This window comes from Mycobacterium sp. 852002-51057_SCH5723018 (assembly GCF_001667035.1).
GTDB lineage: Bacteria > Actinomycetota > Actinomycetes > Mycobacteriales > Mycobacteriaceae > Mycobacterium.
Genome location: NZ_LZIR01000007.1, coordinates 1 through 41,506, shown reverse-complemented (window position 1 = coordinate 41,506; position 41,506 = coordinate 1). Strand labels below are relative to the sequence as shown.

General features: G+C 67.2%; 27 protein-coding genes. 13 read left to right on the top strand and 14 right to left on the bottom strand.

The window, feature by feature from the left end; all coding sequences use genetic code 11:
- The coding region (locus A5764_RS02400; RefSeq protein ID WP_156664457.1) for a ribonuclease Z at positions 1–752 on the top strand (752 nt) is incomplete at its 5' end.
- Here the strand turns inward: A5764_RS02400 and A5764_RS02395 are convergent.
- Positions 736–1,458, bottom strand: coding sequence for a hypothetical protein (locus tag A5764_RS02395; RefSeq protein ID WP_197501175.1), 723 nt, complete (start codon positions 1,456–1,458; stop codon positions 736–738). The two genes, A5764_RS02400 and A5764_RS02395, sit on opposite strands and share 17 nt — an antisense overlap.
- Before the next feature lie 87 nt (positions 1,459–1,545).
- Between A5764_RS02395 and A5764_RS02390 the strand changes: the two genes are divergently transcribed.
- Positions 1,546–2,034, top strand: coding sequence for a MarR family winged helix-turn-helix transcriptional regulator (locus A5764_RS02390; protein ID WP_067107960.1), 489 nt, complete (start codon positions 1,546–1,548; stop codon positions 2,032–2,034).
- Here the strand turns inward: A5764_RS02390 and A5764_RS02385 are convergent.
- Genes A5764_RS02385 through A5764_RS02375 form a run of 3 tightly spaced genes read right to left on the bottom strand, consistent with a single transcriptional unit; the run spans position 2,018 to position 5,549 of the window.
- Positions 2,018–2,857: a transglutaminase family protein gene (locus A5764_RS02385; protein WP_067107957.1), complete on the bottom strand. Its 840-nt coding sequence runs from the start codon at positions 2,855–2,857 to the stop codon at positions 2,018–2,020. The genes A5764_RS02390 and A5764_RS02385 overlap by 17 nt on opposite strands.
- Positions 2,857–3,828 carry an alpha-E domain-containing protein gene (locus tag A5764_RS02380; protein ID WP_067107954.1) on the bottom strand — a complete coding sequence of 324 codons (972 nt, stop codon included), beginning with the start codon at positions 3,826–3,828 and terminating at the stop codon, positions 2,857–2,859. The genes A5764_RS02385 and A5764_RS02380 overlap by 1 nt, the downstream gene beginning before the upstream one ends.
- Positions 3,828–5,549: a circularly permuted type 2 ATP-grasp protein gene (locus A5764_RS02375; RefSeq protein ID WP_067107951.1), complete on the bottom strand. Its 1,722-nt coding sequence runs from the start codon at positions 5,547–5,549 to the stop codon at positions 3,828–3,830. The genes A5764_RS02380 and A5764_RS02375 overlap by 1 nt, the downstream gene beginning before the upstream one ends.
- 148 nt (positions 5,550–5,697) lie before the next feature.
- On the opposite strand from A5764_RS02375, the gene rpsT reads away from it, so the two are divergent.
- The gene (gene rpsT / locus A5764_RS02370; protein ID WP_067107948.1) at positions 5,698–5,958 is read left to right on the top strand and encodes a 30S ribosomal protein S20; all 261 of its coding nucleotides are present in this window, start codon (positions 5,698–5,700) and stop codon (positions 5,956–5,958) included.
- A 21-nt stretch (positions 5,959–5,979) separates the two neighbouring features.
- On the opposite strand, the gene holA is transcribed toward rpsT, so the two are convergent.
- The 3 genes from holA to A5764_RS02355 all read right to left on the bottom strand — a co-directional run bounded on the left by holA (position 5,980) and on the right by A5764_RS02355 (position 9,464).
- Positions 5,980–6,930, bottom strand: coding sequence for a DNA polymerase III subunit delta (gene holA / locus A5764_RS02365; RefSeq protein WP_156664459.1), 951 nt, complete (start codon positions 6,928–6,930; stop codon positions 5,980–5,982).
- An 87-nt stretch (positions 6,931–7,017) separates the two neighbouring features.
- Complete coding sequence (locus A5764_RS02360) at positions 7,018–8,556, bottom strand: ComEC/Rec2 family competence protein (RefSeq protein WP_067107969.1); 1,539 nt, start codon at positions 8,554–8,556, stop codon at positions 7,018–7,020.
- Positions 8,557–8,600: 44 nt separating this feature from the next.
- Positions 8,601–9,464, bottom strand: a complete 864-nt coding sequence (locus tag A5764_RS02355; RefSeq protein ID WP_067107943.1) for a ComEA family DNA-binding protein — start codon at positions 9,462–9,464, stop codon at positions 8,601–8,603.
- A gap of 183 nt (positions 9,465–9,647) precedes the next feature.
- Between A5764_RS02355 and A5764_RS02350 the strand changes: the two genes are divergently transcribed.
- From A5764_RS02350 to A5764_RS02340, 3 genes are read left to right on the top strand one after another with little or no spacing between them, the layout of a single operon-like run.
- On the top strand, positions 9,648–10,805 hold the full coding sequence (locus A5764_RS02350) for an acyl-CoA dehydrogenase family protein (RefSeq protein WP_067107940.1): 1,158 nt from the start codon (positions 9,648–9,650) through the stop codon (positions 10,803–10,805).
- Between the two features lie 7 nt (positions 10,806–10,812).
- Entirely contained in the window at positions 10,813–11,919 is a 1,107-nt protein-coding gene (locus A5764_RS02345; RefSeq protein WP_067107937.1) for an acyl-CoA dehydrogenase family protein, read from the top strand.
- 3 nt (positions 11,920–11,922) lie between these two features.
- Positions 11,923–12,357: a PPOX class F420-dependent oxidoreductase gene (locus A5764_RS02340; RefSeq protein ID WP_067107935.1), complete on the top strand. Its 435-nt coding sequence runs from the start codon at positions 11,923–11,925 to the stop codon at positions 12,355–12,357.
- Positions 12,358–12,368: 11 nt separating this feature from the next.
- On the opposite strand, the gene A5764_RS02335 is transcribed toward A5764_RS02340, so the two are convergent.
- Positions 12,369–23,537 carry a type I polyketide synthase gene (locus A5764_RS02335; protein WP_067107932.1) on the bottom strand — a complete coding sequence of 3,723 codons (11,169 nt, stop codon included), beginning with the start codon at positions 23,535–23,537 and terminating at the stop codon, positions 12,369–12,371.
- A gap of 428 nt (positions 23,538–23,965) precedes the next feature.
- On the opposite strand from A5764_RS02335, the gene A5764_RS02330 reads away from it, so the two are divergent.
- The 7 genes from A5764_RS02330 to A5764_RS02300 all read left to right on the top strand — a co-directional run bounded on the left by A5764_RS02330 (position 23,966) and on the right by A5764_RS02300 (position 36,127).
- Entirely contained in the window at positions 23,966–25,387 is a 1,422-nt protein-coding gene (locus A5764_RS02330; RefSeq protein ID WP_067107929.1) for a condensation domain-containing protein, read from the top strand.
- 41 nt (positions 25,388–25,428) lie between these two features.
- Positions 25,429–28,443: an RND family transporter gene (locus A5764_RS02325; protein WP_067107926.1), complete on the top strand. Its 3,015-nt coding sequence runs from the start codon at positions 25,429–25,431 to the stop codon at positions 28,441–28,443.
- Between the two features lie 40 nt (positions 28,444–28,483).
- Positions 28,484–29,614, top strand: coding sequence for an acyltransferase PE (gene pe, locus A5764_RS02320; RefSeq protein WP_067107923.1), 1,131 nt, complete (start codon positions 28,484–28,486; stop codon positions 29,612–29,614).
- A gap of 49 nt (positions 29,615–29,663) precedes the next feature.
- Positions 29,664–31,421: an AMP-binding protein gene (locus tag A5764_RS02315; protein ID WP_082951426.1), complete on the top strand. Its 1,758-nt coding sequence runs from the start codon at positions 29,664–29,666 to the stop codon at positions 31,419–31,421.
- Positions 31,422–31,514: 93 nt separating this feature from the next.
- Entirely contained in the window at positions 31,515–32,573 is a 1,059-nt protein-coding gene (locus tag A5764_RS02310; protein ID WP_067107917.1) for a dihydrodipicolinate reductase, read from the top strand.
- Positions 32,574–32,792: 219 nt separating this feature from the next.
- Positions 32,793–33,221 (top strand): MmpS family transport accessory protein, encoded by a 429-nt coding sequence (locus A5764_RS02305; RefSeq protein WP_067107966.1) that lies wholly within the window; start codon positions 32,793–32,795, stop codon positions 33,219–33,221.
- The gene (locus tag A5764_RS02300; protein ID WP_067107914.1) at positions 33,218–36,127 is read left to right on the top strand and encodes an RND family transporter; all 2,910 of its coding nucleotides are present in this window, start codon (positions 33,218–33,220) and stop codon (positions 36,125–36,127) included. Before A5764_RS02305 ends, A5764_RS02300 begins: the two co-directional genes overlap by 4 nt.
- On the opposite strand, the gene A5764_RS02295 is transcribed toward A5764_RS02300, so the two are convergent.
- The 6 genes from A5764_RS02295 to A5764_RS02270 form a co-directional block, all read right to left on the bottom strand.
- Positions 36,124–36,957 (bottom strand): DegV family protein, encoded by an 834-nt coding sequence (locus A5764_RS02295; protein WP_067107911.1) that lies wholly within the window; start codon positions 36,955–36,957, stop codon positions 36,124–36,126. The two genes, A5764_RS02300 and A5764_RS02295, sit on opposite strands and share 4 nt — an antisense overlap.
- A gap of 111 nt (positions 36,958–37,068) precedes the next feature.
- Positions 37,069–37,824, bottom strand: coding sequence for a diglucosylglycerate octanoyltransferase (octT, locus tag A5764_RS02290; RefSeq protein ID WP_067107908.1), 756 nt, complete (start codon positions 37,822–37,824; stop codon positions 37,069–37,071).
- Positions 37,814–38,488, bottom strand: a complete 675-nt coding sequence (gpgP, locus tag A5764_RS02285; RefSeq protein ID WP_067107905.1) for a glucosyl-3-phosphoglycerate phosphatase — start codon at positions 38,486–38,488, stop codon at positions 37,814–37,816. Before gpgP ends, octT begins: the two co-directional genes overlap by 11 nt.
- Positions 38,485–38,904, bottom strand: coding sequence for a ribosome silencing factor (gene rsfS / locus A5764_RS02280; protein ID WP_067107902.1), 420 nt, complete (start codon positions 38,902–38,904; stop codon positions 38,485–38,487). The genes gpgP and rsfS overlap by 4 nt, the downstream gene beginning before the upstream one ends.
- Positions 38,901–39,581 carry a nicotinate-nucleotide adenylyltransferase gene (gene nadD, locus A5764_RS02275; RefSeq protein WP_082951424.1) on the bottom strand — a complete coding sequence of 227 codons (681 nt, stop codon included), beginning with the start codon at positions 39,579–39,581 and terminating at the stop codon, positions 38,901–38,903. Before nadD ends, rsfS begins: the two co-directional genes overlap by 4 nt.
- A 468-nt stretch (positions 39,582–40,049) precedes the next feature.
- Positions 40,050–41,498 carry a VWA domain-containing protein gene (locus tag A5764_RS02270; RefSeq protein ID WP_067107963.1) on the bottom strand — a complete coding sequence of 483 codons (1,449 nt, stop codon included), beginning with the start codon at positions 41,496–41,498 and terminating at the stop codon, positions 40,050–40,052.
- Between the last annotated feature and the right edge of the window lie 8 nt (positions 41,499–41,506).

Genomic DNA, 41,506 nt, shown 5'->3' with positions numbered 1-41,506 from the left:
GGCGGCCGATCACCCAGTTGGTCTTGGTGCTGCAGCGCGCCGCGGCGGCGGGGGTGGGCGCGGCCGGAATTTCGGCGCTGCTGCTCACCCACCTGCACAGCGACCACATCGGCGACCTCGGCGACCTGCTCATCACCCGTTGGATCAGCACGTTGGCGCCTGATCCGGCGCCGCTGCCGATCATCGGACCGCCCGGCACCGCGGAAACGGTCGAGGCGACGCTCAAGGCGTTCGGCCACGACATCGGTTACCGGATCGCCCACCATGCCGACCTGAACGCGCCGCCCGCGGTCGAGGTGCACGAATACACCGAGGGTCCGGTGTGGGACCGCGACGGGGTATCGATCCGGGTGGCCCCGACCGATCACCGGCCGGTGGCGCCGACCATCGGGTTCCGCATCGAGTCCGGCATGGCGGCGGTGGTGCTGGCCGGGGACACGGTGCCCTGCGCCGGCCTCGACGAGCTGGCGGCCGGCGCCGACGCGCTGGTGCACACCGTGATCCGCAAGGACATCGTCGCCAACATCCCGCAGCAACGGCTCCAGGACATCTGCGACTACCACTCGTCGGTCGAGGAAGCGGCGGCGAGCGCGGCCCGCGCCGGCGTGGGCACCCTGGTGATGACCCACTACGTCCCGGCGTTGGTGCCCGGCCAAGAGGAACAGTGGCGGGCGCTGGCCGCTTCGGAATTCGGTGGCCGCGTCGAACTCGGCGACGACCTGCACCGGGTCGAGGTCAATCCGCGGTCGTAGCCGTCGTTCGCCGAATGTCATTGCGCCGCAACGGCAATCGTACTCCGGCTACCACCAGCCAAACCAGCGCCGAGACCCGCGCGATCGGCAGGATCACCCCGAGTTCGGGCCACACCAAGACCAACGTCGTCAATTCGGCAAGGACGGCAATCGCAAGGCCGACCCAGGCCAGCGGACGCGGCGTCAATCCCAGGATGAGGCTGGGCGCCGCCATGCCCGCCACCAGCAGACCCAGGGCCACGATGTGACCCGGGCCGCCGACCAGAAATACCAGGAAGTACACGCCGCGAACCAACGAGGTGTCGCCGCTGACGTCCGGCCTCGAAAGCGTCCAGGCCAGCAACCCGCTCAGACCCAGGGCACCCGCGGCCAGGGTGCCGCCCGTGAGGGCGATCGTGGCTCCCGGGGCGGTAACGCCGAGTTGGCGCAACCGAGCGCTCGCCGTCGCAGCGTAGATCGCCAACGGCACCGACGACGCGAACACCGCGGTGGCGATCACTTGCACCGCGACCGGCTGAGCGCGGACATATGCCGTAACGGCGGTCGCCGGCCCGTAGGGCAACGGCATCACGCCACCCAGCGCGACCCCGATTGCAATGCCGCCGAAGAGCAATCCCACGCAAACCCCGGCAAGCAACACCAATGGCGGCCCGCCTTGCCGGCGGCGATCGGCAACCCGAGTTGCATCTGCTTGTGAATCGTTCATAGCGTGAACGATATGCCCGGCTCAGCGACTTGACAAGGCCGTCAATGATTCGATCGAAGAATAATTCCCGAACGCTATGATGTTTCGGTGTCATCAGTTCCTAGCGACCATCCCGACGGCGTGGCCTTCCTACTGGCTCAACTCGGGCATCACGCCGCAAGCCTGTTCGCCGAACAGGTGGCCACCATCGAGTTGACCCCTCCGCACGCGGGAATTCTGCGCGCCATCGCCGCGGAGCCCGGCCGCAGCCAGCAGGCCCTCAGCGCTCAGTTGGGCATGTTGCCCAGTCGCGTGGTCGCATACGTCGACGAACTCGAGGAGCGCGGCTACGTCGAGCGGCGCCGCAACCCCGACGACCGCCGGTTGCATGCTCTTTACCTCACTGCGTCCGGAAAGAGGTTGATGCGCAAGCTTTCCGAGCTCGCACGCCAGCACGAGCTCCGGTTCGCCGCCACGCTTGATCCTGAGCAATACAGCACCCTACGTGGGCTGCTTGCCACGATGGCACAGCAGCAGGGCCTGATGCCGCACGTCCACCCGGGTTACCGCACGCTTCGGCCTAGGCCAGCCGGGTGACCTCGACGATGACGTCGAGATCCGTTGCGCCCTGGCCCGAATAGATGCCTTTGAGGGGCGAAACGTCGGTGTAGTCGCGGCCGGCGCCCAGGCTGACGTATTGCTCGGTGATCTCGGTGTCGTTGGTGGGGTCGTAGTTCCACCAGCCGCCCGTCCAGGCCTGAATCCAGGCGTGGCTTCGCCCGTCGACGGTATCCCCGACGACGGCGTTGCGTTTTGGGTGCAGGTAACCCGACACGTAGCGCCCGGGAATTCCCATGCAGCGCAATAGGATCAGTGACACGTGCACGAAGTCCTGGCACACGCCCTTGCCCTCGTTCAGCGCGTCCAGCCCCGACGAATGCACGCCGGTGGTCCCCGGGAGGTAGTCCAGCTCGTCGCGCACCCACCCGGCCGCGGCGACGACGGCTTCGGCCGGGTCGTGAGCCTTGGCGATCTTCTTCGCCACGGAAGCAACGCGTTTGCTTGCCGGGGCGTGGGCGGTGGGCCGAAGCAGTTCGTCGAAGCGATCGATCACCGCCTCCGACCGCAGGTCGCTCCAGCTGACCTCGGCCACCGGTGGCTCCGGCCGCTCGGTCTCGACGACCGACGACGACGTCACCGTCAGGTCGGTGTGCGGCGCGTGCAGGTCGAACGCCGTGACGGCGGTGCCCCAATAGTCGATGTAGCGGTAGGAGCGCGTCGCCGGAATCGTCTCGATCCGGTTGAGGATGACGTTTTGTCGGGTGTCCGACCGCGGGGTCAGCCGGGCTTCGTTGTAGGAAGCGGTCACCGGCGACTGGTAGGCATATCCCGTAGTGTGCACCACCCGCAGCCGCCACATCAGGCTTCGACCTGCCGGGTGACCAGCCGGGCACCGGCATCCGACCACGCCACCCACGGTGTGGCGTGAAAGTACTGCAGCGCCAAGGCTTCTCCGACGTCTCGGCAGGTTCGCTGCAGGCCCGCCAAACGGCTGTCCAACGACTCGAGCAGCACCCCGGGGTGCACGAATTCCAGCTCGCTGCGGGCCTGCCCGAGCAACCGCTGCGCCTCGCCGGTGGCCCCGATCCGGCTCTGCGGATTGTGCAGCAGCTCTTCGAGATTGTGTTCGGCCAGCCGCAGCGAGTAGAACACCGAACGCGGAAACAGCCTGTCCAGCAACATGAATTCGACCACCCGGCTGGCGTCCAGCACACCGCGGTAGGTGCGCAGGTAGGTGTCGTGCGCGCCGGCCGAGCGCAACAGCGTCACCCAGGCCGGCGACGAGGCGCTGTCCCCCACCCGCGACAGCAGCAGCCGAACCGTCATGTCGACCCGCTCGATCGCGCGGCCCAGCAGCATGAAGCGGTAACCGTCGTCCCGCGACAGCGTCGAGTCGGCCAGGCCGGCGAACATCGCCGCCCGGCCCTCGATGAATGACAGGAACTCGTGCGGCCCAAGGCGTTTCGCGGCCCGCTCGCGTTCGGCCAGGGCGTGGTAGGTGGTGTTGAGGCACTCCCAGATCTCGCTGGAGGTCACCTCCCGGGCCGACTTCGCGTTTTCACGCGCCGCCGTGATGGCGTCGACGATCGAACAGCCGCCCGTAGCGTTGGTGCTGAACGCGACCAGGTCGGTCAGCGACCAGACGTCTAGGTCGTGATCGGGCGGGTCGATGCCCAGCACCCGCAGCAGCAGCCGGGATGCCTGATCCGGGTCGACGCTGGAGTCCTCGAGCAATTGGTGCAGCGCCACGTCCAGGATTCGTGCGGTGTCGTCGGCGCGCTCGACGTAGCGACCGATCCAATAGAGCGCCTCGGCGTTACGCGCCAGCATCAGCGCATCCCCTGCTGTTGCTGCTGTTGTTGCTGCTGTTGCTGCTGTTGCTGCTGGGGCTGCCCGTCGGCCACCTCGGTGGGCTGCGGTTGTTGCTGCTGCATCCGCGGCGCGCCGTCGAGCACCGGGTCCGGGATGGACTTGGGCAGCGATCGCACCACCTCGGCCGCCCCCAGCTCACGGGCATTGGCCGCCGCCCGCGGCGCCAGCACCCAGGTGTCCTTCGAGCCGCCGCCCTGGCTGGAGTTGACCACCCGCGAGCCCTCGACCAGGGCCACCCGGGTCAACCCGCCCGGCAACACCCACACGTCGTTGCCGTCGTTGACCGCGAACGGCCGCAGATCGACATAGCGAGGAGCCAGCGCGCTTCCGACCTGCGTCGGCACGGTCGACAGTTCCATCATCGGCTGGGCGATCCAGCTGCGCGGGTCGTCGCGGATCTTCTTGGCTACGACGGCCAGCTCCTTGTCGGAAGCCTCCGGCCCGAACACGATGCCGTAACCGCCGGATCCTTCGACCGGCTTGAGGACCAACTCGTCGATCCGGTCCAGCACCTCTTCGCGTTCGTCGTCGAGCCAGCACCGGTAGGTCTCGACGTTGGCGAGCAGCGGCTTCTCGCCCAGGTAGTACTCGATCATGGTCGGCACGTAGGTGTAGACGAGCTTGTCGTCGCCGACGCCGTTGCCGATCGCGCTGGAGATGACGACGTTGCCGGCGCGCGCGGCGTTGACCAGGCCGGCCACCCCCAGCACCGAGTCGGCCCGGAACTGCAGCGGGTCCAGGAAGGCGTCGTCGATGCGCCGGTAGATGACGTCGACCTGGCGTTCACCCTCGGTGGTGCGCATGTAGACCTGGTTGTCGCGGCAGAACAGGTCGCGGCCCTCGACCAGCTCGACGCCCATCTGACGGGCCAGGAGCGAGTGCTCGAAGTAGGCCGAGTTCGCTACGCCGGGGGTTAGGACGACGACGGTGGGATCGGCCTCGTTGGTGGCCGCCGAGTTGCGCAGCGCGCGCAGCAGGTGCGAGGAGTAGTCGTCGACCGCGCGGACCCGATGGGTGGCGAACAGGTTCGGGAAGACCCGCGCCATGGTGCGCCGGTTCTCCACCACGTACGAAACGCCCGACGGTGAGCGCAGGTTGTCCTCGAGGACGCGGAAATTGCCCCGCTCGTCGCGGATCAGGTCGATGCCGGCCACGTGGATGCGCACGCCGTTGGGCGGGACGATGCCGAAGGCCTGACGTTCGAAGTGCTCGCAGGAGGTGATCAGGCGGCGCGGGATGATGTTGTCGTTCAGGATCTCCTGGTCGCCGTAGATGTCGTGGAGATACATCTCGAGGGCCTTGACCCGCTGCGTGATGCCGCGCTCCAACCGGCTCCATTCGGCGGCCGAGATGACCCGCGGCACCAGGTCGAGCGGGAACGGCCGCTCCTGACCCGACAGCGAAAACGTGATGCCCTGGTCGATGAAGGCGCGGCCAAGCGCCTCGGCGCGGGCCTTGAGGTCCGCGGCATCAGCGGGCGCCAGCTCGGCGTAGATGCCCTTGTACGGACCGCGGACGTTTCCCTGGGCGTCGAACATCTCGTCGAACGCCATCGAGTAGGAGTCCGACGTGTTGTATCCGCCGAAGATGCGCTCGGAGCGCGCGTCCGATTGTCCCGCACCGCCGCGCGACCCACGCCTGGTTTCCTCAAGCTGGCTCGGAAGACTCACTTTAGAGATGGTGCCTCACGTCGGCGTTCTGGCAGGCCACGGGTTCCCGTTTTGGGAGAAAACGTAACCGACTGCTAACCTGGGCAGTCGCATATTGGGTGTGGGGCCGCCCCCCAAACGAGCAACGCAACCACCGATTCGAAGAAGGAAATGACGCGTGGCCAACATAAAGTCGCAGCAGAAGCGCAACCGTACTAACGAGCGCGCCCGCCTGCGCAACAAGGCGGTGAAGTCGTCGCTTCGCACCGCCGTGCGCGCGTTCCGCGAGGCCGCCCACTCCGGCGACAAGGACAAGGCCACGGAGTTGCTGGTGTCCACCAACCGCAAGCTGGACAAGGCCGCCAGCAAAGGCGTGATCCACAAGAACCAGGCCGCCAACAAGAAGTCGGCGCTGGCCCGCGCCCTCAACAAGCTCTGAGGCCCACCGGCCGACGCCCCCTCAGCGGCTGTGGTCGGCCACCAGCTCGGCGACCTGCCTGACCGCCGATTCCAGCGCATAGTCCGCGTCGGCGACGGCACCCTTGACGTTGGCGTTGAGCGCCGCCACCACCTTCATCGCCGTCGCCACCCTCTCGCGCGACCAGCGCCGGGCCTGTTTCTGCGCCTTCTGCACCCGCCAGGGCGGCATTCCCAGCTGCGCCGCCAGGCGATACGGGTCGCCGGAGAGCGGGCCCACCCGGCCGATGGTGTGCACGGCTTCGGCCAGCGCGTCGGCCAGCACCACCAGCGGCTCCCCGCGCATCATCGCCCACCGCAGCGCCTCGGTGGCCCCTGCGACGTCACCGACCACGGCCTTGTCGGCGATGTCGAAGCCCTTCACCTCGGCCCGCCCGCTGTGATAGCGCCGGACCGCGGCGGCATCGACGTCCCCGCCGGTGTCGGCGACTAGCTGCGAACACGCGGCGGCGAGCTCGCGCACGTCGGAGCCGACGGCATCCAGCAGAGCCGTCACCGTCTCTTCGTCGGCCTTGACCCGCAGCGCGCGAAACTCCTTGCGGATGAAGTCGACGCGCTCGCTGAGCTTGGCGATCCGCGCGCACGGATGCACCGCCGCGCCCAACGACTGCAGCTCGCCGGACAGCGCTTTGGCCCGTCCCCCACCCGAGTGCACCACCACCAGCACCGTGCCCGGCGGAATGTCGGCGGCGGCCGCGGCGATGATTCCCGCCGCCTCCTTGCCCGCCTCGGCGGCGGCCTCCAGCACGACGATGCGCTCGTCGGCGAACAGCGACGGGCTCAGCAGCTCGGCGAGCTCGTAGGTGCTGACGTCGCCGGCCCGCATCCGGCTCACCGGCACGTCTTGCGTGCCCGCACGCTCGCGCGCCGACCGCAGCACGTCGGCCACGGCCCGCTCGACCAGCAGTTCCTCGTCCCCCAAGATCAGGTGCAACGGCGCCAGCTCGCTCACCCCACGATGGTGTCACGTGGGTCCGACTAGGGGTCGATGAGCCCGATCGTGGCGACCCGCCGCGCCCGGCTACGCCGCGCTCGCGATCGCCACGAGCCCAGACACGGTCCAGGCCAGCGCGCACATCACGACTACCCCCGCGGCCAGCCCGGTCGCCGCGCGGAACCACCGCCACCGCCACAGCAGCCTGGCCAGCGCGAGCGCCAGCACCGTCGCGGCGGCGACCAACAGCACACCGGGCACACCGGCCGCGACGGGCAGCGTCGCCGCCGGCATGCCGGCCGCCGACTTGGCCACGTGCAGGACCCACCACAGTTCGGGCCCGGTGAAGCGGATCAGCAGCTGCCCAGCGGCCGGCCACGGCACGCACAAGGCGGCCGCCGCGCTGCCCAGCACCGTGATCGGAGCTATGACGGGTGCCGCCGCGAGATTGGCGGCCGCGGCCACCAGGCTGACCCGACCCGAGATGCCGGCCACCAGCGGGGCGGTCACCAGGTGCGCCGCCCACGCCACCGCGAGCGCGTCGGCCAGCGGCTTGGGGCAGCCGCGGCCCACCAGGCGCCGCGACCAGGCCGGCGCGATGACGACCAGCGCGGCCGTCGCGAGCACGGACAGCGCAAAGCCGACATCGACGGCCAGCTGCGGCGCAACCGCGAGCAGGATCAGCACCGTGGCTGACAGAGCCGGAATCGCTTGGCGCCGACGGGAAGACAACATTCCCGCCAACGCGATGACGCCCATGACGGCCGCGCGCAGCACGCTTGCCGTCGGCTGCACAATGACGACGAACGCCGCCAGGGCCAGCGCGGCAAGCACGACGGCGGCGCGCGGGCCGATCAGCCGGGCCGCGAAGAGCACCGCCGCGCACACGATCGTGACGTTGGCGCCCGAGACCGCGGTCAAGTGCGTCATGCCTGCCCCGCGAAAATCGCGGCCGGTCCCGGCGGTGACCGCCGAGGTATCGCCGAGGACCAGGGCGGGCAGCATCGCGGCCTGGTCGGCGGGCAACGTCTCGCGGGCGGCGGCGGCGAACCGGCCGCGCACGGCGTGCGCGGCCCGCTGGACCGCGCTGGCGGAGCCCATGGTCGGCGGCCCGGAGGCGTTGAGCACCGCGACGGTCAGGTCATGGCGCATCGGGCGGGTGATGCGCGCGGTGAACCGCACCGGCTGGCCCACCATCACCTCGCCGAAGTCCGACGCCCGGGCGAACACGACAACCCGGCCCGACATCTCGTCGGCGCGCAGGCGCTGCAGGGTGGCGCGAAACATCAGCCGCCCGCCACCCAAGGACAGGGGACTCTCGGAGGGCGTCACGGTCACCGGTGCCGCCGTTCCGAACACCGCGGTGATCGGGTGGCGCCCGACCGCGTCGGCGCGCAGCGCGATCGCGAGCCCAAACCCGGCGCCGACGACGCCGATCGCCGCCAGACCGGCACCGATCGCGCCCGGACGCCGGCGCCCACCGGGCCGGCGCGCCGCCCAGCACGTCCAGCCGCCCGCGGCGGCGGCCAGCGCCAGAGAGCAGCACGCCAGCACGCGCCCCACCGGCCAGCAGATCCCGGCGGCGGTCACCGCCCAGGCGGTCAGCGCGGCCGGCACCAGCCGCAGATCCACGCGGGCCGATTCCACGAAGCCGGGATGGCCCACCGATGTCAGACACGGACCAGAGGCCGCAGTTTGTCCAGCCGCGCCGGACCGATGCCGTCCACGTCGGCGAGCTGGTCGACGCTGGTGAACTTGCCGTTGGCCTGCCGCCACGCCACGATCGCGGCGGCGGTGACGGGTCCCACGCCGGGCAGGGCGTCCAACTGCTCGACCGTCGCGGTGTTCAGGTCGACGGCCCCGCCGGGCTTCGGCTTCCCCGATCCCGGAGCGGACCCGGTCGGCCCCGGCGGCTTGGACACCGGTACGGAACCGGAGGCCACCGAGCTGCCCAGCGCGGTGGGTTGTCCGGAGACCGGTGCCAGCCCGACGACGATTTGCTCCCCGTCCCCGACCGGGCGGGCCATGTTCAATCCGATCGTGTCCGCGCCATTCACCGCGCCCCCGGCGGCTTGCAGCGCATCGGCGATGCGCGCGCCGGGCGCCAGGGTAACCAGCCCGGGGGTGTGCACCAGCCCGACGACGCTGACCACCACCGGCTGGGTGCTGGCAGGCGGGCCGGCGCCCGGGCTCGCCGACGACCGTGGGCTCGCCGTGGCGGCCTTCTCCACCGGGGGCAGCTTGGCCGACATCACCGGCGCGGGCTTGTCGCGCACCAGGGTAAAGACCGTTACCAACACCGCGAGCGCGGCGACGACCGCGAGCGCGATGGCGCCGGCGCGGCCGGGGTCCGCGCGCACCCTGGCCACCCAGCCGCGGCCCTGGGACGCATCGGGAAGCCACCGCGGCAGCAGCGAGTTCGGGTCCTCGTCTTGGCTGTCGTCCGATTCGTCGGCGGCGTTGGCCTGCGAATCGCGATCCGGGTCGGCGCCGAGTCGTCGGTGCAGCCGATCGGCGGGAAGTTCTGTTCGCATACGCCGACCGTAGGTGCGCCGGCCGCCACGAAGGCCTCGCGCAACGGGCCGTCGGCGCCCGCCTGTGCATTAACCCGAGGCTGTGCACAAGCACGGCGGGCGATGGGTCAAGATGGAAGCCGGAGCGAGCGACCGGGACCGGAAACCCATCCGCAGCTTCACTCCAGACGACAGGAGGCTGCTATGAAACTGGCGCTCACACCCGAGGAAGCCGCGTTCCGCGACGAACTTCGCACCTTCTACACCACCCAGATCCCCGAGGAGCTCCGCGAGGCGGTGCGCCAGGGTGTCCCGGTGACGAAGGAACTCATCGTCACCAGCCACAAGATCCTGAACGAGCACGGGCTCGCGGTGCCCAACTGGCCCGTCGAGTGGGGCGGCAAGGACTGGACGCCCACCCAGTACCAGATTTGGGCCGACGAGATGCAATTGGCGTGCGTCCCCGAGCCGCTGAACTTCAACGTCAAGATGGTCGGCCCGGTGATCGCCGAATTCGGCTCCCAGGAAATCAAAGAGCGCTTCCTGCCGCCGACGGCCAACATCGACATCTGGTGGTGCCAGGGTTTTTCCGAGCCCGAGGCCGGCTCCGACCTCGCCTCGCTGCGCACCACCGCCGTGCGGGACGGCGACAGCTACGTCGTCAACGGGCAGAAGACCTGGACGACGCTGGGTCAACACGCGGACTGGATTTTCTGCCTGGTGCGCACCGACCCGCAGGCACCCAAGCGGCAGGCCGGCATCTCGTTCCTGCTGATGGAGATGTCCACTCCCGGCATCACCCTGCGCCCGATCAAGTTGATCGACGGTGGCCGGGAAGTCAACGAGGTGTTCTTCGAAGACGTTCGGGTGCCCGCCAATCAGCTTGTGGGAGAAGAGAATCAGGGCTGGACGTACGCAAAGTTCCTGCTGGGCAACGAGAGAACCGGCATCGCCGGGGTGGGCCGCACCAAGGTGCGTCTGGGCGAGGTGAAAAAGCACGCCCGCCAGACGGGTTTGCTCGACGACCCGCTGTTCGCCGCACGCCTGGCCGAGGCCGAAAACGAAGTGCTGGCGCTGGAACTCACGCAGTCCCGGGTGACCACGGACTCCGCGGACGGTAAACCCAATCCGGCATCGTCGGTGCTCAAGATGCGCGGCAGCCAATTGCAGCAGATCGCCACCGAACTGCTCGTCGAGGTGGCCGGCCCGGACGCGCTACCGGTCGACGGCGACGACATCGAGTCACCCGCCTGGGCGCAGTCGAGCGTCCCGCGCTACCTCAACTACCGCAAGACGTCGATCTACGGCGGCAGCAACGAAGTGCAGCGCAATATCATCGCGTCCACCATTCTGGGATTGTGAGGCAGCCATGGACTTTCAGCTGAGCGACGAGCAGGCCCTGCTCCGCGACACCACCCGCGACCTCCTGTCGCGCACCTATGACCCGGAAAGCCGCAACAAGATCATCGAGAGCGATCTCGGCTGGAGCCGGGAGGTCTGGAGCCAGCTCGCCGACACGGGGATTCTGAGCCTTGGGTTCGAGCCGGACGAGTCGGGCCAGATCGAGATCATGGTGGTGCTCACCGAGATCGGGCGACGGCTGGCGCCCGAGCCGGTGGTGCACGCCGCCCTGGCGCCCGGGGCGCTGATCGCCGAGCGCGGCAGCGACGCGCAGAAGCAACTGCTCGACGAGGTCGCGGCGGGCCAGCAGCTGCTCGCGTTCGCCCACCTCGAAGCGGGTCACCGGAAGCCCACCGCGACGGTCACCACTCAGGCTGCACGGCAAGGCGATTCGTGGACACTGAGCGGGACGAAGAACCCGGTCCTGGCCGGCGACTGCGCCGACACGCTGGTGGTCAGCGCCGCACTGCCGGATGGCGGCACCGGATTGTTCTTGGTCGACGGTGGCGCCGTGAACAGGCACCCCTACCCCACGTTCGACGCTCAGCGCGGCGCCCAGATCGAGCTGGACGCCGCACCGGCCGCGCCCCTCGGCGATGCGGTAGACGCCTCGCTCGCGATCCGCGACGCGATCATCCGTATCCAGTCCGCGCTGTGCTGCGAAGCCGTCGGCGCGATGGAGGAGGCGCTGCGCCTGACCACCGATTACCTCAAGACCCGCAAGCAATTCGGCGTCACGCTCAACAAGTTTCAGGCGCTCACCCAGCGCGCCGCCGACATGTACGTGTCGCTGGAACTGGCCCGCAGCATGAGCTTTTACGCCGCGATGTCGATCGCCGACGGCAACCTCGACCCGGTGATCGCCTCGCGGGCCAAGCTCCAGGTCGGCCGATCCGGGCGGCACATCGCGCAGGAGGCGATCCAGCTGCACGGCGGCATCGGCATGACGGCCGAATACCCGGTCGGCCACTACGCCGCGCGGCTCACCGCGATCGAGCACACGCTGGGCTCCTCGCAGGATCACCTGCACGTGCTGATCGATCACATCGCCGAGTACGACTTGGCCAGGCTCTGACACATGGCCGAGCTTTCAGAACGGGTCGTGGACTTCCTCTCGGCGGGCACCCGCACGGGGATGCTGGGTTACCTCGCCGCCGACGGCCGGCCGCTGGTCGCACCGGTGTGGTTCGTGGTGGACATGGACCAAGTTGGGGGCCAGCTGGTGTTCACCACCGGCCGTGACACGTCGAAAGGCCGTGCCCTAGCGCGGGATCCGCGGGTGGTGATCTGCGTCGACGACCCTCATCCCCCGTATTCGTTCGTGCAGGTGCAAGGTGTGGCCTCGGTGAGCGAGGATCCGCAGGAAGTGCTGGACTTCGCGACGCGGACCGGTGCGCGCTACATGGGCGCCGAGCGGGCCGACGAGTTCGGCCGCCGCAACGCCGTTCCCGGCGAGCTGGTGGTGCGGATCCAGCCGACCAAAGTCAACTCGGGCTTCGATATCGCCGACTGATCCGCCGGGCATCAACTCGGCTCTGGCGCAACCGGTTCCGAACTCGGCCCCGGCGCTGCGACCGATTCCGCTCCGTCCGGCTGTGAGGCCGGCGCTGCCTCGGATTCGGGCAGCTGATTTGCCAGATACTCGGCCAGCCCGCCGATCGTCGGGTAGTCGAATACCGCGGTCGCGTTGATCGTGAACGCCCCACCGAACTGGCTGTGTAACCGGTTGCGGAGTTCGACCGCCATCAGCGAATCCGTTCCCAGGTCCAGGAACCGGCTGGTTGCGGCGGGCGGCTGCGCGAGCCGCAGGAAACCCTGCACTTCGCGCTGCAGGAATTCGGTAATGAAACTGGCGCGCTGCGCCACCGGTATCTCCTGCAGTTGCCGCAGCAACTCGCTGTCGCCGGGCGCATCCGTGACGGCGCTCGGCAAGACGAGGTCGAGAATCGGCGGACGAGAACCGCCCAGCACCTTCGCGGCCCGCTGCCAGTTGGCCTTGATGACGGTCGCCTGCCCGGTTCCGTTGGCGACAACCTGGGCGAGCGCGCCGAGGGCGGCCGAAGGTTCCAGCGGAACCAGGCCTTGCGCACCGATATTGGCGCGCGCGGCTTCCGACGAGGCCATGCCGCCCTTGGCCCAGGGACCAAAGTTGACGCCCGTCGCCGGCAAGCCTCGCGCCTTCCGTTCCGCGACCAGCCCGTCGAGCAGCGCGTTGGCAGTCGAGTAGTTGGCCTGGCCGGGGGAGCCGAGCAAGCTGGACACCGAGGAGGACACGATGAAGAAGTCGAGATTGTCGTCCTGCGTCAACCGGTCCAAGTGGTAGGCACCGAACGCCTTGGGCGCCAACGTCGTCCGGAAACGCTCCACGCTCTGCTGCGACAGCAGCGCGTCGTCGAGCACGCCCGCCAAATGCGCCACTCCGGCCAGCGGTGGCAACTCCGCGCGGATCCGCTCCAGCAGTGCTGTGACCTCGGACTCGTCGCCGACATCGGCCGCGAAGGTGTGGATGCGGCACCGGTAGCGCTCGGTGATGTCCTCGATTACCCGCTGTGCATCCGCATCGGGCGCGCGCCTGCTGGTCAACACGATGTCACCGGCACCGAGTTGGGCCAGATAGGCCGCCGCGTGCAGGCCGATCGCGCCGAGCCCACCGGTGATCAGGTAGCTCCGATCACCATGGGGCTGCAGCGGTTTCGGCATTTGCAGCACAATCTTTCCGATATGCCGCGCTTGCTGCATCCGACGAAACGCCGTTTTCGCCTCCGTCAGCGGGTAGATCTCGGCGGGGAGTGGCGTCCACTCGCCCGTGGCCAACCCGTCCGACACCTCGCCCAGCAGGCCACGGATACGCTCGGGCTCTTGGAAGGTGGTCGCGTCCAGTGCGACGATCTCGTAGGCGATATCGGGACGGGCCGCTGCCATCTGCTCGCGCGTCCAGATGTCGCGCTTGGCGATCTCGGCGAAACGGCCGTTCTGCGCGGTGGCCCGCACGGTCGCTTCGACAAACCCCTCGTTGGTCAGGCTGTTGAGCACCACGTCGACGCCGGCGCCGTCGGTGTCCGCGAGGATCTGGTCGGCGAAATCCGTGGTACGCGAGTCGTATACGTATTGCACACCGAGCCTGCGCAGCGTCGCGCGCTTGTAAGTGCTGGCCGTGGCGAAGACGATCGCACCGTGCTGCTGCGCCATCTGGATGGCGGCCAATCCCACACCACCGCTCGCGGCGTGAATGAGCACCCGGTCACCCGGCTTCAGCTGCGCCCAGTCGAACGCGAGCCGGGCCGTCAGCGCCGCGGCGGGAATGGTCGCCGCCGCAACCGCGCTGACCCCGTCGGGAATCGGCGCCAGCAACTGGGCCGGCACGTTGAACCGGCTGGCGAACGCGCCCTGCATGAAGCCATACACGCGTTGGCCGACCTCGAGCCCGGTGACGCCGGAACCCAACTGGGTGACGACGCCGGAGAAGTCACCGCCGATCGGGCCCGGATCGCCCGGGTAGAGGCCCAGCACATTGAGCACGTCCCGGAAGTTCAAGCCGGCAGCCTCCACCCGGACCTGCACGTAGCCCTCGTCCGGCGACGGCACTTCCGCCTCGGTCAGACGCAGGTTGTCGATCGCGCCGCGTTCGGTGGGCGCCAGGACGTAATCGGTTGCCCGCGGCACCGCGAGGTGCCCGCTGCGCGACCATTGCAACAACCGGGACGCCAAGAACTTGCCTTGGCGCAGCGCCAGTTCCGGTTCCTCGATCGGTTCGCCGAGAAGGCCGGCCAGCGACTGAACGGCCGTCTCGGATCCGTCGTAATCGACCAGCCTGCAGCGCAGGGCCGGTTCCTCGTTGACGATGGTGCGTCCGAGCCCCCACAACGCCGCCTGGACCGGGTCGACCTGCTCGCCGGATTCCGTTGCCACGGCCCGTTCGGTGATGATCCACAGCCCGTTGGGAAGTTTGACCGCCTCATCGCGCTGCAGGGTGTGCACGGCGCTGAGCAGGTGGGCGATCTCGGTCTCCAGCCGCGCGGCGGCTTCAGCGGTCGACTCTTCGGCACTCGGACCCGTTGCCCGCCAGACGATGCCGGAGAACGGAACTCCGCGCTCTCGAGCCTGTGCCAACAGCTGCCCCAAGGGCTCCGGATCGGTAGCCCGGTCAAAAGAGACGCAGCCTGGCAGCTGGGCTGCCAGTTCGCCGAATCCGGCGACCAGCCAGGTGCCGATCGCGTTTGCGGTGCCCTCATCGCTGGATGCCGGGAGCGGCACCTCGTGCCAGCCGAGGGTGTACAGCAGCCGGGTGGCATCACCGCCGAGACCGCGCAACAACGCCTCTCGGGGCGCACGTTTGACCGTGAACTCGCGAATTCTGCCCAGCTGGCGGCCATCTCGGCTCACGAAGTCGAGGTCGAAGACCTGGGTTTCGCTGTCGAGGCCGCTGGTGTGCCACGTCGCGCGGCAGTAGAACCGCCGAGGCATCTTCTCCCGCAGCTCTACCCGTCCGTACCGCAACGGCAGGAACAGATCGTTGACCCCCTGTTCGGCCGCGAGAAGCGCCGGGAACGCCGGGAAGGCCACCCCGGTGCACAGGTCGAGCAGCACCGGGTGCATCGGCTCGGTTCCGAGATGTTCGGCGAGTTCTTCGCCGACGGTGATATCGCCGATCGCCTCACCCTCACCGAGCCACAGCGACTTCAGAGAACCCGACCAGTTGGGTCCCCATGCCAGCTCCATGTCGGCGAAGGTCTCGAAGAGCTCCTGCGGACGCATGCGATTCATCCGCTCGATTGCGGCCTGGAGGGACTCTGCGGGGTCCGCCGGATCGGTTGCGGCCTGGTTCTCGATCCCACTGACTCCGGTGACGAGGGTGCCGTCGGCGTTCAACGACCACTCGGCATCGCGGACGCCGTACGGGCGGCTGTGCACCCGGAAGCTCCAGCCCACGCCGTCCTGCGGGCCGTCGTCCAGTGGATGCAACGTCAGCTGCACCTCGCGAGAAGCCTTCTCGCCCAAGATGATCGGCTCATAGAAGAAGACGTCTTGCACCCGCCCGGGCGTCCCAACGGCGGCCAAGGCCATCGCCGCATACGTCGCTCCCGGAACGACAACCGTGCCATAGATGACGTGATCGGACAGCCAGGGCTGCGACTTGACCGACAGCCGACTGGTGTAGACGGAGTCGCCGGAGGCGAGATCTTTTCCGCTACCCAGGATTCCGGATACGGCGGCGCCCTGACCATCGATGCCCGAGACGCCGGAAGCCTTCGGCCAGAAGCGACGGTGCTGGAACGGATAGGTGGGAAGTTCGAGCCTGCGGCGAGGTTGACGATGCTTTGCAGCGAACTTGGGCCGATGGCCACTGACGTAGGCCGCGGCCAGCGCTTCGGCGATCTGGCGCCGGTCGCCGACGCCCTTGCGCAGGGAAACGATCGCACGCGGCGCGGCCAGGTGTTCGGGCCAGACCTGCACCGCGGCCCCGGTCAGAACCGGTTGTGGACCGATCTCCATCAACACCGAGCATCCCAGCGCCGCCACCGTGCGCACGCTTTCGGCGAACTGCACCGGCTGGCGGGAATGCCGCCGCCAATATTGGGCGTCTAGCGGGGTTTCGGCAGTGAGCACGGCGCCGGTGCGGTTGCAGACGAGCGGCAATGTCGGCATAGCGAATTGCAAACGGGCAGCGTAGGACTCGAACTCACCGAGCACCGGCTCCAGCAACTCTGAGTGGAAGGCGTGGCTGGTTTCCAGCCAGCTGCACCGGGTCCCGTCGTTGCCACACCTGGCGACGATCTGTTCGAGATCCGCGCCGGGACCCGACAGCACCGTGTTGGGGCCGTTGTAGGCGGCGACCGACACTCGGGGGAACTCGTTCCCGATCTCTTCGACGTACTTGGCGTCGGCGAACACCGCCACCATCCGGCCGCCGTCGGGCAGACTGCCAAACAGCCGGCCCCGCTGGGCGATCAGCCGGACTCCGTCCTCGAGGCCGAAAACCCCAGCCACGCACGCCGCCGCGTACTGGCCCACGCTGTGCCCCAGCACCACGTCGGGTTCGATGCCCCACGACTGCCACAGCCGGGCCAGGCCCATCTCGACAGCGAAAAGCGCGGGCTGCGCAAACGACGTGTGGCGCAGTGTTTCTCCGGCCTGACCGCCGGTGTCGCGGTCGGTGGCGAACAGCACCTCCAGCAACGGGCGCGCCACGATGCCGTTGACCGCGTCCGCGCAGCGCGTCACCGTGTCTGCGAAAACCGGTTCAGCGTCGAACAATTCGCGCGCCATCCCCGGGTACTGGCTGCCTTGCCCGGTGAACAACCACGCCGTCGTCGGCGGGTCGGTGCACTCGCCGCGTACCACTCCCGGGCGCAGCCGGTTCTCGGCCAACTCGGCCAGTAGCTCGCGGGCGCCCTGAACAGAATCCACCACTAGCGCGGCCCGGTGTTCGAACTGCGAACGCCCGGTCCCGGCCGTGAAGCACACGTCGGCGACGTCGACCTTGGGGTGCGCGTCGAGCCAGGCCCCGTAGCGCTGGGCCAACGCCGTCAGCGCCTCCGCCGAGCGCGCAGACAGCGGCAGCACATCGACCGGTTCTTCTTGAGCGTCCGGTTCGGATGCCACGGTGTTGTCGGGGGAGATCTCGCCCGTCGAATATTCGTCGGGCCTCGCCGATTGCGGCGGCGCCTCCTCGATCAGCACGTGTGCGTTGGTGCCGGTGAAACCGAAGGAACTGACGCCGGCGCGTCGCGGCCTGCCGTTGGCCTGCCACGGAATCGCCTTGTCTACCACCCGCACCGGCAGCGTGTCCCACGGGATGTGCGGCGACGGTGTCTCAAAGTGCAGGCTCTCCGGCAGCACTTCGTGCTGCAGGGACAGGATGACCTTGATCAGACCCGCGACCCCTGAAGCCGATTCGAGGTGGCCGATGTTGGTCTTCACAGACCCCATCAGCAGTGGCCGGTCAGCGTCACGGGCGGCACCGTAGACGGCCCCGGCCGCCTGCACTTCGATCGGATCACCCAGGGCGGTGCCCGTCCCGTGCGCCTCAAGGTAGTCAACATCGCCGCCGGCGAGGCCGGCGCGAACCAGCGCCGCGGTGATAAGCCGTTGCTGTGCACCACCATTGGGCACCGTCAAACCACTGGACGCGCCGTCTTGATTGACCGCGCTGCCCGGGATGACCGCGCAAACCCGGTCGCCGTCGCGCACCGCGTCGCTCAGCCTCTTGAGGACCAGAATTCCGCAACCTTCACCGCGCACATAGCCGTCGGCGGAGGCGTCGAAGGTCTTGCATCGCCCGACGGGCGAAAGCATCCTGGCGCGCGAGGCGGCGATGGTGGATACCGGACTCAGCAAGACGTTCACACCACCGGCCAACGCCAAATCGCAGTCACCGGAGTGCAATGCCTGGCACGCCTGATGGACGGCCACCAATGACGAGCTGCATGCGGTATCGACCGCGACCGCCGGTCCTTCCAGCCCGAGTGCGAAGGCAACCCGACCCGAGATGGCATTGAGCGCATTGCCGGTGATGAAGTGGGGCTCGAGCTTCTCGACCGAGTCGGCTGACAGCAGATGCGAGTATTCGTTGGCACCCACCCCCACGAAGATTCCGCTTCGGCTGCCGCGCAACGCTCCCGGGGAATACCCGGCCCGTTCCAAGCCCTCCCAGACGGTTTCCAGCATCAGCCGCTGCTGGGGATCGATCCACACAGCCTCGCGCGGGGAAATGCCGAAGAATTCCGGATCGAATCCGTCGATCCCGTCGAGGAATCCACCGAAACGGCTGTAGATCTTGCCGGGAGCCTCTGGATCCGGGTCGTAGAACTCGTCGATGTCGAATCGGTCCTCCGGGACTTCCCGGATCGCATCGACGCCGCCGGACAACACCTCCCAGAAAGCGTCGGGATCGGGCGCTCCGGGGAACCGGCAGGCCACCGCGACGATCGCGATCGGCTCATCCGTGCGCGCCGTGACTGCCGAGGCCGGCTGGGGCGCTGAATTGCCTGCTGCCTGTTCGCTGAGCCCGAGCACGTCGCCGAGCAGGTAATCCGCCACGTCGGACAGCCGTGGGTGGTCCATCGCCAGGGTCGCCGGCACCTCCTTGCCCACCGCTTGCTCGATGCGGCGGCGCAATTCGATGGCCATCAGCGAATCCATGCCGAGATCGAAGAATCCGGCGTCCTCGCGGATCTCGGCGGCGTCGATCCGCGTCACCTCCGCCACCGCGTCGCGCAGGTAATCGGTGAGAAGTTTCTTGCGCCGCTGCACCGGAGCGTTGGCGAGTTGCTCGACGAATTGAGTCTTCCCGGACGGCCCGGATGAGGGTGCCGATACCGACTCCGGCACCTCACGTTCCAGCTCCGCCAGGAATGACCGCCTCCCCGCTTGCTGGTAGAGCGGCAGGAAGCGGGCCCAGTCGATTCGAGCCACAACTCCTTGTGCGAGGCCTTGTGCGGGGCCCTGCGCGGAGGCACCCGCCATGGCATCGGCCATGCCCGCCAGGGCGTCGGCGGGCGACAACGTACGCACGCCGCGCTGAGCCAGTCGCGCGCGCGACTCCTCGTCGGCCATGCCCGCCGACCAGGGACCGAAATTGACGCTGATCCCTGAGACGCCCTGCTCACGTAGCCGCCAGGCCAGCCCGTCCAGGAAGGCATTGGCCGCGCCGTAGGCGGTTTGGCCGAACCCGCCCCACACTGAAGCGATCGAGGAGGTGCAAAGGAAAAAGTCCAGCCGCAGGCCGAAGGCGTCCAAGGCTGCTTCGCTCAAATGCCAAGCGCCCCAGACTTTCCCGGCGAACACCCGATCCACTTCGGCTTGATGAGATGCAAAGTCCAGGTTGCGCAGCGGGGTGGTACCGATCTCCCCCGCGGCGTGGACGATGCCGGCCACCGGCGGCAGTTCGGCCTGCACCGTGGCAAACAGGCGCGCAACGTCATGCGCATCGGCGACATCGGCCGCGATAACCCGCAATTCGCAGCCGTGCTGTTCGCGTAATGCGTCGATGCGCGCTTGCGCGGCATCGCTGGGCGAGCGGCGGCCGGTCAGCACCAGATGCCGGGCGCCGTGCGCGGCGAGGTATCCGGCGATTTCCAATCCGACCGCACCCAGCCCTCCGGTGACCAGATACGTTGCGTCATCGCGCAGTGCCAGCGGTGTCGCGGTCGGTGGGTCACTCCGTCGAACCAGGCGCGGAACGTAAACCGCTTGATCACGCACCGCGACTTGGTCTTCCCACGCGGCCGAGTCGCGCGGTGCCGCCACCACCCGGGTGAGCAACCGCGACCATTCGTCCGCGGTGCCTTCTGACAAGTCTGCCAGTCCGCCCCATACCTGCGGATGCTCCAGCGCAGCGGCACGACCGAATCCCCAGAGGCAACTCTGATCCGGTGACACGGTGTCGGAGTCGGTGACTCGTTGCGCGCCTCGGGTTATCAGCCAGATGGGGGTGCGCAGTTCGGCGGCAGCCACCGCGCGAAAAAGTCGCCGCGTTCCGCCGAGGATTCGGTGTTGCATCCGCAGCAGCGACCGCATCGACGGTGCGGTATCGGAGTCGAGTGCCGCGACGTGCAGGATGCGTAGCGGCGGTTCCTCGGCCATCGCGGCGCGCAATGCGGCGACGAGCCGTTCCTCGTCCGCGTCGGACGCCGGCAACCCGAGAATCCGATGCTGGTGCCCCTGCGCGGTCAGCGCGTCGACCAATGGCCGGACCGCCTCGGCGTCGTCGCCGATGATGAGCCAGGCAGATCCCTCGGCTTGGCCCTCTGAGACGGTGGCGGTGGATCTCTCCCAACGAATCTCATAGCGCGCATCCGCGATGGACCTAGTTTTGCGCTGCTGGTTGTGTTGTGCGGCAAGCTTTGTCAGCACATTCAGGGTCTGGTGGTCGCCGCTCCCACCATCGAGTAGAGCCGCGAGTTCCTCGATCCGGCCGTCCTCGAGAAGACGGACGGCTTGGGTACGCGCGGACTCGTTCTGTTCCTGATTGGGACGGGCCCTATCGTCTCGATACCAGTACTGGCGATGCTGGAACGGGTAAGTCGGCAGGTCGAGCTTTTGCGCCGGTCCGGTCACTGCGCCGAAGTCGGGCAGGTGGCCGAGCACGTAGGCGTCGGCGAGTGCTTCGGTGATCTGCCGGTGGTCGGCGACGTTGCGACGCAGTGACGCGATCGCCCGCGGGGCAGCGGCCGGGTCCGGCCATGCCCTCAGGGCCGCGGCGGTCAGCACCGGTTGCGGACCGATTTCCAGCAACACTTTGCAGCCGAGGTCGGCGAGGGTGCGCACGCTCTTGGCGAATTCCACCGGCTGGCGCGCGTGGCGACGCCAGTAGGCGCCGTCGAGTTTCACGCTCCTGCCCAACGCGGTGCCGGTGCGGTTGCACACCAGAATCCGTTGGGGTGAATTGAAATCGAACCGGTTCGCGTACGACTCGAACTCGTCGAGGATCGGATCCAGCAGCGCCGAGTGGAACGCGTGGCTGGTGTCCAGCCAGTCGCACCGGACGCCGTCGGCTGCCAACCGGGCCACCGCCTGGTCCAGATCCTGCGCGGGTCCCGACAGCACGGTGTTGGCGCCGTTGTAGGCGGCGACCGACAGGCTGGGGATCTCGTCAGTGAGGCTCTCGACGCGCTCGGCGTCGGTGAAGACCGCGACCATCCGGCCGCCCCCGGGCAAACCGCCGAAAAGGCGGCCGCGCTCGGCCATCAGCAGCGCGCCGTCCTCGAGGCTCAGCACCCCTGCGACGCAGGCCGCCGCGTACTGGCCGACGCTGTGCCCCAGCACCACGTCGGGTTCGAAGCCCCAGGACTGCCACAGGCGAGCCAGGCCCATCTCCACCGCGAACAAGGCGGGCTGGGCGTAGGAAGTCTGCCGCAGCGTCTCCTCCGCGTCGGGGCTGTCCGTATCGAAAATGGCCTGCAGCAGCGGCTTTTCGAGGACTTCGTCGACCACCGCCGCGCACCGGTTCAGCGTCTCGGCGAACACCGGCTCGGTGTCGAACAGCTCGCGGGCCATGCCCGCGTACTGGCTGCCTTGACCGGTGAACAGCCATGCAGTCTTCGGCGTGTCGTCGGATACTCCGCGCACCAGACCGGGTGCCGGGCGGTCGTCCGCGACCGCGCCGAGTAACTCACTCGCGGATTCCCTCGAATTGACCACCAGCGCGGCCCGGTGCTCGAAATGCGCTCGCCCCACTCCGGCGGTGAAGCACAGTTCCGCGAGCGTGGCCTCCGGATGCGCACTCAACCACCTGCGGTACTGATCGGCGACCTGCACCAGCGCGGCGGGCGTGCGCGCCGACAGCGGAAGCACGCTGAACCGTCGACTGCCCGCCCGGTCGACCGCAATCGGCGCCGGCACGGCCTGCCCCACAGCGGGCGCTACTGGAGCTTCCTCGATGATGACGTGCGCGTTGGTCCCGGCGAACCCGAACGAGCTGACTCCGGCGATGCGGGGTCGAGCGTTGCGCTCCCAGGCGGTGGGCTCCTGGACGACCTGCACCGGAAGCCGGTCCCACGGGATGTGCGGCGACGGGTTGCGAAAGTGCAGGTGTTCAGGCAATACCTCGTGCTCGAGCGACAGGATGACCTTGATCACGCCCGCGATCCCGGCGGCCGCTTCCAGATGCCCGATGTTGGTTTTCACCGAGCCGATCAGCAGCGGGCGGCTCGCCTCGCGCCCGGCGCCGAGCACCGCACCCGCGGCCTGTACCTCGATCGGATCGCCCAGCGAGGTACCGGTCCCATGCGCCTCCAGGTATTCGACATCGCTGGCCGCGACGCCGGCGCGCTTCAGCGCCTCGGCGATAACCCGTTGCTGGGCAACGCCATTCGGCACCGTCAGACCACCCGATGCGCCGTCCTGGTTGATCGCGCTGCCCCGGATCACGGCGCGGATCCGGTCGCCGTCGCGGATCGCGTCCTCGAGCCGCTTCACGACGATGACGCCGCAACCCTCCCCGCGCACGTAGCCGTCCGCGGCCGCATCGAATGTCTTGCAGCGGCCGTCGGGCGCGAGCATGTGCGCGTGGGAGAAGGTGATCATGGTCGCCGGGGTGAGCATGACGTTCGCGCCGCCGGCCAGCGCGAGGTCACATTCCCCCAACCGCAGCGCCTGGCAGGCCTGATGGATCGCCACCAACGACGAGCTGCACGCCGTGTCCACGGCGACCGCCGGTCCCTGCAGACCCAACCGGTAGCTGATCCGCCCCGCCGCCGCGGCATTCGAGGTCCCAATCGCCATGTAGGCCTCGATCTCGGGGTAGGTCAGCTCGTCGGATGCCATTCCCAGGTAGTCATGGGTGGCCAAACCGATGAACACGCCGGTGTTGGTGTTCGCCAAAGCCGTTGGCGCGGTGCCCGAATGCTCCACCGCCCGCCACGCCGTCTCCAGCAGGAGCCGGTGCTGCGGGTCCATCAACCGGACCTCGCGCGCCGACATACCGAAAAACGGCGCGTCGAACCCCGTCACGTCGTCAACGAAGCCCGCCCGACGGGTCACAACCTTCCCGGGCGCATCGGGATCTGGGTCGAAGAATTCGTCGGCATCCCACCGGTCCTCGGGCACCTCCGAAACCGCGTCCCGGCCTTCGGCCAGCACCTGCCAGAATTCGTCCGCGTCCGCGGCACCCGGAAAACGCGCCGCATAGCCGACAATCGCGAATCCCGCGGAACCCAACGTCCGCTCCATCGGACCGTCGACGGATGCCATGCGATCGTCCTCCCTGCTTCGGTGGGCGAAGATTCGATGTGCCCGCGGGGCCTTTTTTTTGGCGCCCGGACCGTGGTCGCTACGAACCACGTCTTAGGTCACTCACTGCGCGCACCCAGGACCAGACCTGGCGGGGCTCCCCCAGCGTACCGCCTCCAGCGACCGTCGTTAGGGAATCTACACATATCCGGCCGGATCGCGAAGCCGAATCGCCGCCGACCCAGGTATTCCCAGCACGGGCACTTCGCCGCGTGGTACGGCGCAAGTATCGTCGCGTGTCGGCCGGCTGCACCATGACCACCGGCCACCGCGCCCGAGCTGTTGTCGGCCTGTCCGCGCATGTCGGCGCCGGTAATAGCCTGGAGCGCTATCTTGGTGTCGCTGCCGGCGGGGCCTAATGACAGCCGTCCAGATCGAGGAGAAAAGTTTTGCGCATCGGGAAAATTACGATCGGCTCACTCGGTGACTGGACGCCGAGCCCGGGCGCGGTGATCTCGTGGCACCCGACCGAAGGCGCAGCCGAAAAGGTCCGCCAGGCGCCGGCAAGCTCCGTGCCGGTCAGCTACATGCAGGGCCAGCATCTTCGTAATTTTCACGAACGGACGTCCGCGGAGCTGGGCTTTTCGCGGCAGATCATCGCTACCTGCGAAGTGCCCGGCCAGTGTGACGTCGCGGCCATGGATCACGCCGTCAACGCGTACCTGCGCCGGCATGACACGTTCCGGAGTTGGTTCGAGCACGCCGGCGATGGAGAATTCGTCAGGCATACCATCAGCGATCCTTCGGTCATCGAATTCGCGCCGATCGATCACGGCATAATGACGGCAGACGAAATACGCGCTCATGTCGTCGCCATACCGAATCCCCTGGAATGGGGCTGCTTCACCTTCGGAATTGTCCAGAACGAAAGTCATTTCACGTTCTTTGCCGCGATGGATCACGTCCACGGGGACGCGACATTGATCGGCACGACGATGCTCGAGGCCAATGGAATGTATGCGGCATTGAGCGGAGGCGGTGAACCCCTCGCCCTTCCCGATGCCGGCAGCTTTGAGGATTTCTGCGCCCGCGAGCGCCAGTACACGTCAACGCTAACCGTGGATTCTCCTCAGGTGCGCGCTTGGATTGAGTTCGCCGAGAACAACAATGGCCGCTTTCCCGAATTCCCCCTGCCGCTCGGTAATCCGTTGGAGCCGTGTGGGAGTGAAATGATCTCCGAACTCTTGATGGACGCAGATCAGACGGAGCGGTTCGAATCGGCCTGCACAGCGGTCGGCGCGCGCTTCGTCGGTGGTTTGTTCGCCTGCATCGCCCTGGTAGAGCACGAGTTCACCGGCGCCCTCACGTACTACGGCCTCACCCCCAGGGACACACGCAGGACTACCGACAATTTCATGACGCAGGGCTGGTTTACCGGCTTGGTACCGATCACCGTGCCAATAGCTGCGGCCCCTTTCGGGGACGCGGCATGGGCGGCGCAGGAGTCTTTCGACGCGGGTCTGCACTTGGCGAAGGTGCCCTATTACCGCGTATTGGAATTGGCGCCGTGGTTGAGCTGGCCCCAGCCAAACTTTCCGGTGTCGAACTTCTTGCATGGTGGCGCCGCTCCGCTCAACGCTGTGCTGGCCGCAGCTGACCTGGGTTATGCGAACAATATCGGAATTTACTCCGATGGCCGGTATTCATACCAACTGACAATCTATGTTTTCCGGTACGGCGAGGGCACGGCGATGGCGATCATGTTTCCCGACAATCCGGTCGCCCAGAAATCAGTTGCCCGCTATATGGAAGCGATGAAGTCGGTGTGCGTGCGGGTCGCCGGCAGCGGGCATTGGGGACGCGTTGCGTAGCGGAGTAGTCCGCTGGCTGGTGGTGCGGGAATGAGGTCGATATGCGACGGCTAGCCGATTTTGTGGTGCGGTGGCCCTGGGTGGTGATAGGGCTCTGGATTGCGATTGCGGTCGCCCTACCGCTGACGTGCCCATCCCTGGGCGAGATGGCCCAGAAACATCCGCTCGCCATGTTGCCCAGCGACGCACCGTCGAACGTCACGGCCCGGAAGATGACCGAGGCGTTTCACGAATCGGGCTCGGAAGACCTCCTGTTGGTGGTCCTCACCAACGACAAGGGGCTGGGCCCGGCCGACGAAGCCGCTTACCGCAAAGTGGTGGACGCGCTGCGTCAGGACACGCGAGATGTCTTGATGGTGCAGGATTTCGTCACCACGCCCCCCCTGCGTTCGGTCCTGACCAGCCAGGACCACAAAGCCTGGGTACTGCCGGTCGGCCTGGCGGGCGAGTTGGGCACTCCCCGGGCTTACGCCGCTTTCAACCGTGTCGGGGACATCGTCAAACACGCGTTAGAACAGGGTCCAGCACAGGGCCCGCCCGGAACGCATCTAACGGCAAACCTCACCGGGCCGGCCGCAACCGTCGCCGATCTGACTGTCGCCGGCGATCTGGATCGGCTTCCGATCGAGCTGGCGATCGCCGTTCTGGTGCTCATCGTCCTGCTGGTGGTTTACCGCAGCGCGGTCACGATGCTGCTGCCGTTGATCACGATCGGGTTGTCCCTGTTGATCGCCCAGGCGGTGGTAGCGGGCTACTCGCAGGTGACCGGCTCGGGCGTGTCGAACCAGTCCATCGTTTTTCTGAGCGCGATCATGGCCGGCGCCGGAACGGACTACGCGGTCTTTCTGATCAGCCGATATCACGACTACCGGCGTTCCGGCGCCGATTTCGACGAGTCGGTCCAGAGGGCCATGATCTCGATCGGGAAAGTGATCACGGCGTCCGCCAGCACCGTCGGAATCACTTTTCTCCTCATCAGCTTCGCGCGGATGGGAGTGTTCGAAACGGTCGGGGTGTCGTCGGCGATCGGGATCGGCGTGGCATTCCTCGCTGCGATGACGTTGCTGCCCGCAATTTTGGTGCTCGCCGGGCGGCGCGGTTTCGTCAAGCCCCGCCGCGAGCTGACCGCTCGGTTCTGGCGGCGTTCGGGCATACGCATCGTGCGACGGCCGAAGGTTCACCTGGTTGCCAGCGTGCTGGTGTTGATCATTCTGGCCAGCTGTGCCGCCTTGGTCCGCTACAACTACGACGATCGCAAGGCCCTGCCGTCTTCTGCCCCGAGCTCCATCGGGTATGCCGCGCTGGATCGCCACTTCCCCGTGAACCAGTCCATTCCGGAATACATCCTCGTCCAGTCACCGCATGACCTCCGCACGCCACAGGCCCTCGCTGATTTGGAACAGATGGCGGACCGCGTGAGCCAACTACCGAACGTCGCCGCAGTCGCCGGCATCACCCGTCCGACCGGCAATGTGCCGGAACAATTCAGAGCCACCTATCAGGCGGGCGCTATCGGCACACTGCTGGCCGGCGGGTCCAATCTGATCAAGGACCACACCAATGACCTCAACCGGCTGGCCGGCGGCGCCGGCACGCTGGCCGACAACCTCAACGACGTACGTGGCCAGGTCACTCAGCTCGCTGCCAGCGTGCAGGAACTGGACAACGCCTTCTCATCGGCGAAGAACCAGTACAGCGGCGACACGCTGGTCAAAGAGGTCGACCTCGCAGCCCAACTTGTCGACCACGTCAACTCGCTCAGCAACGCGATGGGCTGGAACTTCTCGGCGGCCAAGAACATGTTCGCCTGGATGAGCCCGGTGCTGACAGCGCTACAGGGTAACCCGGTCTGCGATGCCGATCCGTCGTGCAGCGCCACCCGCGGAACATTTGAGCAGCTGGCCGGCGGGCGCGACCAAGCAGACCTCGACGCGATCAATGACCTGACCCACCAACTGCAGGATTACCCGGACAAACGGGCCCTGAAAGCGTCGACGGACCGCCTGCGTGGTGCCCTGACAAAGCTCACCAACGTGCTGCATTCCATGGGGATGGACCAACCCGGCGGCCTTCAGGCAAACCTGAACAAACTGCAAAACGGCGCAGATCGATTTGCCGGTGGGAGCCGGCAACTGGCCGACGCCGTGGCCCAACTCGTCGACCAGGTCAAACAGCTCGGCGCCGGGCTCAGCGAGTCGGCGGCGTTTCTGTTGTCGCTGAAACGTGACGCGGCAGAACCGGCCATGGCCGGGTTCAACATCCCGCCCCAGCTGCTGCATCTAGAGGAGTTCCAGAAGGCCGCCAAGATATTCATCTCGCCGGACGGACACTCGGTGCGGTACTTGGTTCAAACGAAGCTCAATCCGTTCAGCACCGAAGCGATGGATCAGGTCAGCGCGATCACCGCGACCGCTCGGGGGGCCCAACCGAATACCGCATTGGCAGATGCCACGGTATCGATGGCGGGATATACCGTCGGTCTGAAGGACACCCGCGACTACTACCAACACGACATCCGGTTCATCATCGCGGTAACCCTCCTCGTGGTGCTATTGACTTTGATCGCGCTGCTGCGGGCGATCGTCGCGCCGCTGTATCTGGTTGCTTCCGTGGTCATTTCGTATTTGTCGGCGGTGGGTATCGGCGCACTGGTTTTCCAGTTCCTGCTCGGCCAGCAATTGCATTGGAGCGTGCCACCGCTGGCATTCGTGGTGTTGGTCGCGGTGGGCGCCGACTACAACATGCTGCTCGTCTCGCGGATGCGTGACGAGTCTCCGAACAGCATGCGTTACGGCATCATTCGCACCCTGAGTTCGACCGGCGGTGTGATCACCGCGGCGGGCCTGATCTTCGCCGCCTCCATGGCCGGTCTCTTGTTCTCCAGCATCGGCACCGTGGTCCAGGGCGGTTTCGTGATCGGTGTGGGAATCTTGCTGGACACCTTCTTGGTACGCACCATCACGGTTCCTGCGATCGCTGCGCTGGTTGGGCGGGCCAACTGGTGGCCGTCACGGGTCGGCGCCCCGAGCCACAACCCGGTTAGCGGGCACACATGACGTATGTGAAACTAGAGAAGCCGAGCGGTCGGGGACAGGGATGAAGAAACTACTCGCAGGAGTTACGGCGCTGGTAACTGTCGGCGCCACAGGATGTTTCGGCGTTAACACCGCGACGGCTGACGAAACGCCCGTCGGCGGTCCGCCGACTCCGGGGGCGCCAGGCGACCAGACAGCGTTCGCCCTCGGAGGCGCTCATGTTCTGGGGATCCCCTACGACGAGTACATCCGCCGGGAGGGCGCCCAATGGTTCCCCGGCCAGAAGCGCGAAATCGTCCCCTACCCGGCGGGCCAGGTTCAGGGCCATGTGCTGGAGCGACTCTTCCCGGGCATCGGCAAGGTCGGCGATGAGCTGCTCCCGGGCCTGGGTCTGGATGGCCCTAGCGTCGGCGAGTCGGTCGACGTGGGGATAAACAACCTGGATGGGGCGATCAAGACCGGTCGCCCCGGTACGGCGATCGGCTTGTCCGAGGGTGGGTTCGTGGTCGACGGCGAGCAGGCTCGGCTGGCGAATGACCCGACCGCTCCCCCGCCGGGCACGCTGAATTTCGCCACCTTCGGCGACCCGATTGGGCGTCACGCCTTCGGTCAGAGTTTCCTGACCGCCATGTTCCCGGTCGGCAGCGTCGTTCCCGCACTCGACTACACGATGCCACCGCCGTACGAGAGCCAATACGACACCAACAAGTTCGTGGCTGCATACGACTCGATCGCGGACTTCCCCGACCGGCCCGACAATATGTTCGCCCTCGCCAACACGGTCATGGGCCTCGCCACCGGTCATACCGCTGTGGCCTTCACGAACCCCAGCATGGTGCCACCGCAGAACATCAGGACCACGGTCAACTCCCGGGGCGCGAAAGAGACGACGATCATGGTCCCGGAGAAGCACCTTCCGCTCGTCATGCCGCTGGCCTACATCGGGATCCCGGAAGACACGCTGAACAAGCTCGACGCGATCCTGATCCCCCGGGTGAACGCCGGCTATTCGCGAAACGACGACCCGTCGACCGCTCCGGTTCAGGTGGACCCGGTGCGCGGCTTCGACCCCGCGGAAGTCACTGCGCCGGCCAACCAGGCGACATTCGGCGGCGGTGCCGACCCGTTCTCGCAGATCCTCAGCGGTGCCATGTCCGTGTTGTCGCACGGCGCAGGACAAGCCGACCACTGACCCCGAGCCGACAGATTCGCCGAATTAGTACGGACGTAATGTGACGCCTATACCCCAGTCATCGATTCTCTCGATGCTGCACGGCCGCGCCAGCCTGCGGCCGCATGACGTGGCGTTCGCTTTTACCGATTACGAAGCCGACTGGGCGGGTGTTGCCGAGCGCCTGACGTGGTCGCAGTTGTCCCGCCGAACCCTCGATGTGGCGCGCGAGCTCAGCCCTCATGGGTCGGTCGGGGACAGGGCGGTGATCCTGGCTCCGCAGTCCCTCGATTACATCGCGGCATTCCTGGGATCCATGCAGGCCGGGCTCATCGCAGTTCCGCTGCCGTTGCCGCACCGCGGCTCGAGTCATGAGCGTGTGGGTGCGGTGCTTGCCGACACGTCGCCCTCAGTTGTTCTCACAACGTCCGCGGTCGCGGAGGATGTCGCCGAATACGTTCACCAGGCACGCCTGGACGCAATCCCCAAGATCGTAGAAATCGATGCAATCGATGCAATCGATTCGATGAATCTGGACGCCGATCGCGGAACAGGCGTTCGGACAGGGGATTTGCCCAGTATCGCGTATTTGCAATACAGCTCAGGTTCGACGCGGCTGCCGACCGGGGTCATGATCTCGCACCGCAACCTCCAGGTGAATTTCGAGCAGCTGATGCGCGGCTATTTCGCGGACTCCCACATCAAAGCCCCGACGGACGTCACGGTCGTGTCGTGGTTGCCCTTTTACCACGACATGGGTCTGGTGCTGGGGGTCTGCGCACCAATTCTCAACGGCTGGCGCGGCGAGTTGACGAGTCCGATTTCGTTTCTGGAACGGCCGGCCAGATGGGTGCAATCGCTGGCCGGGAGTCCTCAAACGTGGTCGGCGGCGCCGAACTTCGCCTTCGACCTGGCCGCGCGCAAAACAACGGACGCCGACCTGGCCGGACTCGACCTCGGCGGGGTGCTCGGCATCATCAGCGGTGCTGAACGGGTAGAGCCGGCCACCTTGCAACGATTCGTCGATCGGTTCTCCCACTTCAATTTTCGCGACGACATGGTGCGCCCTTCGTATGGCTTGGCGGAGGCGACCGTCTTCGTGACGGCCGGCACCTGGAGTGAATCATCGAGCGCGGTTCGATTCGACGTCGGGGAGCTGTCCGCCGGCCGCGCTCAGCGGTGCGCGGCCGGCACCGGCACGGCGCTGGTCAGATACAAAGTGCCGCAATCCCCCACGCTGCGCATCGTCGACAGCGACACGAGCCGCGAGTTGCCGGACGGCTTGGTCGGCGAGATCTGGATAGATGGCCCCAATGTCGCCGACGGATACTGGCGCAAACCGCCGGAGGAGCAGCGCTGCTTCGGTGCAACGCTGGTGGACCCGTCGCCGGGCACCCCGGAGGGACCCTGGCTGAAAACCGGCGACCTGGGTTTCATCTTCGACGGTGAGCTGTTCATCGTCGGCCGCATCAAGGATCTGCTGATCATCCGTGGGCGCAACCACTATCCCGAGGACATCGAGGCCACGGTCCAACGGATCACAGGTGGGCGGGTCGCGGCAATATCGGTTCCGGTGGACAGTACCGAGCAGCTGGTAACCGTCATCGAGCTCAAGAAACGGGACGATTCCGACCACGAGGCGACGCGACGGCTCGCCCGCGTCAAGAGCGACGTCACCTCCGCGATATCCAATGAGCACGGCTTGAATGTCGGGGACCTCGTGCTGGTGTCGCCCGGGTCGATCCCTACCACGACGAGCGGCAAGATCCGGCGCGCTGCCTGTGTCGAACAGTACCGCGAGGACCAATTCACCCGGTTGGACGCCTGACTCCGACCGGCCGAACGTCGAGTTGTTGGGCCGGCCCGGGTTTCGGCCCAACAAGTCGACGTTCGCGCGAAAACAGTAGGCAAAGGAGCCCCGATGAGCACGACCAGCGCACACCGTCCATTGCGCGTGATCCAGTGGACAACCGGCAACATCGGGCGGCGTTCGCTGCACGCCATCATCGGCAGGCAAGACATGGAACTGGTCGGCGTCTACGCCCACGGACAGGACAAAGTCGGAGCGGACGCCGCGGAGCTGTCCGGGTGGCCGGAACCGACCGGCGTCAAGGCGACCAGTGATATCGACGCGCTGCTGGCACTTCGACCCGACGCTTGTTGCTATAACCCGTTGTGGCCCAACGTCGACGAGTTGGTTCGGCTACTGGAGTCGGGCGTCAATGTGTGCACCAGCGCGGCCTGGATCACCGGCGGCAAGCAAACACCCGAGGACCGCAAGCGCATCGAGGATGCCTGCGAGAGGGGCGGTTCCACGATCTTCGGCAGCGGAGCGCACCCCGGTATGACGAACCTGGTCGGCATGGCGCTGTCCGCCTCCTGCGAGCGCGTCGACGAGATCCGGATCACCGAATCGGTGGACTGCTCGACGTACGAGTCGGCGGAAACCCAGACGGCGATGGGATTTTCGCAAGACCCCGACACGCCGGGGCTGGCCGAGAGCGTTCGGCGCGAAAGCGAGGTGTTCGCGGAGTCGGCGGCCATGATGGCCGGCGCGATCGGAGCGAAGCTGGACCGGATGACCTTCGACGTCACCTTCACCGCGGCCACCGCAGACTCCGATCTGGGCTTCATGAAGATTCCCGCGGGAACCGTCGGCAGCGTCTACGGCTACCACCGCGGCTGGGAAGGCGACCGCAATGTCGTCAGCGTCGGATTCAACTGGACCATGGGCGGCCACGTCGTTCCGCCCAAGCCGCTCGAGCATGGCCACGTCATCCAGGTGTTCGGGTTGCCCAATATGCGCACCGTCGTGCACTGCCTGCCGCCGAAGGACTGGACGGAGCCCGGGTTCATGGGGCTGGGAATGATTTACACCGCGATGCCGGTCACCAACGCGGTCCCGGCGGTGGTGGCCGCGAGACCGGGCATCGTCACGCTCGCCGATTTGCCGCCGGTCACCGGCCGCGTGGCGCGCTAGAGGTGTGTCGGTGGTCACATAAGGGCCACCTCGGAGGAACGCTTGCGTGCACTACGGTTTACGATGCTTAGCTGAGCAAAGCGTCCGTTGACAAACGGTGTTGTCGACTGCGGGTGACGAGGGAAGCAAGCTCTCCGCAAGGGCGTTGCAGCCCCAAGTCAGTGAGCGAAAGGCGGTCAGGTGACGACTAGTGCCGACTCAGGTCGAAAACCCGGTGTCATAACCCGCGCAGTGAAACGAGGTTGGATACCGCTGCTTTTGATCGTGGTGCTCGCGGTCTCCGGACTGGTCGTCTCGCGGCTGCACAAGGTCTTCGGCTCGCAGGACCTCAACGCAAATGCCGGCGCAGGGATCGAGATCTTCCAGTTCAACCCGAAGGTCGTCGTCTATCAAATCTCCGGACCACCAGGGAGCGTCGCCGACATCAACTACTGGGACGAGAACGCCAACACCCATCAGGTCAACGGGGCGCCGCTGCCGTGGTCGACCACGATCTCGACCACGCTGCCCGCGGTGAGCGCGAACATCGTGGCGCAAAGCGACGGTAGCCAGATCAGCTGCAAGATCACCGTCGACGGCGTGGTCCGCGAACAGCAAAACTCCGACGGCCACAACGCACAGACCTTCTGCCTGGTGAAGTCCGCATGAGCGACCTCAACAGCAAGAGCCCCGCGCACGTCGACGACACCGAGGCCACGGGCCCGATCAACGTGCAGGGCAACGGGCGCCCCGAGCGCGGCCACTGGCCGGTCATCCCGCACGTGATCCGCTGGTTCGCCGTGCCGATCATCCTGGGCTGGGTGTTCATCACCGTCCTGGTGAACGTCATCGTGCCGACTCTCGAAAAAGTCAGCGAGCAACACTCGGCGCCGATGACCCCCCTGGACGCGCCGTCGATGAAGGCGATGATGCGACTGGGTCACAACTTCCACGAATTCGATTCCAACAGCACGGTGATGATCGTGTTGGAAGGCCAGCAACCCCTCGGCGAGGACGCGCACCACTACTACGACAAACTGATTCGGCAACTGCGGCAGGATCCCCAGCACATCCAGCACATCCAGGACTTCTGGGGAGACCGGCTGACGGCCGCGGGCGCGCAGAGCGCCGACGCCAAGGGCGCCTACGTGATGCTGAACCTCGCCGGCAACCAGGGCACGACGCTGGCCAACGACTCCGTCGACGCCGTCCGCAGGGTGATCGAGCAGAACCAACCGCCGCCCGGGGTGCGGGCCTACGTCACCGGTCCCGCGGCGCTCAGCGACGACATGTTCATCATCGGCAATAACAGCCTGGCCATGATCACGCTGTTCACCCTGGGTGCGATCGCGATCATGTTGCTGCTGGTCTACCGCTCCATCGTCACCACACTCGTCCAGCTGTTCATGACCGGCATCGCGCTGTCATCGGCGCGAGGAGTGGTCGCGGTTCTCGGCTACCACAACGTGTTTGGGCTCACCACGTTCGCCGCCAACATCCTCACCATGTTGGCGATCGCGGCCGGGACGGACTACGGGATCTTCCTCATCGGCCGCTATCAAGAGGCGCTCCGAGCCGGCGAGGACCGAATAACCGCCTACTACACCACATTCCGCGGCGTCGCCCCCGTCGTCCTGGGGTCCGGGTTGACCATTGCCGGGGCGACCTATTGTCTGAGCTTTGCGCGGCTGCCCTGGTTCAACACCATGGGCGCGCCCGTGGCGATCGGAATGCTGGTCGTGGTGCTGGCCGGGATAACGCTGGGTCCCGCGGTCATTGTCGCGGGCAGCCGATTTCACCTCTTCGAGACCAAACGGGCGGCCAAGAGGGGTGGGCTGTGGCGGCGGGTCGGCACCGCGGTGGTGCGTTGGCCGGTAGCCATTCTGGCGGTCAGCGGCGCGGTCGTCCTGGTCGGTATGGTCGCGCTGCCGAGCTTCAAGACGAGCTACAACGACCGCTATTACCTGCCGACCTCGGCCCCGTCGAACGTCGGGCAGGCGGCCGCGGACCGGCATTTCTCGCAGGCGCGGATGAACCCCGACATGTTGATGGTGGAGGCCGACCACGACATGCGCAATCCGGCCGACATGCTCGTTTTGGACAGAGTGGCCAAGAATGTCATGCGCACGGTCGGCATCGCCATGATCCAGGACATCACCAGGCCGCTGGGCATTCCCATTCAACACAGCTCGATTCCGTTCCAGAACAGCATGCAGAGCCAAACGACCATGCAGAATATGGAATTCCTCAAGGAGCGAATGGCCGACATCCTCAAGATGGCCGACGAGATGCAGGTCCTGATCGACACCACGCAGCGCATGTACCAAGTGACACAAGATCTTTCCAATGCCGCTGACGACAGCGCAAGGACCACGGCGGAAACATCGGAAATCACCGATACCTTGCGCAACCACCTCGCGGATTTCGAGGACATGTGGCGGCCGATACGCAGTTATTTCTACTGGGAAAAGCATTGCTACGACATTCCGATCTGCTGGTCGTTGAGGTCAGTATTTGACTCCCTGGACGGGATCGACGAGCTCGCCGACAAATTTCACGAACTGACGGCTGACATCCAGCGCACCGCCGAGGCCACGCACGGCATGCTGGCGTTGATTCCCACCATGATTGCGACGATGAAGACCACCAAAGGGATCACGCTGACGCTGTACCAGACGTTCTCGGCGATGCTCAACCAGATGGAGGCCATGAGCAACACCGCGGTCGTCATGGGGCAAAGCTTCGACGCCGCCAAGAACGACGACATGTTCTACCTGCCGCCGGAGGCGTTCGACAACCCGGATTTCCAGACAGGGCTTCGGATGTTCCTGTCACCGGACGGCAAGTCGGCGCGCTTTTTCATCACCCATCAGGGCGATCCGATGACCCCGGAAGGCATCTCGCGTGTCGACTCCGAGCGCACCGCCGCCCAAGAGGGACTGAAGCAGTCGTCCCTCTCGGACGCCAAGATCTATCTCGGCGGAACCGCCGCGACATTCAAAGACATGGCCGACGGCGAAAAATACGACCTGATGATCGCGGTGGTGTCGGCCCTCACGCTGATCTTCATGATCATGCTGCTGCTCACCAGGAGCGTGGTTGCCGCGCTGGTGATCGTCGGCACCGCGGCCAGCTCGATCGCCGCGTCGTTCGGTCTGTCCGTGCTCATTTGGCAGGATCTGTTCGGCATTAGGATCCACTGGATCGTCGCGGCGCTGTCGGTCATCATCCTGTTGGCCGTCGGATCCGACTACAACCTGCTGCTGGTATCTCGGTTCAAAGAAGAGATCCATGGCGGGCTCAAGACGGGGATCATCCGGTCGATGGCGGGCACCGGCGGGGTGGTGACGGCGGCGGGCCTGGTGTTCGCCTTCACGATGGCCGCGATGCTCGGCAGCGACCTGCGCGTGCTTGGTCAGTTCGGGTCGACCGTCTGCATCGGCCTGCTGCTGGACACTCTGATCGTGCGCACGCTGCTGATGCCGTCGATCGCCACGCTGCTCGGGCGCTGGTTCTGGTGGCCGCAGGTCGTACACCCGCGCGGTGACAACGCCTTACGGGCGCGGCCCGCTTAGGACTCGGGAAGTTCCACGCATACCGCGACCGCCCCCGCACCGACATGCAGTGCGAGCACCGGCCCCAATGGCGTGACGATCGCCGGCTCGCACGCGGGTAGCCGCTGCGACAGCGCCGCTGCCACCTCCTCGGCGCCGTCCGGATTGGCGACGTGGTGCACCGCCAGGGCGGCCGGCGCGTCGCCGACCACCTCGCAGACCCGGTCGATCATCGCCGCCGTCGCGTGGGTGACGGTGCGGACCCGTTGGGACAGAACGAGTTTGCCGTCGTCGATGCGCAGCAGCGGCTTGAGCGCCAGTGCTGTTCCCAGCCACGCCTTGGCGCCGCCGATGCGCCCGCTGCGGCGCAGGTTGTCCAGCCGGTGCACCACGATGAACGAATGGCTGCGCGACACCGCCGAGCGCGCGGCGTCGGCGACGGCGTCCAGGTCGGCCCCGGCGGCCGCCGCACGCGCCGCCGCCAGCGCCACGAAGCCGGTGCCCATCGCGGCCGACCTCGAGTCGACGACCCGCACCTTCGGGTCGAGGTCGGCCGCGGTCCGTTCGGCGGCGCCGCAGGTTCCCGATAGCGCCGACGAAAGGTGCACCGCCACAACGCCGTCCCCCTCGCTGTCGGCCAGCGCCTGCTGGTAGGCGTTGGCCAGTTCGGCCGGGGTGGCCGCCGCGGTGGTGGCGTGCAGCTTGTGCACGTCGTCGGGGATGTCATCCACGCCGTCCCGCAGGTCCTCGCCGTCGAGCAGGATGTGCAGCGGAACGACGCGGATCGCCCACTTGTCGAGCAGCTCGGCCGGCAGCCGCGAGGACGCGTCGGTCACCACAACGACAGTCATGAGCGCCGCTCCTCCTCATCGCTCCGCTCTGCATCGTCGCCGGCGACAGTCATGAGCGCCGCTCCTCCTCATCGCTCCGCTCTGCATCGTCGCCGGCGCCAGTCATGAGCGCTACCCGCGTGGTTTTTCGTTCGGGACCCCGGCTTCGGCCAGCGCCTTGAGCATCAACTCCGCGACCGCCTGGTGGGCTTCGAAATTCCAGTGAATGCCGTCAGGGTTCCCGCGACCGCTCATGATTTGTTCTGCCACAGCGGCTTTGAGATCCACCAGGGGAACATCGTGGTCCTGTGCCCACTCGGTGATCGCGGCGGCGGTCCCCGAGCGGCCGTGGTGGGCCCTGCCATACGTCTCGGCGATGTGCACCGACGGCAGCGACGCCACTATCGGGATGCCGGGGCGGTTGAAATCGATTGCCCCGCGGGTCTGTTCGAGGTATTCGGCGCTCAGGTGCGGCGGCAACGCGGGCCTGGCGACCGGCGAGAGCCTGGGCTGTAGCCACCCGTAGCCATCGCGGACCCAGCGCCGCAGCCACGGCGGGCGCACGTAGCGGATCAGCTCGCGCAACGCCGTCGGCAACACCGACGGCAGCGAATCCATCCCGCCCGTCGCGAAGATCACCGCGCCCGCCCGGGGCAGCGCCGCCCACGCCCGCGGGTCCTGGGTGGCCGCCCACCAGACGTCCCGGCAGGTCCAGCCGATGCGGCCGATGAGTTCCAGATCCCAATCCAGTTGTGAGGCAACAATGTTGGGCCAGATGCGCGTGTCGTCGGCGGGCAGCCCGCCGGTCGGACCGTAGTAGGCCAGTGAGTCTGCGAAGACCAGCAGGATGGGCCTGGGCCCTTGCTTCTGGGGAGGTTCAGAGGACATCGTTGGACACCTGCGCCGAAGCGTTCCACACATCCAGGCGCCAGCGGACGTCCTCGAAATCGGTGCCGGGGCCGCCGGAGTGGCCGGACAGCTGCACCCAGCTGGCGTTGCCCATGCCGCCCAGGATCGGCCAGTTGGCGACCGGAAGGCGCAGCAGCGCGGCCGACAACGCGGCGATCAGTCCACCGTGGGCCACCAGCACCACCGGCCGATCCGGTTGGTTCGCGTCGCCCCATTCCGGCTCGCCGGACATCAGCTCGGCGATCACCGGCAGGCTGCGGGCGGCGACGTCGACCCGGCTTTCGCCACCGTGGGGCGCCCACGTCGCATCCTCGCGCCAGGCCAGCCGGGCCCCCGGCGCCTCGGCGTCGACCTCGGCGTGCGTCATGCCCTGCCAGTCGCCCAGGTGGGTCTCGCGCAACCGATCGTCCACCCGGACCTTCAGCCCGGTCCGCTCCCCCAGCTTGATCGCCGTGTCATAGGCGCGCCGCAGGTCCGACGACACGATCAGCAGCGGCTGCAGCTTGCCCAGCACCTCGGCGGCCGCGACCGCCTGCGCCCGGCCCAGCTCGCTGAGCTCGGTGTCGAGCTGGCCCTGCATCCGGCTGCCGAGGTTGAAATCGGTCTGCCCGTGTCGCAGCATCACCAGACGGCGGATTCTCATTGCGCGCCCGCCGAATCCGCCGGGCCCTCCGAATCCGCAACGTCCGCCGGGTCTGCGGAGTCCGTGTCCACGGGGACCACCGGGCAGTCGCCCCACAGCCGGTCCAGCGCGTAAAAGTTGCGGTCGTCCTGGTGCTGGACGTGCACGACGATGTCGCGGTAATCCAGCAGGGTCCAGCGCCCCTCCCGGGCGCCCTCGCGCCTCGCTGGGCGATAGCCCGCCTTGCGCATCTTCTCCTCGACCTCGTCAACGATGGCGTTGACCTGCCGCTCGTTGGACGCCGAGGCGATGACGAAGCAGTCGGTGATGACCAGCTGGCCCGACACGTCGATGACGACCACGTCGTTGGCCAGCTTGGCGGCGGCCGCGCTGGCCGCCACGGTGGCCATGTCGATGGCTTCCTGGGTGGCGGTCATGTGTTGTTCCCGGTGGCAAGGCTAGAGGTCGTCGGGCTTTCGGACCCGTCCGTCGCTTGGTGGGGCGGCCGCCGGTACAGCCGGCGCTTGGAGACGTACTGCACCACGCCGTCGGGCATCAGGTACCACAGCGGCCGGCGCTCTTCGGCGCGCCGCCGGCAGTCCGTCGACGAGATCGCCAGCGCCGGGATCTCGACGAGGGTCAGCGCGTCTTCGGCCAGCTCGCCCAGCACCCCGGTGATGTGGTCGTGACGTAGCTCGTAGCCGGGCCGGCTGACGCCAACGAAGCGCGCCAGGTCGAACAGCTCCTCCCAGCCGTGCCACGACAGGATGGATTCCAGGGCGTCGGCGCCGGTGATGAAGTACAGCTGTGCATCCGGGTTGAGCGCGTGCAGGTCGCGCAGGGTGTCCCGGGTGTAGGTGGGGCCGGCGCGGTCGATGTCGACGCGGCTCACCGAGAACCGGGGATTGGACGCCGTCGCGATCACCGTCATCAGATAGCGGTCCTCCGCGGGCGAGACGTACCGGTCCTTCTGCCACGGTTGGCCGCTGGGCACGAACACCACTTCGTCGAGGTCGAACAGGTTGCCCACTTCGCTGGCGGCGACCAGGTGCCCGTAATGGATGGGATCGAACGTCCCACCCATCACTCCCAGCCTGCGAACCTGCTTTTGCACGATGTGCCAGCTTACTTGAGAGTCCTCGTGCGGCTCGGGCGGTCATGCAGGCATTGCGCGATGCCGGCCAGCGCTAGAACAGCCGCGGTTCTCGTCGACACCAGCCTCGCCGTCGCGCTTGTCGTTGCGGATCACCGCCGCCGGCACGTGGGACTCCAGCGACGGTCACGCAGTTGCTCGCAAATGCGTCCCCAGAGAGTAGGTTCCTCGGAACTCGCGGGGCGGCGTCGCTGGTAACGATGCTCGGAGCGATCGGAATTGCCGGTGTCTTGGTCTACGACGCGCTTGTCGGCGCCACCGCGAATGAGCATCGGCATGACGCGCGACCGGCGGGCCCTGGAGATCTATCGCAAGCTCCCAGTCGAGGTCGAGCTACTGGCCTGATGTGGCACGCCGCGACCCCGCGAGGGTGCGCAGTTGTACGGCTATTGCGGCGTGTCGCCGGACAAACACGCACGCTCGGCGGTCCTACACCGGGAGCAGCTGGTCGATCACCGCGGCCAATTGTTTAGCGGACCGGCATTCGTGCATCGTGATGACCTCTTGGTAGCGCGGCACCGCCGAGTCGCCGCTGCCCCACAGGTGCTTGGGCTCGGGGTTGAGCCAGTGCGCGTGCCGGCTGGCGGTCACCATGTGGCTCAGCAGCTCGGTCTCCGGGTTGCGGTAGTTGGTGCGGCCATCGCCCAGCACCAGCAGCGAGGCGCGCGGCGACAGGACGTTGGGAAACGCCTGCACGAACGAGGCGAACGCGTTGCCGTAGTCGGAATGGCCGTCGCGGCTGTACACGCCGGCCTCCCGGGTGATCCGCTGGATCGCCACCGCCAGGTCGGCTTCCGGCCCGAACATGTGGGTGACCTCGTCGGTGGTGTCGATGAAGGCGAACACCCGGACGCGCGAGAACTGTTGCCGCAGCGCGTGCACCAGCAGCAGGGTGAAGTGGCTGAACCCGGCGACCGAACCCGAAACGTCACACAGCACCACCAGTTCCGGCCGCGCCGGGCGGGGTTTGGCCAGCACCACGTCGATCGGCACCCCGCCGGTGGACATCGACTTGCGCAGCGTCTTGCGCAGGTCGATCACCCCGGCGCGGCTGCGGCGCCGGCGCGCGGCGAGCCGGGTGGCCAGGGTGCGGGCCAGTGGCGCCACCACCCGCTGCATCTGGCGCAGCTGTTCGCCGGAGGCGCGCAGGAACTCGACGTTCTCGGAAAGCTGTGGGATGCCGTACATCTGGACGTGGTCGCGGCCGAGTTGCTCGGCGGTACGCCGCTTGGTCTCGGCGTCGACCATCTTGCGCAGTTGCGTGATCCTTTGCGCCGCAAGCGCTTTGGCGATCTGCTCCTGGGTCGGGGTGGGCTCGTCGCCGTACGGGGCGAGGAGCCCCGCCAGCAGCTTGCCCTCCAGTTCGTCCAGCGCCATCGCTTTGAGCGCCTGATACGACGAGAACGACGGGCCGCGGCTGGAACTGTATTTGCCGTAGGCTTCGACGATCTGGGCGATCATGGCGACCAGGCGCTCGTCCATGTCGGCGAGCTCGGGGTTTTCGCTGAGCAGATCGAGCAGCATCTGGCGCATCGCCTCGACGTCGTCGGCCGGCAACGAGTCGCGCGCCTCGCCGGCCTCGTCCCCTGCTTCCAACACCACCGCCCGGGCGCCCAGGGCCGCGGGGAACCAGAGGTCGAACATGGCGTCGTAGGTCTCGCGGTGATCGGGGCGGCGCAGCACCGCGCACGCGATGCCCTCGCGCAGCACCTCGCGATCGCCCAACCCGAGGGTGGCCATCACCCGCCCGGCGTCCACCGTCTCCGAGGGCCCCACCGAAATCCCCTGCGCGCGAAGCGCTTCGACGAAGCCGACCAGGTGGCCGGGCAGCCCGTGCGGGGCGAGCGGGCGGGTGGGCCGGATCCGCCGGGCTGCCAGCAGTTCAG

Bases quoted from the DNA above. Each gene is read 5' to 3' on its own strand.
- gpgP (WP_067107905.1), bottom strand. From the start codon at position 38,488: ATGAGAATCCGCCGTCTGGTGATGCTGCGACACGGGCAGACCGATTTC.
- A5764_RS02350 (WP_067107940.1), top strand. From the start codon at position 9,648: ATGAAACTGGCGCTCACACCCGAGGAAGCCGCGTTCCGCGACGAACTT.
- A5764_RS02385 (WP_067107957.1), bottom strand. From the start codon at position 2,857: ATGTGGCGGCTGCGGGTGGTGCACACTACGGGATATGCCTACCAGTCG.
- A5764_RS02335 (WP_067107932.1), bottom strand. From the start codon at position 23,537: ATGGCATCCGTCGACGGTCCGATGGAGCGGACGTTGGGTTCCGCGGGA.
- A5764_RS02380 (WP_067107954.1), bottom strand. From the start codon at position 3,828: ATGCTGGCGCGTAACGCCGAGGCGCTCTATTGGATCGGTCGCTACGTC.
- A5764_RS02340 (WP_067107935.1), top strand. From the start codon at position 11,923: ATGGCCGAGCTTTCAGAACGGGTCGTGGACTTCCTCTCGGCGGGCACC.
- rsfS (WP_067107902.1), bottom strand. From the start codon at position 38,904: ATGACCGCCACCCAGGAAGCCATCGACATGGCCACCGTGGCGGCCAGC.
- A5764_RS02345 (WP_067107937.1), top strand. From the start codon at position 10,813: ATGGACTTTCAGCTGAGCGACGAGCAGGCCCTGCTCCGCGACACCACC.
- A5764_RS02300 (WP_067107914.1), top strand. From the start codon at position 33,218: ATGAGCGACCTCAACAGCAAGAGCCCCGCGCACGTCGACGACACCGAG.
- A5764_RS02325 (WP_067107926.1), top strand. From the start codon at position 25,429: ATGCGACGGCTAGCCGATTTTGTGGTGCGGTGGCCCTGGGTGGTGATA.
- A5764_RS02355 (WP_067107943.1), bottom strand. From the start codon at position 9,464: ATGCGAACAGAACTTCCCGCCGATCGGCTGCACCGACGACTCGGCGCC.
- A5764_RS02395 (WP_197501175.1), bottom strand. From the start codon at position 1,458: ATGAACGATTCACAAGCAGATGCAACTCGGGTTGCCGATCGCCGCCGG.
- A5764_RS02310 (WP_067107917.1), top strand. From the start codon at position 31,515: ATGAGCACGACCAGCGCACACCGTCCATTGCGCGTGATCCAGTGGACA.
- pe (WP_067107923.1), top strand. From the start codon at position 28,484: ATGAAGAAACTACTCGCAGGAGTTACGGCGCTGGTAACTGTCGGCGCC.
- A5764_RS02295 (WP_067107911.1), bottom strand. From the start codon at position 36,957: ATGACTGTCGTTGTGGTGACCGACGCGTCCTCGCGGCTGCCGGCCGAG.
- octT (WP_067107908.1), bottom strand. From the start codon at position 37,824: ATGTCCTCTGAACCTCCCCAGAAGCAAGGGCCCAGGCCCATCCTGCTG.